Source organism: Streptomyces sp. NP-1717 (assembly GCF_022695985.1).
Taxonomy (GTDB): Bacteria; Actinomycetota; Actinomycetes; order Streptomycetales; family Streptomycetaceae; genus Streptomyces.
Genome location: NZ_JAAPBF010000027.1, coordinates 1 through 56,456 on the forward strand (window position 1 = coordinate 1; position 56,456 = coordinate 56,456).

Below are 56,456 nucleotides of genomic sequence, written 5' to 3' on the forward strand. Positions count from 1 at the left end.
CGTGCCGTCGTTGTTCATGAACCCCTGTCCCCTGACCAGCCAGGTCCGCCCAGTACACGCCTCAATCTAGTGCCCGCGCAGGGGGAGTTCACTGTTCCGGCCGTACGGAGTGTTTCTCGAACGCCCATCGGCGGGCGGAAGCGGTCCACCACCGCCCCGTATGTCCGTGGCGGACAACGACACGCCCCCGATACTCCCGAACGGCGCATGCCCGCCACCCTCCTCCGCCCCTAGCCTGCGAAGTGAAGGCAGATGCGAGAACGCGAGACACGTAGCGTCCGGAACCACCCCCAGGAGCCCCTCATGACCGCAATCCCGCAGGAGCGGCGCGTCGTCACCGCGATCCCCGGTCCCAAGTCGCTGGAGCTGCAGAACCGCCGTTCCGCCACGGTCGCCGCCGGCGTGGGGTCCGTGATGCCCGTGTTCGCCGCCCGCGCGAGTGGCGGCGTCGTCGAGGACGTGGACGGCAACAGCTTCATCGACTTCGGGTCCGGTATCGCCGTGACGTCCGTCGGTTCCTCGGCGGAGGCCGTCGTACGCCGGGCCACGGCCCAGCTCGCCGACTTCACCCACACCTGTTTCATGGTCACGCCGTACGAAGGCTACGTGGAGGTCTGTGAGCAGCTCGCCGAGCTGACGCCGGGCGACCACGCCAAGAAGTCCGCGCTGTTCAACTCGGGCGCCGAGGCCGTCGAGAACGCCGTGAAGATCGCCCGCTCCTACACCAAGCGGCAGGCGGTCGTGGTCTTCGACCACGGCTATCACGGTCGTACGAACCTCACGATGGCGCTGACGTCGAAGAACATGCCGTACAAGAACGGCTTCGGTCCGTTCGCCCCGGAGATCTACCGCGTGCCCGTGGCGTACGGCTACCGCTGGCCGACCGGCCCGGAGAACGCCGGCGCCGAGGCCTCCGCCCAGGCCATCGACGAGATCAGCAAGCAGGTCGGCGCGGGCAACGTCGCGGCGATCGTCATCGAGCCGCTGCTCGGCGAGGGTGGCTTCATCGAGCCGGCGAAGGGCTTCCTGCCCGCGATCGCGAAGTTCGCCAAGGACAACGGCATCGTCTTCGTGGCCGACGAGATCCAGTCCGGTTTCTGCCGGACGGGGCAGTGGTTCGCGTGCGAGGACGAGGGCGTCGTACCGGACCTGATCACCACGGCGAAGGGCATCGCGGGCGGGCTGCCGCTCGCCGCCGTCACGGGCCGCGCGGAGATCATGGACGCCCCGCACTCGGGCGGTCTCGGCGGTACGTACGGCGGAAACCCGGTGGCCTGCGCCGCCGCGCTCGGTGCCATCGAGACGATGCGTGAGCTGGACCTCGTCTCGAAGGCCAGGCGCATCGAGGAGATCATGAAGCCTCGTCTCAAGGAGATGGCCGAGAAGTTCGACGTCATCGGCGACGTACGGGGCCGTGGCGCGATGCTCGCGCTCGAACTGGTCAAGGACCGGGACACCAAGGAACCGAACCCGGAGGCGACGGCCGCTCTGGCCAAGGCGTGCCACATGGAGGGGCTGTTGGTGCTCACCACCGGTACCTACAGCAACGTGCTCCGCTTCCTGCCGCCGCTGGTGATCGGTGAGGACCTCCTTACGGAGGGCCTGGACATTCTGGAGCAGGCGCTCGCCGGACTCTGACCGTCCGTCGGAGCCGCCTCCCTACGGAGGGCTCCACCGCCCCGTACGGTGCGGGTCACGGGGGGGCGCCCTGTGAAGAAGCTGTGCGGGGCCGATGGCGGGTTCACTCACCCGCTGTCGGACCTCACGGCCCTGACGTACGGTTTCGGCAGATGAAAGAAACACCCCGCTCGCAGGAGACTGCGGGCGATCCCACGACGGCGCGTCCCCAGCACCGTCCTGGTCGCGTCTTCGGGCGCACTGGAGCATCCAGCTCCGGAATTCCTCACCGATCGGACGGCCGCCCGCCCCAAACCCCCCGGGGCGCGCGGCGACCCGGTCCCGGCGGCCGTCTCGGAACTACCCCCCCTGTTCCGGGGCGGCCGACATTCCTTTCCGGGCGCCCCGGCTCCGCCGGCCCCCTCGGGTCTTCCTCTCCACTCCGGGCCTTCGCCCTCTGCGCCGCTCTCTTCGCACTCGCCACCTGGCAGGTCGTCGCCGGTGGCCCGCTCCGTGACGCGGACGAGCGCCTGGGCCGCGGGGCGTTCGGGCACGGCCCCACCTGGCTGACGGAGTTCCTGGCCGATCTCGGCGGATTGCCGGTCGCCGTGCCTGTCCTGGCCATTGCGGCCGGGTACGCGGCTTGGCGGGGGCTCCGTGCGCGAGCGGTGGCGGTCGCGCTGGCCATGGTCGCCGTTCCGGTGCTCGTCATGCCGCTGAAGCTGTGGATCGACCGCCCCGGGCCGCTCACGGCGGAGTCCGGCTACTACCCCTCCGGTCACACGGCGACGGCGATGGTCGCCTACTGCGGCGCCGCGCTGCTGCTGAGTCCCCTTACGGGGCGCGGTACGGGGTACCCATGGGCGATGCCCGTCGCCGTGGTGCTCAGTGCGGCGACGGGCATCGGACTGGTGCTACGGGGCTACCACTGGCCGCTGGACGTCCTCGGCAGCGTGCTGCTCTGCGGCATGCTGCTGGCCCTGTTGGTGGCGGCCCTGCGGTGGATCGACAAGCGCGGGGCCGCCGGCAAGGGGGCGGACGCCCCGTAGGGCGGGCGGGCCTGATCGGATCGGCTCAGCCTCCGTAGTAGCTGTCGAAGTTCCGCGAGAACTCCCACTGGTTGAAGCGGTCCCAGTTGATCGACCACGTCATCAGCCCACGCAGCGCGGGCCAGGTGCCGTGTGTCTGGTACGACCCGCAGTTCGTCTTCTTCGTCAGACAGTCCAGGGCCTTGTTCACCTCCGACGGGGTGGTGTGACCGTTTCCCGCCTGCGACGACGCCGGGAGCCCGATCGCCACCTGGCCCGGGTCGAGCGCCGGGAAGACCTTGGTGGTGTCACCGGCCACCGGGAAGCCGGTGAGCAGCATGTCGGTCATCGCGATGTGGAAGTCTGCGCCGCCCATCGAGTGGTACTGGTTGTCGAGCCCCATGATCGGCCCGGAGTTGTAGTCCTGGACGTGCAGCAGGGTGAGATCGTCGCGCAGGGCGTGGATGACGGGGAGGTACGCCCCGGCGCGCGGGTCCTGTCCGCCCCAGGGGCCGGATCCGTAGAACTGGTAGCCGAGCTGCACGAAGAACGTCTCAGGCGCCATCGTGAGGACGAAATCCGCCCCGTACTTGGCCTTGAGGCTCTTCACGGCGGAGATCAGGTTGACGATGACGGGGCTGGTGGGGTTGCGGAAGTCGGTGTCGCCGTTGTTGAGGGAGAGTGAGTGGCCCTCGAAGTCGATGTCGAGACCGTCGAGACCGTACTCGTCGATGATCTTGGATACGGAGCTGACGAAGGCGTCGCGCGCGGCGGTCGAGGCGAGCTGGACCTGACCGTTCTGGCCCCCGATGGAGATCAGGACCTTCTTGCCCGCCGCCTGCTTGGCCTTGATGGCGGCCTTGAACTCGGCGGGGGATTCGACGTTCGGGCATTCGGCGACGGGGCAGAGGCTGAAGCGGATGTCGCCCGAGGTGACCGACGTCGGTTCGCCGAAGGCGAGGTTGATGACGTCCCACGAGGCCGGCACGTCGGACATGCGGGTGTAGCCGGAGCCGTTGGCGAAGCTGGAGTGGAGGTAGCCGACCAGGGCGTGGGCGGGGAGGTCCGCCCCGCTGCCGCCCCCGCCGCCGGTCTGGGTGGTGGCGGTGACGGCCGAGGAGCGCGCGGATCGGCCCGCGGCGTTGGTCGCCGAGACCTGGAACCTGTAGGCGGTCGCCGGGCTGAGTCCGGTGACGGTCGTCGAGGTGCCGGTGACGTTCAGATCCGGGGCCCCATCACGGTGCACCGTGTAGCCGGTCGCGCCCGCGACGGGGGACCAGGCGAGACCGACCGACGAAGCGGTGACCGTGGCGGCTCTGAGCCCCGTGGGGACGGCGGGTGGCTGCCCCGTCTCTCCACCGGGCCCGACGAGGCTGAGGTCGTCGACGTGGTACGCGGGGGTGCCGTACCAGCCGTTCGTGTAGAGGGTCACGGAGTTGGTGGCGGGACCGGTGCGGAACGAGGTGGTCAGTTTCTGCCAACTCGGCGCGGACGGGGTCCACGTCGAGACGTCCGTGGTGCCGGTGCCCGCGGCCCCGAGGTAGACATAGCTCCCCTGGACCCAGGCGCTCAGCGTGTACGCCGAGTCGGGCCGGACAGTGACGGTCTGGGAGCACTTCGCGTTGTCGCTGCCCGCCGGCGTGGCCTTCAGCGCGGAAGTGCCACTGTGAACGGGGGTGCTGACGGTCACGCCGCTGCCGCCCGTACAACTCCAGCCGGTGAGGCCGGATTCGAAGCCGCCGTTGGTGGCGACATCCGCGTCGGCCGCGCGCGCCGTCTCGGCGGACACGACGAGACCGCCCGCGGTGAGTACGGCCGCCGCGAGCGCGGCCACGAATCTGGGGTACCGAGAAGGTCGTCTGTTGCGTGCCACAACTGCCTCCGGGCATGGCGGAATTGAGTGACCGAGCCGGGCACAACATGGTCCAGACCAATCAGCTTGTCAAGACCTCTGGCAGCCACCGTCCGCGCCGTCGCCGCCAGCGTCCCCCGCGATCCCGGCCGCCGCCTCGTGCATCGCCAGCTCCAGCAGCAGCGGATCGGTGAGGGTGCCGGAGCCGTCGGGCGGGACCAGCCAGCGCACACCGCCGCCGGTTCGCCCCGGGTACGGGACGACGATCCAGGTGCCGCCGCCCGCACCCCGTACCCCCGTTCCGATCCAGCGGGCGACGGTGCCAGGCGGCACGAAGAATCCGAGGCGCGCGTCGCCGAAATCGGCCAGGACGGGGCCCGGCCGGTCGACGAGGCGGGTCATCACGTCGAGCGTCGGATATCCCAGCTCACCACGGAGGATCAGGACGTCCCAGCGCTTCCCGGCGGGCAGGAGAGCGACCCCGTGCGGGTTCCGTTCCCACTCCCAGCGGCAGGCGTCGGGATCGGGCGCCACCGCCGCCAGCCACTCCAGCGCGGTCCTCGCCCCCGGGTGGGCCCCCGAGTCGGTCATCATGCGGCCTCCGCTCCACGTCGTCGGACGGTGCGTCCACAGAGGGAGAGGGAGGTCGCGCCGGATCATTACGCGAGTTCGGGCCGACAGGCAGTGGTGATGTGGATCACATGACCACCGAGCCGCGTGACGGAGGGCGCACCGCTTGGCGTCTGCCCTGCGCCGCGCCCTCCTAAGGAGCCGGCCGGGGAAGGTCAGCTGTCGAAGCCCAGCCCCACCCGGTCCATGGCCTTCAGCCACAGATTGCGCCGCCCGCCCCTGATGTCCGATCGGGCGAGCGACCACTTGGTGAGCCCGATACCGGCCCACGCCGCCGGCTCCGGAGGGAACGGCACCGGCTTCTTCCGAACCATCTCCAGCTCCGTGCGCTCCGTCCGCTCCCCCGCGAGCAGATCGAGCATCACATCGGCGCCGAAGCGCGTCGCGCCCACGCCGAGGCCGGTGTACCCGGCGGCGTACGCGACACGCCCCCCGTGCGCCGTACCGAAGAAGGCGGAGAACCGCGAGCAGGTGTCGATGGCCCCGCCCCAGGCGTGACTGAACCGCAGACCCTCCAACTGAGGGAAGCACTCGAAGAAGTGCGAGGCGAGCTTGAGATAGGTCTCGGGCCGGTGGTCGAGGGCGGCGTCGAGCCGCCCTCCGTACGGATAGATCGCGTCGTAGCCGCCCCACAGGATGCGGTTGTCCGCGGTGATCCGGAAGTAGTGGAACTGGTTGGCGCTGTCGCTGAGCCCCTGCCGCTTCTTCCAGCCGAGCGCGCCGAGCTGATCCTCGGTAAGAGGCTCGGTCGTCAGGGCGTAGTCGTAGACGGGCACCGTGTACGGGCGCACGCGCCGCACCAGGGACGGGAAGACGTTCGTGCCGAGCGCGACGTGGCGGGCCATGACGTGCCCGTACGGCGTGCGAACGGCCATGCCGGCGCCGGAGCGGGCCAGTTCGAGACCGGGGGTGTTCTCGTAGATCCGTACGCCGAGGTCGAGACAGGCCCGCTTCAGCCCCCACGCGAGCCTGGCCGGGTTGAGCATGGCGACGCCGCGCCGGTCCCACAGGCCGCCCAGGAACGTCGGCGAGTCGACCTCCGCGCGGACCGCCTCGGCGTCCAGGAGGTCCAGACCGGTGAAGCCGGCCGCGGTCGCCCCGTCGTACAGCTCGCGCAGACCCTCGACCTGGTGCGGCTGGGTGGCGACGGCGATGTCACCCGTGCGCTCGAAGTCGCAGTCGATGGCGTAGCGCTCGACTGCCGACTCGATTCCGTCGAGATTGCCCTCGCCGAGGTCCTCCAGCGCCCGCAGCTCGCCGGGCCAGCGGCTGAGCCCGTTGGCGAGACCGTGGGTGAGGGAGGCGGAGCAGAAGCCCCCGTTACGGCCGGAGGCGGCCCAGCCCACCTCACGGCCCTCGATCAGGACGATGTCGCGGCGCGGGTCGCGCTCCTTGGCGAGGAGCGCGGTCCACAGGCCGCTGTAGCCGCCGCCGACGATCAGCAGGTCGCAGCGGTCGTCGCCCGCGAGCGCGGGTACGGCGCCCGGCTTGCCGGGATCGTCTAGCCAGAACGCGACGGGCTGCGCGTCGGCCAGTGAGGCGGCTGCTGTACGCATGGCTCCAGGGGCCATGTCTTCCATCTCCTTCAGGTACCGCTCAGGGTGTCGCGGCCTTCTTGCGCCGGTTGCTGACCAGCTGGCCGCCGATCACCATCAGTACCGCGACGGCGAACATCGCTGTCCCGATGACGTTGATCTGCACCGGTGTGCCGCGCTGTGCCGATCCCCAGACGAACATGGGGAAGGTGACGGACGAACCGGCGTTGAAGTTGGTGATGATGAAGTCGTCGAACGAGAGGGCGAACGCGAGCAGCGCGCCCGCGGCGATGCCCGGTGCGGCGATCGGCAGGGTGACGCGTACGAAGGTCTGCACCGGCCCCGCGTACAGATCGCGCGCCGCCTCCTCGAGCTTCGGATCCATGGACATGACCCTCGCCTTGACGGCCGTCACCACGAAGCTGAGGCAGAACATGATGTGGGCGATGAGGACGGTCCAGAAGCCCAACTCCGCCCCCATGTTCAGGAACAGGGTCAGCAGCGAGGCGGCCATCACGACCTCGGGCATGGCCATCGGCAGGAAGATCAGCGAGTTGATCGCGCCGCGTGCCCGGAAGCGGTAGCGGACCAGCGCGAAGGCGATCATGGTGCCGAGGACGGTCGCCCCGATCGTCGCCCAGACGGCGATCTGGAACGAGAGCGTCAGCGACCCGCAGAGGTCCGCGACGCCGCACGGGTCCTTCCAGGCGTCCAGCGAGAACGTCTGCCAGGTGTAGTTGAAGCGCCCCTTCGGCTTGTTGAAGGAGAACACCATCACGACGAGGTTCGGCAGGATCATGTACGCGAGTGTGAGCAGGCCCGCGATGACGACCACATTGCGTCGGATCCAGCGCATCAGACCAGGTCCTCCGTCCCTGAACGGCGGATGTAGACGGTGACCACGACCAGCACGACCGCCATGAGGATGAACGAGAGAGCCGCCGCCGTCGGATAGTCGAGCACGCGCAGGAACTGGCTCTGGATCACGCTTCCGACCATCTTGGTGTCGGTGGAGCCGAGCAGCTCCGCGTTGACGTAGTCGCCGCTCGCCGGGATGAAGGTCAGCAGCGTGCCGGAGACGATGCCGGGCATGGACAGCGGGACGGTGACCTTCCGGAAGGTCGTCGCCGGCCTCGCGTAGAGGTCTCCGGCCGCCTCGTGGAGCCGCCCGTCGATGCGCTCCAGCGAGGTGTAGAGCGGCAGGATCATGAACGGCAGGAAGTTGTACGTGAGGCCGCAGACGACGGCCATGGGCGTGGCCAGGACGCGGTCGTCGGCCGTCCAGCCGAGCCAGCTGGTCACGTCCAGCACCCGAAGGGCGTCCAGCGCCCCGACCACGGCGCCGTCGTCCGCCAGGATCGTCTTCCAGGCGAGCGTGCGGATCAGGAAGCTCGTGAAGAACGGGGCGATGACGAGGACCAGCAGGAGGTTGCGCCAGCGGCCTGCCTTGAAGGCGATGAGGTACGCCAGCGGGTAGCCGAGCAGCAGACACAGGACGGTGGCGGTGCCCGCGTACAGCAGGGAGCGCACGAACTGCGGGTAGTACTCCTGGAACGCGTCCCAGTAGGTCTGGAAGTGCCAGGTGACCTCGAAGCCCTTCTCCAGGGAGCCCGTCTGTACGGAGGTCGACGCCTGGTAGACCATCGGGAGCGCGAAGAAGACCAGCAGCCACAGGATGCCGGGCAGCAGCAGCCAGTACGGGACGAGGCGTTTACGGCGCGGGATCTTGCGTACTGCCGCGTCGGTGACCGGTGGGGTGGGTGGCGCCGGTGGCGCTGCCGTGGCGGTCACACCCCCTCCTCGTCCACCGTCTTGACGCCCGCGTCGATGTCCTGGTCCGCGTCGAGCCCGAAGGTGTGCGCGGGGTTCCAGTGCAGGACGACCTCGGCCCCGGGAGCGAGTCGGCCGTCGCGCTCGATGTTCTGCGCGTACACCTCCAACTCCGCGCAGACGGGGCTGTCGATGACGTACTGGGTCGAGACCCCGATGAAGCTGGAGTCCACGATGCGCCCGGTGATCCGGTTGCGGCCGGCGGGGATGGAGCCCGCGTCGTCCGCGTGCGCGAGGGATATCTTCTCGGGGCGCACACCGACGAGCAGCCGGCCGCCGTCCGTCACCCGCGCCGTGCAGCGGTCGGCGGGCAGCCTCAGCTTCACGCCGGCCGACGTCACCACCAGTTCGTCGCCGGTCCTCTCCGCGACGTCGGCCTCGATGAGGTTGGACGTGCCGAGGAAGTTGGCCACGAAGGTGGTCTGCGGGTTCTCGTACAGCTCCGCCGGCGCGCCCAGTTGCTCGACCCGCCCCGCGTTCATCACGGCGACCGTGTCGGCCATCGTCATGGCCTCCTCCTGGTCGTGCGTGACGTGCACGAAGGTGATGCCGACCTCCGTCTGGATGCGCTTGAGCTCCAGCTGCATCTGGCGGCGCAGCTTGAGGTCGAGCGCGCCGAGGGGTTCGTCGAGCAGCAGCACCTTCGGATGGTTGATGAGCGCGCGGGCCACGGCGACGCGCTGCTGCTGGCCGCCGGAGAGCTGGTGCGGCTTGCGCTTCGCGTAGTCACCGAGCTGCACGAGGTCGAGCATGTCGCCGACCTGCTTCTTCACCGACTTGATGCCCCGACGGCGCAGGCCGAAGGCGACGTTCTCGTAGATGTCGAGGTGCGGGAAGAGCGCATAGCTCTGGAAGACGGTGTTGACGGGGCGCTTGTGCGGCGGCAGACCGGTGACGTCACGGTCGCCGAGGAAGACCGATCCGGTGGTGGGGTCCTCCAGGCCGGCGATCATCCGCAGCGTGGTGGTCTTGCCGCAGCCCGAGGCACCGAGGAGGGCGAAGAAGGAGCCTTCGGGGACGGTGAGGTCGAGGGGTTTCACGGCGTGGAAGGAGCCGTACGACTTGCTTATCCCGGTGAGGCGGACGTCGTCGCCGCCCCGGTCGGTGGATGCGGTCTCAGTCATGGGTAACGATCCCGGGGGCTTGGGAGGAGAGGAACGGGGCGGACGGGGCCTCTGGGACCCCTGCGGCCGTACGACCCGGTGGTCCGGTCGGCCGGCCGGCTGCGGCCTAGGCGCCGATGAGCTTGGCGAACTTCTCTTCGTACGCCGTCTCTTCCTCACTGCTCAGTGAGCGGAAGGCGTGGGACTTCGAGGCCATCTCCGCGTCCGGGAGGATCAGCGGATTGGACGCCATCGACTCGTCGATCTTCGCGAGCTCCGGACGGACGCCCTCGACGGGGCAGACGTAGTTGATGTAGGCCGCGAGCTGCGCGGCGACGGGAAGCTCGTAGTAGTGGTCGATGAGCTTCTCGGCGTTGGTCTTGTGCCGTGCTTTCGCCGGTACGAGCAGATTGTCGCTGGAGATCATGTAACCGCTCTCCGGGATGGCGAACTGGACGTCCGGGTTGTCCGCCTGGAGCTGCACGATGTCACCGGCCCAGGCGACGCAGGCCGCGATGTCGCCCTTGCTGAGGTCCGCCGTGTAGTCGTTGCCGGTGAAGCGGCGGATCTGCTTCTTGTCCACGGCCTTCTGAATACGGGCGACGGCACCGTCGAAGTCGTCGTCGGAGAACGACGCCGGGTCCTTGCCCATGTCGAGCAGGGTCAGCCCGACGGAGTCGCGCATCTCGGAGAGGAACGACACCCGCCCCTTGAGGTCCGGGTCGTCGAGCAGTTGCGACACGGACTCGATCTTGCGGCCCCCCGTCGCCTTCGTGTTGTAGGCGATGACGGAGGGGATACCGGTCCACGGATAGGTGTAAGCGCGCCCCGGATCCCAGTCGGGCGAGCGGAACTGCTGGGACAGATTCGCGAACGCGTGGGGCAAGTTGGCGGGATCGAGCTTCTGCGCCCAGCCGAGCCGGATGATGCGGGCGGCGAGCCAGTCGGTGACGCAGATCAGATCGCGCCCCGTGTCCTGGCCGGCCGCGAGCTGCGGCTGGATCTTGCCGAAGAACTCGACGTTGTCGTTGATGTCCGCCGTGTACTTCACCTGGATCCCGGTGCGCTTCGTGAACGCGTCCAGGGTGGGATAGTCCTTCTCGTTCTCGCTGACGTCCATGTACTCGGTCCAGTTGGAGAAGACGACGCGCTTCTCCTTCGCCGAGTGGTCGGTGGACGCCGGGCCGTCGCCCTCCCTCTTCGCGGGCGGGATCCCACAGGCCGCAAGACCTGCCGCGCCGCCGATCGTGAGCGCCCCGGCGCCGGTGGCACGCAGCAGCGAACGGCGGCTGAGCGCGCCTCTGCCGTTGCTGAGGCTACGGCGCGTCGCGGCTATCTGGGCCGCCGAGAGACGGTCGGGCTCGTACTGCTCCATGGGCGGTGCCCTTTCGGGTGAGGAGAGGGAGAGAAGAGTTAGAGACGGTCCCCGAAAATCGTGCGGTGCCAGTCCTTCCTGACGGCCGCGGTGTTGTCGTACATCACATGCTTGACCTGTGTGTACTCCTCGAACGAGTACGCCGACATGTCTTTTCCGTAACCACTCGACTTGTAGCCGCCGTGCGGCATCTCGCTGATGATCGGGATGTGGTCGTTCACCCAGACACAGCCGGCCTTGATCTCGCGGGTGGCGCGCCCCGTGCGGTACACGTCGCGGCTCCATACGGAGGCCGCGAGGCCGTACGGGGTGTCGTTGGCGAGGCGGATGCCCTCGTCGTCGGAGTCGAAGGGCAGGACGACCAGGACGGGGCCGAAGATCTCGGACTGGACGATCTCGCTGTCCTGGGCGGCGTCCACGACGAGCGTGGGGCGGTAGTAAGCACCGTCGGCGAGGCCGGCGCGCACCGTGCCGCCGCTCTGCGGGGCGTGGCCGTCCGGATCGAAGCTGTCGGGCGCACCGCCCCCGGTGACGACCCGGGCGTATCCGCGCGCCCGGTCGACGATCCCGGCGACCCGGTCGCGGTGCGCGTGCGAGATCAGCGGCCCCATGTCCGTCGACGGGGCGAACGGGTCACCGAGGCGCACCGTCTCCATGAGCGCCGCGACGGCGCTCACGAAGGCGTCGTACAGCGGGCGCTGGACGTAGGCGCGGGTGGCGGCCGTACAGTCCTGCCCCGTGTTGATGAGCGAGCCCGCGACGGCGCCCTGGACGGCGGCCTCCAGATCGGCGTCGTCGAAGACGAGGAACGGTGCCTTGCCGCCGAGTTCCAGATGCAGCCGCTTGACGGTCGCGGTGGCGATCTCGGCGACGCGCTTGCCGACGGCGGTGGAGCCGGTGAAGGAGGTCATGACGACGTCGGGGTGGCCGACGAGGCGCTCCCCCGCGTCGGCGCCCGCCCCGTTGACGATGTTGATCACGCCGTCGGGGATGCCCGCCTCCTGTGCCGCCTGGGCGAACATCAGCGAGGTGAAGGGCGTCAACTCGGAGGGCTTGAGCACGATCGTGTTGCCCGCGGCGACCGCCGGAAGGATCTTCCAGGCGGCCATCTGAAGCGGATAGTTCCAGGGGGCGATGGAGCCGACCACGCCGATCGGCTCGCGTCGTACGTAGGAGGTGTGGTCGCCGCTGTACTCCCCTGCGGACGCGCCTTCCAGATGACGGGCCGCGCCCGCGAAGAAGGCGGCGTTGTCGACGGTTCCCGGAACGTCGAACTCCGTGGACAGCTTGATCGGCTTGCCGCACTGGGCCGACTCGGCCTCCGCGAACTCCGTGGCCCGATCGGCGAGTACGGCGGCGAAACGGTGCAGCGCGTCGGAACGCTCCCCCGGGGTTGCGCCGGCCCAGCCCGGATACGCCGCGAGCGCCGCGGCCACGGCCGCGTCGACATCGGCCACGCCCGCCAGTTCGTACGTGAGCAGTTCCTCGCCCGTCGCAGGGTCGATTACGGCGTGCGTACGGCCCGAGGTGCCGGGACGCAGCCGCCCGCCGATGAACTGCGCACCGTCCGCGAAACGGTCCCGTGCGGGGAAGCGGTTGCCCATGGCGCCCTCCGTGTTCCGGCTGTCGCCCAGTCGTTCCGACGCCGTGGCTGTTGTTCTGGCTTGAATTGAGTGCCGATACTGACAGAGCACGGGGCGTCCAACAAGTGATTCCGTTGTTGCCTTTTGGTTACGCGACGGAATCGGTTGACCATGTGTCGCCGCATCGCCCTGATCGGCATACGGACTGTCAGTGGTGGCTGCCAGACTCGCGTGCATGGGGATGATCACGGCTGCCGAGCTGATCGACCGTACGGGTCGCGGCGAGAGGTTCAAATATCTGCACTTCTGGGGTCACGCCCCGCGGCGCGACGGCGTCATCGGCGCGAGCTGTCTCAGCCAGTGGTGGCAGTCGCCGTTCGCGGTCGACGGGGTTGAGTACGCGACGGCGGAGCACTGGATGATGGCGTCCAAGGCCCGGCTCTTCGACGACGCGGAGGCGGAGCGGACGGCTCTGGCCGCCGCCGGTCCGGCGTTGGCGAAGAAGGCGGGGCGGCTGGTGCGGGGGTTCGACGAGGCCGTATGGGAGCGAGAGCGGTCCGGCATCGTCGTGGAAGGAAGCGTTCACAAGTTCCGGCAGGACGAGCGGCTGCGCGAGTACCTCCTGGGCACCGGCGACCGGGTCCTCGTCGAGGCCAGCCCGATGGACCGGATCTGGGGCATCGGGCTGGCCGCGGACGACGAGAGGGCGCAGGATCCGGCGCGCTGGCGTGGGATCAATCTGCTGGGCTTCGCTCTCATGGAGGCGCGTGAACGGCTCCGCGCGGAGGTGGCGGGCACCTGAACGTCGTTCCGGCCGCCTTGTCCCGCGCCGACTGCCTCGCCGACCGTCCCACCGGCCGCCGAACGGGGCGCGGCGCGACACGTACCGGCGTGATCAGCGGGCGGCGTGATCAGTGGCGGTGTCCACGAGAAGCATGGCGGAGTAGCCGTCGGTGCCGCTGTCGTAGTCGTTGTTGTTCTCGTCATTGATCGCGTCGGTGATGCCCCAGACGATCAGACCGATGACGACCGCGCCGATGACGATCCCGATGGTCCCCGTGATGATTCCGGAGAGCGCCTGACCACCGTTGGTGGCCTCACCCCGCTCGGCGCGCTTCCTGCCGACGACGCCGAAGATCACGGCGAGGATGCCCAGAACGATGCCGACGACGCCGTACAGGCAGAAGAGACAGATCGAGAGGATGCCGAGCGTCATCGCGGCGACGCCCATGCCGTTCGCGGGGCCTGGCTGCCAGCCGCCCTGCCCGTACCCGGGATAGCCGGGGTATCCCGGGTACCCGGGATAGGACGCGCCGGGGTACGGGGTGGCCACGGGCGCGCTCGGGTAGCCGTACGGACCGGAAGTCGCCGGGGCCGGCCCCCCGGGGGCTATCGGCGGCGGCGGTACGGCTCGGGGCCCGGCGCCCGGGGCGGCAGCGGCGCTGGGATGCGGCCCCGCGACGGGCATCGACGTGACGGTCGACTGATCGTGAACGGGCGTGACCGGCGGCTGGTCCTGGACGGGGCCCGACGCCTGCGCCGGCTTGTCCAACGGCACCCGGCGCTCCGGCGGCGCCCACGGGTCGCTCGGCTCGTTGGCGCCCGGTGGCTGCGCACTGCTGTCTGACATGGTCCTCCCCCATCGATATTCCGTCATGCTAAGGCCTCTGCCGGACGCGCCGTCCGCCCCGCCTACGATGGCTCCCGACCGGTAAAGCCCTGGGCAGGGGGATGTCCTGCCCGGCGGACGGCGACATCCTTTCCGCCGCCGCTCAGCACGCGGAGGACCCGATGACCGACCTTCATCCCTTCATCGCAGGGCTGCCCAAGGCCGAACTGCATGTCCATCACGTCGGCTCGGCCTCGCCCCGTATCGTGTCCGAACTGGCGGCCAGGCACCCCGGGTCCAAGGTGCCGACCGACCCCGAGGCGCTGGCCGACTACTTCGTCTTCACCGATTTCGCGCACTTCATCGACGTCTACCTCTCCGTCGTGGATCTGCTGCGTACCCCGGAGGACGTCAGGCTGCTGACGTTCGAGATCGCCCGCGACATGGCGCGGCAGAACATCCGCTACGCCGAGCTGACGATCACGCCCTTCAGCTCGACCCGGCGCGGCATCCCCGCCGAGGCCTTCATGGAAGCGATCGAGGACGCCCGCAAGTCGGCCGAGGCCGAGTTCGGAGTCGTACTGCGGTGGTGCTTCGACATCCCCGGCGAGGCCGGTCTGGAGGCCGCGGACGAGACTCTGCGGCTCGCCGTCGACCTCCGCCCGGAGGGGCTGGTGTCCTTCGGTCTCGGCGGGCCGGAAATCGGCGTGCCGCGGCCCCAGTTCAAACCCCACTTCGACCGGGTGATCGCCGAGGGACTGCACTCCGTACCGCACGCCGGCGAGACGACGGGCCCCGGAACGGTGTGGGACGCGCTGAAGGAACTGCGCGCCGAACGGATCGGTCACGGCATCAGCTCCGCCCAGGACACGGAGTTGATGGCGTACCTCGCCGAGAACCGCGTCCCTCTGGAGGTCTGCCCCACCTCCAACATCGCCACGCGGGCTGTCACCGACATCGAACTGCACCCGATAAGGACACTCGTCTCGGCGGGCGTGCTCGTGACGGTCAACAGCGACGACCCGCCCATGTTCGGCACCGACCTCAACAAGGAGTACGCCGTCGCGGCGCGGCTGCTGGAGCTGGACGAGCGAGGGGTGGCGGAGCTCGCGAAGGGCGCGGTCGAGGCGTCGTTCCTCGACCAGGCCGGCAAGAACCGGCTGACCGGCGAGATCGACACGTACACCGCGCAGTGGCTCGCCACGTGACGGCCGCACGGGGCGGCGCCGATGGTGTCGGCGACGCGCTGCTGCGCTCCGTCGTGGCCGTGGGGCACCGGGGAGATCCGTACCGCGTCCGGGAGAACACCCTGCCTTCGGTCCGCTCCGCCCTGGAACGGGGCGCGGACGCCGTGGAGATCGACGTACGGGTCACGCGTGACGGGGTGCCCGTCCTGCTGCACGACTCCTCGCTGAAACGGCTCTGGGGGCATGACCGGGCGGTCGCGGAGGTCACCCACGCCGAGTTGCGCACCCTGACACAGGGCGGCGTGCCGGCGCTCCAAGAGGTGCTGGCGGCGTCGGCGGTGGCGGACGCGCGGCTCATGATCGATCTGCCCAGCGCCACGGCGGCGACGGTGCGCGCGGTGGTCGGGGCGGTGCGCGACTGCGGCGCGGCGGACCGGGTGTACTACTGCGCGGGCGCGGACGCGATGCTCGCGGTGCGTGACGCCGACCCGGACGCCGAGATCGCGATGACGTGGCTGTCGTTGGCCCCACCGCGCCCCGTACTACTCGAAGCGGTACGGCCCCGCTGGCTCAACTACCGCTTCGGTCTGGTGAATCGGGAGCTGACGGAGCGGGTCCACCGCGACGGGATGCTGGTCTCCGCCTGGACGGCGGACACGGTGCGCAGCATGCGACTCCTGGTCGCGGCGGGAGTCGACTCGATCACCACCAATCGCATCGACGCGCTCGCGAAGATGCTGCGCTCCGGTCGACCGGAGCGGCCGGAAGCATAGGTACGGCGGGAAAGTCGGACCCGTGGGACGCGGCCGGTCGGGCCGGGGGCCGGGGGCCGCGCCCCGACCGAGGCCCGGCTTCCCGCCGTCGGCTCGCCCCAACTGCCGAAGACGGCGCGTGAGTTCAACGGGTCCCGACCACCGCGCGCGCGACAGCGTGCGAGATCGCGGTGGCGCCCGCCGCCAAGGCCAGTCCCAACGCGACATCGCGCGTCCGCGCCGACTTCAGTACCCCGGCCCGCCGCAGCCGCCCCCGCGCCCACAGCGTGAACGGCACGACGACCAGCGGGGATGTGACGGAGCCGGGCGTGTACCCCCGTGCGGCGGCAGCTTGGGCGAGATGCACCAGACCGTGCAGTCCGAATCCGTCCAGCGCACCCTGGTAGAAGCCCGACCGGCCCCCCGTACGGTGCCCCGCGACGGCCGCGGAGCCGACGAAGCCCGCCATCACCCCGACGGCCACCGCGAACTCACGGGGCTCCACGGCCTCCATCGCACTCCACACCGGCTCCGGCACGCCGGGGAAGCGCTTCCGCAGCGCGGGCAGGTTCTCGCGGATCCAGCCAGGCCCGGTGGCGAGTTCCTCGGCATCGTGCAGAACCCAGGCCGCCAGCAGCCCCAGCGTGACGGCGGGGCCCACCCGTTCGCCCTGTGCGCGTATGTCGCTCATGTCCGCGACCTTGTCAGACGTGGTCCACGACGGACGGGGCGGGGCACGGAACACCAGCGTGTCCGTACCCCGCCCCGGGGAAAGCAACTCGGGCGACCTGTTCGCGAGTTGAGGCACCGACGCGCCTGTCCCGTCGCGGCGACACCCGTCGATCCGGGCCGTCAGCCCTCGTACCTCACGCGTCGAGCGATGTCATCACGTGCTTGATGCGCGTGTAGTCGTCGAAGCCGTACGCCGACAGGTCCTTGCCGTAGCCCGACTGCTTGAAGCCACCGTGCGGCATCTCCGCGACCAGCATGATGTGCGTGTTGATCCACACGCAGCCGAAGTCCAGGTTCTTGGACATACGCATCGCGCGCGCGTGGTCCTTCGTCCACACCGAGGACGCGAGGGCGAACTCGACCCCGTTCGCGTACTCCAGCGCCTGCGCCTCGTCCGTGAACGACTGGACCGTGATGACCGGCCCGAACACCTCGTTCTGGATGATCTCGTCGTCCTGCTTGAGCCCCGAGACGACGGTCGGCGCGTAGAAGTACCCCTTGTCGCCGACCCGGTGACCGCCCGCCTCGACCTTGGCGTGGGCCGGCAGCCGCTCGATGAAGCCCGAGACGTGCTTGAGCTGGTTGGCGTTGTTCAGCGGCCCGTACAGCGCGTCCTCGTCGTCGGGAGCACCGGTCCTGGTGCCGGCGGCGGCCTTGGCCAGCTCCGCCACGAACTCGTCGTGGATCGACTCGTGCACCAGGACACGGCACGCCGCCGTACAGTCCTGCCCGGCGTTGAAGAAGCCGGCCACCGAGATCTCCTCGACCGCCTTGGCGATCGCCTCACTGTCGAGGTCCTCGAAGACCACGACGGGCGCCTTGCCGCCCAACTCCAGATGCACGCGCTTGAGGTCCCTGGAGGCGGACTCGGCGACCTGCATCCCGGCCCGTACGGAGCCGGTGATCGAGACCATCGCCGGGGTCGCGTGCTCGACCATCGTGCGCCCGCTGTCGCGGTCGCCGCAGATGACGTTGAAGACACCCTTGGGCGCGATGGCGCCGATGATCTCCGCCATCAGCAGTGTGGAGGCGGGGGTGGTGTCCGAGGGCTTCAGTACGACGGTGTTGCCCGCGGCGAGCGCCGGGGCGAACTTCCAGACGGCCATCATCATCGGGTAGTTCCACGGCGCGACCTGCGCGCAGACACCGACCGGCTCACGCCGCACGATGGAGGTGAAACCGTCCATGTACTCGCCGGCCGAGCGGCCTTCGAGCATCCGCGCTGCACCTGCGAAGAAACGAATCTGGTCCACCATCGGCGGGATCTCTTCGGTACGGGTCAGCTCCAGCGGCTTGCCGGTGTTCTCCGACTCGACGGCGATCAGATCCTCGGCGCGCTCCTCGATCGCGTCCGCGATCCGAAGCATCACCTTCTGGCGCTCGGCCGGGGTGGTGTCGCGCCAGGCGGGGAACGCCGCGGCGGCGGCCGCCATGGCGGCGTCGACGTCGGCCTGGCCGGAAAGCGGGGACGTGGCGTAGGCCTCGCCCGTGGACGGGTTGACCACCTCGATGGTCCGTCCGTCGGCCGCGTCCCGGAACTCCCCGTTGATGTAGTTACGCAGACGGCGCAGCTCGGTGGTCACTGCCACCCCTCCTTACAGAAGTCATGCCGGATGTCCGATGGGTGAGACACCCCACCTTAAGCGTTCCGCCGACGCTTTCGACAGGCCCGACCCCTCCCAACTTCGGATTCAGTCATATCTTGACCCCCACACAACGAATTTCATCGATCGAGGGTTGCAAGACAGACGAGTCGCGGTGCACAGTGAGCGCGTGGCCAGTCGTAGCGCAGACCCCAGGAACGGACACGGAAACGGATCGTCGCCGGCGATCGACTCCGTGTCCCTCGCGATCATCGAACAGCTTCAGGAGGACGGACGGCGCCCCTACGCCGCGATCGGCAAGGCCGTCGGCCTCTCCGAGGCGGCCGTACGCCAGCGCGTCCAGAAGCTGCTCGACCAGGGGGTCATGCAGATCGTTGCCGTGACCGACCCACTGACCGTCGGTTTCCTGCGCCAGGCGATGGTCGGCATCAACGTCGAGGGCGACCTCGAACCTGTGGCCGACGCGCTCACGGCGATGGCCGAGTGCGAGTACGTGGTGATGACCGCGGGCTCCTTCGACCTGATGGTGGAGGTCGTCTGCGAGGACGACGACCACCTGCTGAACGTCATCAACAAACGGATCCGCGCGCTCCCCGGCGTGCGCTCCACCGAGAGCTTCGTCTACCTCAAGCTGAAGAAGCAGACCTACATGTGGGGAACCCGATAGCCGTGAGCAAGGACCTCTCCAAAACCGCTTACGACCACCTGTGGATGCATTTCACCCGCATGTCGTCGTACGAGAACGCACCCGTGCCCACCATCGTGCGTGGTGAGGGCACCCACATCTACGACGACAAGGGCAAGCGCTACCTGGACGGCCTCTCCGGCCTGTTCGTGGTCAACGCGGGCCACGGGCGCCACGAGTTGGCCGAGACCGCCTACAAGCAGGCTCAGGAGCTCGCCTTCTTCCCCGTCTGGTCCTACGCCCACCCGAAGGCGGTCGAGCTCGCCGAACGGCTGGCCCACCACGCGCCCGGGGACCTCAACAAGGTCTTCTTCACCACCGGCGGCGGCGAGGCGGTCGAGACCGCCTGGAAGCTCGCCAAGCAGTACTTCAAGCTGACGGGCAAGCCGACCAAGCACAAGGTCATCTCGCGCGCCGTCGCCTACCACGGCACGCCGCAGGGAGCCCTGTCCATCACCGGACTGCCGGCCCTCAAGGCCCCGTTCGAGCCGCTGGTCCCCGGCGCCCACAAGGTGCCGAACACCAACATCTACCGCGCCCCGATCCACGGCGACGACCCTGAGGCCTTCGGCCGCTGGGCCGCCGACCAGATCGAACAGCAGATCCTCTTCGAGGGCGCGGACACAGTCGCCGCCGTCTTCCTGGAGCCGGTGCAGAACGCCGGTGGCTGCTTCCCGCCCCCGCCGGGCTACTTCCAGCGGGTCCGGGAGATCTGCGACCAGTACGACGTGCTGCTCGTCTCGGACGAGGTCATCTGCGCCTTCGGCCGGCTCGGCACGATGTTCGCCTGCGACAAGTTCGGCTACGTCCCGGACATGATCACCTGCGCCAAGGGCATGACGTCGGGCTACTCACCGATCGGCGCCTGCATCATCTCCGACCGTCTCGCCGAGCCCTTCTACGAAGGTGACAACACCTTCCTGCACGGCTACACCTTCGGCGGTCACCCGGTCTCCGCGGCCGTCGGTCTCGCCAACCTCGACATCTTCGAGCGTGAGGGCCTCAACCAGCACGTGCTGGACAACGAGGGCGCCTTCTTCTCGACGCTGCGCAAGCTCCACGACCTGCCGATAGTCGGCGACGTCCGGGGCAACGGCTTCTTCTACGGCATCGAGCTCGTCAAGGACAAGGTCACCAAGGAGTCGTTCACGGACGAGGAGACGGAGCGCGTCCTGTACGGCTTCCTCTCCAAGGCTCTTTACGAGAACGGGCTCTACTGCCGCGCCGACGACCGCGGCGACCCGGTCGTACAGCTGGCGCCGCCGCTGATCTCCGACCAGTCGACGTTCGACGAGATCGAGCAGGTCCTGCGCACGGTGCTGACGGAGGCCTGGACGAAGCTCTGATCCCCGCGGCGTACGGGGCGGCGTACGGCGCCCTGCGGGGCGGCATACAAGCCGCCCCGCAGGGCCGCTCCCGCGCCTGATCCGCATGACGGCCCGGGTGCCCCCGTTCGAGTGCAAAGGGGGCACCCGGGCCGCGTGCTGTCCGCGCACCTCGTTCCCGATCCTTACGGTGCAGTGACCGATCGGCTTCGCCTTCGTTCCCCCGGACGGGGCGCGGTACGTCATCTGAACCGAGCCTGATCCGAACCGAGGTGTACGCCATGGTTGCCCCGCCGGACAACGACGTGCTCTGGGCGCGTTCCCTCCACCACTCGCACAACGGCTCACCCGCCCTCAGCGGTGTCTCGCTCGGCGTGCGCGAGGGAGAGATCCTCGCCGTCAACGGCGCGCGCGGAAGCGGCAAGACCACCCTGCTGCGCTGCCTCTCGGGTCAGCTCGTCCCGGAGGAGGGCGAGGTCTGGTTCAACAGCACCGCCGTCCACACGATGCCCCCGTCCGTGCGTGAACGGCTCCGGCGCGACCGTTTCGGCTGGATCGACTCGGACCCGGTCCTGGTTCCGGAGCTCACGGCGTGGGAGAACGCGGCTCTGCCGCTGCTGCTGCGCGGCTCCTCCCGTCGCGCGGCGAAGGCGGCGGCCGAGGAGTGGCTGGAGCGGCTCGACGTCGGCATGTGCGCCCGCAAGCGTCCGCACGCCCTGCTCCAGTCGCAGCGCCAGCGCGTCGCCGTCGCCCGCGCCCTGGTCGGCACGCCCTCCGTGCTGTTCGCCGACGAGCCCACGGCGCCGCTGTACGCCGCCGAGCGCGCACAGGTCCTGCGCACGCTGACGACGGCGGCGCGCTCGCACCGCATCACCGTCATCCTCGCCACCCTCGACGAGGAGGTCTCGACGCTCGCCGACCGCGTCGTCACCCTGGTCGACGGCCACCGCGTGGGCGCCCTGCGGCCGACCGAGGCGGAAGGCCAGGCAGCGTGCTCGCTCTCCGTCTAGCCCGCGGCAGCCATCCCCTCGTCCTGCTGCGCAGGCTGCTGGTCGCCGCGGCGTCGGCGGGGGTCGGCTTCCTCCTGCTGTGCACCCTGGGCTGGGCCGTGAACCACCCCTCCGGATCCCTGCTGCGCCTGCTGTGGTGCGTGCTCCCGCTCGCCGCGACGCTGCAGTTCGCGGTGGCCGTGGCCCGGACGGACCCGAGCACCCGGCCACGTTCCGGTCTCTCCGCCGTCGGCCTCGGCCCGGCTCAACTCACCGCGCTGGCCACCGCGTCGACCATGCTGTCCTGCACCGTCGGCAGCATGGTGGCGCTGCTGTTCTTCCTCCATCTGCGCGGCGACATCACGGGGCTCCCCTTCGACGGCGCCGCGGCCGATCTGCTCGGCGCGGGACAGCCGCTGCCGCTGGCCGCCGCCCTCACTCTGCTCGCCGTCGTACCCCTCCTCGCCGGCGCGGCCACCGGACTCGCCCTGCGTACGCGTGTGACGAGGCCGGCCGAAGGCACCGGTACCGAGCCGCCCGCGACGCCCAAGCCCGCCCCGTCGGGGCTCCCTTGGGGCGTCGCGCTCACCGCGGCGGGACTCGCGGTCGAGACCTACGCGAGCAGGAGCGGCTCCGGATCGCCCCTGCCGATGCCGGGACGTTTCGAGGGCAGCCCGGCCGGAGTCCTGGCCGGCTGGTCACTGACGGCGCTGGGCCTGGCCCTCGCAGGCCCCGGCATCGCACACCTCTGCGGCCAGCTTCTCCAGATGCTTCGCCCCGGTGCGACCCGACTGCTCGCGGGGCGGATCCTGATGGAGGAGGCGGTGCGGATCGGCCGCCCGCTCGGCGTGGTCTGCGCGGTGATCTCCGGCGGATTCGCCGCCGCGGCGCTGTACGGCCCCAGCGACGAGCGCCCGTTCGGACCGCTCACCGGCCTCGGCGCCACGCTTGTCGTGGGCTGCACCGTCGCGACGCTGCTGATGGCAGTCCTGGAGGCCAGGCACGCCCGCACCGACACGACGGCGGCGCTCGTTCGGGTGGGCGCCGCCACAAGGCTCCTGCGTACCGCGGCGGCGCTGCGGGCGGGCGCGCTGCTCGCCGTCTTCGGACCGCTGACGTGGATCATCGCCGCACTGGCCGCCGTACCACTGACCGGCTGAACCGGACGTCTTTCCGAACCCCGGTCCCCCGTCCGAACGGGGGCTCTATCGTGTGCGCATGGCGTACGGCGCGGGACACGACGGACATGATGCACAAGAGGCAGCGGCACGGAGCCCCCAGGGGCCCTGGGAACACCGGGCGGACGGCCTGGACCGCGAGATCGAATCCCTCGACGAGTTCGACCAGGTGATCCTGAGCGGGACGCTCAGCGGCTTCCGGGTCCAGTCGGTCGACCTGACGGACCGTACGCTCGCACTGCTGTCCACCGACACTTCCGAGACCGTCTTCCTCGGCTGCCCGATGGCACCCGACGCCGCAGCGAAGATACGGGCCGACGGGGCCCTGGTCTTCCCGCCCGTCCCGCATCTCCCGTTCGACCCGTACCGTGGCCTGCTCTACTCGCCCGAGCAGCTCTTCGAGGGACTGGACGAGGGCGGTTACGAGGCGACGCCGGACGCCCTCGCCTACGAGTGGTTCCAGCGCACCAAGGCCGACGGCGACATACTCTCCTCGATGCTGCGGTCCGTCCACGACGACGCGATCTCCGACGCCCTGGACGAACTTCTCGCCGGCACACGGGTCGTCGGTGTGATGGGCGGCCACGCGATGGCGCGGGGCACGGACGCGTACGCGGGAGCGGCCCGCCTCGGCCGTGAGCTGGCCCGTACGGGGCTGACCGTCGCGACCGGCGGCGGTCCCGGCGCCATGGAGGCCGCCAACCTGGGCGCCTACGCCGCCCCGCATCCCGACGAGATGCTGGACGAGGCTCTCGAAATCCTCGCCAAGACACCGTCGTTCAGCCCGTCGATCTCCGACTGGGCGCGCGCCGCCTTCGAGGTACGGGGCCGCTGGCCCGGGGGCGACGGCTCCGTGGGCATCCCCACCTGGTTCTACGGCCACGAACCGCCGAACGCCTTCGCGAGCCACATCGCCAAGTACTTCGCCAACGCGACCCGCGAGGACGGCCTGCTCGCCCGGTGCAACGCCGGCGTCGTCTTTCTGCCCGGCGCCGCCGGCACCGTCCAGGAGATCTTCGACAACGCGACGCCGAACTACTACGAGTCACGTGGCGAACCGACGCCCATGGTCCTCGTCGACCGCGCGCATTGGACGGAGCGGCTGCCGGCCTGGCCGCTGCTCACCTCGCTGGCGCGGGAGCGCTCGATGGAGTCGCGCATCGCGCTCGTCGACTCGGTGGCCGAGGCTCCCGAGGCCCTGGTCCGGCTCTCCCGCTGACCGGCCCGGCGCGGGCCGGGCGAGGTCGAGTCACTCCGCCCCGTTGGCGTCTGCCGGGGCCTTCGCCTCTCCCTTCGCGACGCCGGTCGCGTCCGGCTCCCGCTCGTCCAGGACCACGACGTCCTCGGCGTTGAAGGTGATCCCGACCGTCGCCCCCTCGTCGGGTACATCGCGGAGGCCGCACTCCGCCTCGACCTCGGGCCCGTCCTCGGGGCGCAGCAGGACGGCGACGTGACTGCCGCGGAAGGTGCGCGCCCCGACGGTGCAGCGCAGTCCGTCCCCGGCGGCACCGAGCCGTACCCCGGTGGGACGCACCAAGAGCGCGCGCGAGCCCTGGGGCGAAGCGGTGGGCACCGGAATCCTGCCCCAGGGCGTGTCGGCGACGTCACCGTCCACCGTGGCCGCCACGACGTTGTCGAAGCCCAGGAAGCGTGCCACGAACGCGGACGCCGGCCGTTGCCAGACCTCCACCGGCGTGCCCGTCTGGGCGATGCGTCCGTCGCGCATCACCACGACGCGGTCGGCGAGCGCGAAGGCCTCGCCCTGATCGTGCGTGACGGCGAGCACCGTCGTACCCAACTGCCCGAACACGCCGCGCAGTTCCACGACCAGGCGTTCGCGCAGACTCCGGTCGAGCTGGCCGAGCGGTTCGTCGAGCATGAGCAGCCGGGGCCGTGGGGCGAGTGCCCGTGCCAGTGCCACGCGCTGTTGCTCCCCGCCGGACAGCGCGGCGACGGCGCGGCGCTGGGCGCCCGGCAGGCCGACAAGGTCGAGCAACTCGCCGACACGTCGCCGCTGTTCACCGCGCGACTCGCCTCGCACGCGCAGCCCGAAGGCGACGTTGCCGCCGACATCCCGCTGCGGGAAGAGCTGGTGGTCCTGGAACATCAGTCCCACGCCGCGCCGGTGCACGGGCACCCCCGCCTGATCGGCCCCCTCCAGCAACACCCGTCCAGCGTCCGGCGGCTGAAGCCCGGCGACGACGCGCAACAAGGTCGACTTACCACTGCCGCTCGGTCCCAGCACACAGACGATCTCGTGCGCGGCGATCTCCAGATCCACCGCGTCGAGCGCCGTACGCCGCCCGAATCGCACGGTCACGTCCTCAAGAGTGAGCAGGGCCATCAGAACTCTCCGGAACGGTCGGTACGGATACGTTCGAGCACCAGCAGCGACACGGCGCACACCACCATCAGCACCGTACTCAGCGCCATCGCCTGCCCGTAGTTGAGATCACCGGGCCGTCCCAGCAGCCGGGCGACCGCCACCGGCAGTGTCGGGCGGTCCGGTCGCGCGATGAAGACCGTGGCACCGAACTCCCCGAGCGAGACGGCGAAGGCGAACCCGGCGGCCACCAGCACCGCCCGCCGCACCATCGGCAGATCGACCTCCCGCCACACCCGCCACGGCGATGCCCCGAGTACGGCCGCGGCCTCCCGCAACCGCCCGTCCACGGCGCGCAGTACGGGCAGCATGACCCGCACGACGAAGGGGACCCCCACCAGCGCCTGGGCGAGCGGCACCAGGATCCACGAAGCCCGCAGGTCCAGCGGCGGCTTGTCGAGCGTGATCAGGAACCCGAACCCGACAGTCACGGCGGAGACCCCGAGCGGGAGCATCAGCAGCGCGTCGAAGCCCCGTACGAGGCGCCCCGCCCGGCGGGTGAGTGCGGCAGCCGCCAGCCCGCCCACGACCAGGGCGATGAGCGTGGCCGCCAAGGCGTAGCGCAGTGAGTTCCAGACCGCGTCCACGGGCGGTACGAGGAAGGTGCCTCCGCTCGCCTCCACCGAACGGAGCGCCCGGTAGTAGTCGAGGCCGTACCCGGCGGGACCGTCGAGCGACCGCTCGATCAGCACGCCGAGGGGCAGCAGGATCAACAGGAGGACGGTGCCGAGCACGCCGGCGAGCAGTACCCACTGACCGGTTCCGCGCGGCCTGCGCACCGTCTGCGCGGGATCGACCAGCTTCAGGACGGTCTCCCGCCTGCGCACGGTCCAGGCGTGCAGCGCCAGAATCCCGCCGACGGCCGCGAACTGCGCCATCGTCAGGACCGCGGCCGTGGACAGGTCGAGAAGTTGCGCGGTCTGCCGGTAGATCTCCACCTCCAGGGTGGAGTACGCAGGGCCGCCCAGGATCTGGACGATGCCGAAGGAGGTGAAGGTGAAGAGGAAGACCATCAGCGCCGCGGCGGCGACGGCGGGGCCGAGCGCGGGCAAGGTCACTCGCCACCACGCCGCGAACCGGCCGGCGCCGAGCACCCGCGCGGCCTCCTCCTGACGCGGGTCCAACTGCGCCCAGAGGCCGCCCACGGTGCGGACGACCACCGCGTAGTTGAAGAAGACGTGCGCGAGAAGGATCGCCCACACCGTCGTGTCCGCACGCACGCCCCACAGTTCGTCGAGCAGCCCGCCACGCCCCAGCAGTGCGAGGAACGCCGTGCCGACGACGACGGTCGGCAGGACGAACGGCACCGTCACGACGGCGCGCAGGAGCTGCTTGCCGGGGAACTCGAAGCGTGCGAAGACGTAAGCGCCGGGGAGCGCGATCAGCAGGGTGAGAACGGTGGAGAGCGCGGCCTGCCACGTCGTGAACCAGAGCACCTGGCCGATGTCGGGCCGGCTCAGCACGTCCCCGAACCGGCCCCAGTGCCAGGAGCCGTCCGCCTTCAGCCCGCGGCCGACGATCGCGGCGACGGGGTAGGCGAAGAAGACCGCGAAGAACGCGACGGGCACGGCCATGAGCAGGAGCCGTACGACGTTCCCCCGGCGCCGGGCGGCGCGCATCGCGGGGCCGCCTTCCCCGCCCCGTACGCGCCCCGCCCCGACGCCGGGCGCCCGGGTGACCGGCCCCGCCGCCTCAGGCGTGGTCGTGTCGCCCTCCCGGGCACCCTTCGCGACTACTTGACGACGAGTGAGGACCACGACTGGATCCACTCGTCACGGTTCTCGGCGATCTTCTCCGGGGCCACGGTCTCCGGCTTGTCGATCACGGCGCCGTGGTCGGTGAAGAGCGCGGGCAGCTCCGCACCGTCGACGACCGGATTCACGAACATGTTGAGCGGCATGTCCTCCTGGAAGGTCTTGCTCACCAGAAAGTCCAGCAGAGCCTTGCCGCCCGCCTCGTTCTTCGCGCCCTGGAGCAGGCCGGCGAACTCGATCTGCCGGAAGCAGGTGCCCGTGGCGACACCGGTCGGTGCCTCCTTCGGCTGCGGATCGGCGTACAGGACCTCGACGGGCGGGCTCGACGCGTACGAGACGACGAGCGGGCGCTCCGCCTTGGCCTTCCTGCCGCCCGCCGAGCCGGAGAACTCCTCGTTGTAGGCCTGTTCCCAACTGTCCACCACCTGGACGCCGTTGGCCTTGAGCTGCTTCCAGTAACCCTGCCAGCCGTCCTCCCCGTACGCCGCCACGGTGCCGAGGAGGAAGCCGAGGCCGGGCGAGGACTGCTCGGCGTTCTCGACGACGAGCAGGTCCTTGTAGGCGGGCTTCGTCAGGTCGGCGAAGGAGCGCGGCGGCGCCAGCTTCTTGTCGCTGAAGTACCTCTTGTCGTAGTTGACACAGATGTCGCCGGTGTCGACGGGCGTGACACGGTGCTTGGCGTCGTCGAGCCGTACGTCGGCGCGGACCTGGTCGAGGCCCTTCGCCTCGTACGGCGTGAACAGGCCGTTGTCGAGGGCGCGGGAGAGCAGGGTGTTGTCGACGCCGAAGAAGACGTCGCCCTGCGGCGAACCCTTGGTGAGGATCTCCTTGTTGAGCGCCTCGCCCGCCTCGCCGCTCTTCAGGACCTTGACGGTGTAGCCGGTCCGCTTGGTGAACTCCTTCAGTACGGAGTCCGAGGCTGCGAACGAGTCGTGGGCGACGAGCGTCACGTTCTTGGACTTCGCGCCGTCCGACGACGTGGAGCCGTCGGACTCGCCGCCGCAAGCGGCGAGCACGGAGACCCCAAGTGCGGCGGCGAGGGCGCCGGACGCCATTCTCTTCGTGGTACGCACTGAATTCCTCCTGGGATGTCCAGGAGAAGACGCGGCCCTGCCCCGCGCCGGCGGACCGGAGCAGGGCAGGGCGCAACAGCTTGAGTGATGACCGAACTTCCTACCCAGAATGACCTGGGCAAGGTTCAGAGGGTCTGCGACCGTGAGGCTCGTACAAGCCTCTGCCGCACTCTCAGCGCTGTGGCGCTCCCCTGTCGGAATATGTAATTCGTTCGAACCCAGCGTACATGGGCCCCGTCGGGGCCCTTCGCCGCGCTCAGCGCTCCGTCGCCGCCAGCTGACCGCAGGCCCCGTCGATCTCCTGACCGCGGGTGTCGCGCACCGTCACCGGCACCCCGTGGGACGCGATCGCCTCGACGAACGCCTTCTCGTCCTCCGGGCGGGAAGCCGTCCACTTGGACCCCGGTGTCGGGTTGAGCGGGATCAGATTGACGTGGACCCGCTTGCCCTTGAGTAGCCGGCCCAGCAGATCGCCCCGCCACGCCTGGTCGTTGATGTCGCGGATCATGGCGTACTCGATGGAGATCCGGCGGCCGGACTTCTCCGCGTACTCCCAGGCGGCGTCCAGCACCTCCCGCACCTTCCAGCGGGTGTTGACCGGCACGAGGGTGTCGCGCAGCTCGTCGTCGGGCGCGTGCAGCGAGACGGCGAGGCGGCACTTGAAGCCCTCGTCGGCGAATCGCAGCATCGCGGGCACCAGGCCCACCGTGGAGACGGTGATGCCGCGCTGCGAAAGTCCGATGCCGTCGGGCTCGGGGTCGGTCAGCCGGCGGATCGCCCCGACGACGCGGCGGTAGTTGGCGAGCGGTTCGCCCATGCCCATGAAGACGATGTTGGACAGCCGCGCGGGGCCGCCGGGGACCTCACCGTCGCGCAGCGCGCGCATGCCGTCCACGATCTGGTGCACGATCTCCGCCGTGGACAGGTTGCGGTCGAGACCCGCCTGCCCCGTGGCGCAGAACGGGCAGTTCATCCCGCAGCCGGCCTGAGAGGAGATGCACATGGTGACGCGGTCCGGATAGCGCATCAGGACGGACTCGACGAGCGTGCCGTCGTGCAGCCGCCACAGCGTCTTACGGGTGGTGTCGTCGTCGCAGGAGATGTGGCGCACCACGGACATCAGGTCGGGCAGCAGCTCCGTGGCGAGCTTCTCGCGCGCGGCGGCGGGGATGTCCGTCCACTCGGCGGGGTCGTGCGCGAACCGCGCGAAGTAGTGCTGCGACAGCTGCTTGGCCCGGAACGCCTTCTCGCCGAGCGCCGCCACGGCCTCGCGACGCTCCTCCGGCGTGAGGTCGGCCAGGTGCTTCGGCGGCTTCTTGGCGCCGCGCGGCGCGACGAAGGTGAGTTCTCCGGGGTTGGGCGGTGCCATGAGCTGTTCTCTCCTCGGTACGACGAGGCCGGTGTTCCCCGCCGGCCGCGGGAGGGCACGGCACGCTGCCGGTGCCAGGAGACCTCATGTGACGGGCTCCGCGACCGCGGAGCGCAGTAAGGCCCGCCGTCCAGGACGGCGGGCCTTACCAGGGTAACCGGTACGCAATCGGGTCAGCCCGAGCCGACGAACACCACCAGCAGCAGCCACACCACCGGGGCCGTCGGCAGGAGCGAGTCGAGGCGGTCCATGATGCCGCCGTGACCCGGCAGCAGCGTGCCCATGTCCTTGATCCCGAGGTCCCGCTTGATCATCGACTCGCCCAGGTCACCGAGCGTGGCACTGGCCGCGACGGCGAGACCGAGCAGCAGCCCCTGCCACCAGGTGCCGTCGTCGATGAGGAACTGCATGCACAGGGCTCCCGCCACCATGGCGAACCCCACGGCGCCGAAGAGGCCCTCACGGGTCTTGCCGGGGCTGATGCGCGGTGCCAGCTTGTGGCTGCCGAAGCGCCAGCCGATCGCGTACGCCCCGGTGTCGCTGACGATGGTCAGCACCAGGAAGGTGAGGACGCGCTGCGCGCCGTCGTCCGCCGTGAGCATCATCGCGACGAACGTCGCCAGGAAGGGCACGTAGAACGTCGCGAAGACGCCCGCCGTCACGTCCTTGAGATAGCCCTCGGGCGGCTCGGTCATGCGCCAGGCGAGCACGGCCAGTGCCGTGAGCGCGGTGGCGACCCAGGCGCCTTCCGCGCCCCGTACGTAGCCGGCGACGATCATCGCGGCGCCGCCGACGGCGAGCGGGACGAGGGGCGCCTTGATGCCCTTCTTCTCGTTGAGCCGGGAGGTCAACTCCCACAGGCCGACGACGACGGCGACCACTATGACGCCGATGAACACGGCCTTCACGATGAAGAGAGACGCCACGATCACGGCGCCGAGCCCCACACCGACCCCTATGGCCGCGCGCAGATCGCGGCCCGCCCGCTTCTTCGGAGGAGGTGGCGGAGGGGCGGACATGGGCTCCTGCGGCGTCTCGTCACGGAACAGGGGGCCGCCCGGCCGAGCAGCCCCCCGGTCGTCATCCTGGGCCCCGCCGCTCGCGGGTACGTCGGGCACGATGGGCATGGGCCGAGTCTGCTGTGCGTCAAGCTCATCGTATGCGGGACCCGCCGGGGCAGCCCCCTGGTCAGGCGGTCCCCAGTAGCCGGCGGTCGGCGGGGCCCCCCAGGAAGAGTCGTTCATCAGACCTCGAGCAGCTCGGCTTCCTTGTGCTTGAGCAGCTCGTCGACCTGGGCGACGTACTTCGCCGTGGTGTCGTCGAGCTCTTTCTCGGCGCGGCGTCCTTCGTCCTCGCCGACCTCGCCGTCCTTGATCAGCTTGTCGATCGTCTCCTTGGCCTTGCGGCGCACGGAGCGAATCGAGATCTTCGAGTCCTCCGCCTTGGTCTTGGCGACCTTGATGTACTCCTTGCGGCGGTCCTGCGTGAGCTCGGGGAACACCACCCGGATGATGTTTCCGTCGTTGCTCGGGTTCACGCCGAGGTCGGAGTCGCGGATGGCCTGCTCGATGTTGCGCAGCGCGCTCTTGTCGAACGGGGTCACCACGGCCATGCGCGGCTCGGGCACCGAGAACGAGGCCAGCTGGTTGATCGGGGTCAGCGCACCGTAGTAGTCCGCCACGATCTTGTTGAACATCGCCGGGTGCGCACGACCGGTGCGGATCGCGGCGAAGTCCTCCTTGGCGACCAGGACGGCCTTCTCCATCTTCTCCTCTGCTTCGAGGAGGGTCTCTTCGATCACCACTTGCTCCTGCGTGTCTTGAGTGGGCCCGGTGTGCTTACAGGGCCGGCGGAACCTGCGTCGCGTCTTCTTTCCTGCACGGTGTCCGACCGGCAGGGCTTTGTCCATCCCCGTGCGGGGCAGCCCGAGTTCAGGCCCGGGTGCCCTGGTCGCTCACGAGCGTGCCGATCTTCTCACCCTTGACGGCGCGCGCGATATTGCCCTCCGTGAGGAGCTCGAAGACCAGGATCGGCAGCGCGTTGTCGCGGCAGAGAGTGACGGCCGTGGCGTCGGCGACCTTGAGGTTGCGGGTGATCACCTCGCCGTACTCCAGCGCGTCGAACTTCACCGCGTCGGGGTTGGTCTTGGGATCGGAGTCGTACACCCCGTCCACGCCGTTCTTGCCCATCAGCAGCGCTTCGGCGTCGATCTCCAGGGCGCGCTGGGCGGCGGTGGTGTCGGTGGAGAAGTACGGCATCCCCATGCCCGCGCCGAAGATGACGACGCGTCCCTTCTCCAGATGCCGTACGGCGCGCAGCGGGATGTACGGCTCCGCTACCTGCCCCATCGTGATGGCGGTCTGCACGCGCGAGTCGATGCCTTCCTTCTCCAGGAAGTCCTGGAGGGCGAGGCAGTTCATGACGGTGCCGAGCATGCCCATGTAGTCGGAGCGGGCCCGGTCCATACCGCGCTGCTGAAGTTCGGCGCCGCGGAAGAAGTTGCCTCCGCCGATGACGATGGCGATCTGCGCCCCGTCCCGCACGACGGCGGCGATCTCGCGGGCGATGGCGTGTACGACGTCGGGGTCGACGCCGAGCGCTCCCCCGCCGGCGAACGCCTCACCGGACAGTTTCAGCATGAAGCGCCCGGCCTTCTTGCCGGGGTCGCTGTTGTCGTCGGTGGACTGGGTGGCGTCCGCGCCCTTGTTCATGGGGATCTCCTCGTGCACATACGAAGAAGGCCATTGCCGATGGGTCTGTGTCCCTAGCGGCAATGGCCTCCTCGTCAGATCTGCGGCCGTCCGGCGCGTGTTCGGCCGGCGGCTGCAGTAGACCCTAGCGGGGTCCACCGTCGATCGCGTACGACTGCGCTGTCCCGGGTGCTCCGCCCCGGGACGATGACCGGAACGTCAGGCGCCGACGCGGATGCGCGCGAAGCGCTTCAGCGTGACACCGGCCTCGTCCAGGACCTTCCTGACGGACTTCTTGTTGTCCTTGGCGAACGGCTGGTCGAGGAGGGTGACCTCCTTGAAGAAGCCGTTGACGCGACCCTCGACGATCTTGGGCAGCGCGGCCTCGGGCTTGCCCTCCTCGCGGGAGGTGGCCTCGGCCACGCGGCGCTCGTTCTCGACGACGTCGGTCGGAACGTCCTCACGGGTGAGGTACTTCGGCGCGAACGCGGCGATGTGCTGCGCGACGTCCTTGGCGACGGCGGCGGCCGTCGCGACGTCGGCACTGCCCTTGTCCAACTCGACCAGGACGCCGACCTGCGGCGGGAGATCGGGCATGGTGCGGTGCATGTACGTGCCGACGAAGCTGCCTTCGCCCTGGAACTGGGCGAAGCGGTCCAGGACGATCTTCTCGCCGAGGTTGGCGTTGGCCTCGTCGACGAATGCCTGGACGGTCTTGCCGGGCTCGATCTCGGAGGAGCGCAGCGCCTCGATGTCGGCGGGGCCGGTCGCGGCCACGTGCGCGGCCAGCGCGTTGGCGGCGGCCTGGAACTTGTCACCCTTGGCGACGAAGTCCGTCTCGCACTTCAGCTCCAGCAGGACGCCGGAGGTGTTGTCGTCGGCGACGAGGGAGACGACGGCGCCGTTCTCGGCACTGCGGCTCTCGCGCTTCGCGACGCCCTTCTGGCCCTTGACGCGAAGCACCTCGACGGCCTTGTCGACATCGCCGTCGGCCTCGACCAAGGCCTTCTTGCAGTCCATCATGCCGGCGCCGGTGAGCTCGCGGAGCTTCTTGACGTCAGCGGCGGTGTAGTTCGCCATGTCTGTGAGTCTCTCTCGGAAGTCGAAGATCTACGGGTGGACGGCGGGGGCTGTGGCCCCCGCCGTCAGCAACCGAACCTTTGAGGTCAGGCCTTGTCGGCGTCCGCGGCCGGAGCCTCGGTGACCTCGGCGGCGGGGGCCTCGGCCGGAGCGGCGGCCTCGTCGGCCTGCTCGGCGTCGGCGACCTTCTCCGTCTCGGCGGAGGTCTGGACGTCGGCCGGGGCGGCGGCGTCGGCGGACTTCTCCGCGTCGGCCTTCTTGTCGCCCTCGAGGAGGTCGCGCTCCCACTCGGCGAGGGGCTCGCCGGCGGCCTTCTCGCCCGGCTTGGAGTCACCGGTGGCGGCACCGGAGCGGGCGATGAGGCCCTCGGCGACGGCGTCGGCGATCACGCGGGTGAGCAGGGTGACGGAGCGGATCGCGTCGTCGTTGCCCGGGATCTTGTAGTCGACCTCGTCGGGGTCGCAGTTGGTGTCGAGGATTGCGACGACCGGGATGTGGAGCTTGCGCGCCTCACCGACGGCGATGTGCTCCTTCTTGGTGTCGACGATCCAGACGGCGCTGGGCACCTTCTGCATTTCGCGGATACCACCGAGGGTCTTCTCCAGCTTGGCCTTCTCGCGGGAGAGGACCAGGAGCTCCTTCTTGGTGAGACCCGAGGCGGCGACGTCCTCGAAGTCGATCTGCTCAAGCTCCTTCAGACGCTGAAGGCGCTTGTAGACGGTGGAGAAGTTGGTGAGCATGCCACCCAGCCAGCGCTGGTTGACGTACGGCATGCCGACACGCGTCGCCTGCTCGGCGATGGCCTCCTGGGCCTGCTTCTTCGTACCGACGAACATGATGGAACCGCCGTGCGCGACGGTCTCCTTGACGAACTCGTAGGCGCGGTCGATGTACGACAGCGACTGGAGCAGGTCGATGATGTAGATGCCGTTGCGCTCCGTGAAGATGAAGCGCTTCATCTTCGGGTTCCAACGACGGGTCTGGTGACCGAAGTGGACGCCGCTTTCCAGCAGCTCCCGCATCGTGACGACGGCCATGGCCGTACTCCTTGAGGTACTCGGTTGTCGCGTCCGCCGGACGGCGGTCGCGCCTGACGCCCCGGAGCGCTTTGCCACGAGGGACCGAGAAGCGCGGACACCGGCGAAGAGGCCGGTGGCGGGGCGTGCGAAGTCGATCCGGTGACCCGGATCGCCACAGGAAGTGTACGGGACCCGCACAGCGCCCGGCGACGGAGTGCGAGGGTGACGGAGATATACACAATGGCCGGGTTATCCACAGAATCCGAGCATGATCCACTTGAATCGGCCGGCTGCGGCAGCGTGAACGCATGATCAGTGTCGACGAACTACTCATCCACGCTTCCGCCCGGCCCGGTCGTCGGGGCCGGCGGCGGCTCATCTCTCTCTGTGTCCGCGCAGGCGTCGCGGCGCTGGCGGGGATGGTGGCGGCCGTCCTGTTCGCCCCGTCGTCCGAGGCGTGGGCCGCGGACGACGAGGAGGCGGGCACGGGCGCCGATGCGCGCCCCGAGGCCACCACGGCCGCTCCCGGCACCGTCACCGGTGCCGCCGGCGGCGTCAGCGGCGACCGGGCCTGGCCGGTGGGGCCGCGACCGACCGTCGTACGGGGGTGGGAGCCGCCGGCCTCGCCGTACGGCCCCGGCCACCGGGGTGTGGACCTCGCCGCCGCCGCGGGCACCCCGATCCGCGCCGCCGCTCCGGGACGCGTGTCCTTCACCGGCATGGTGGCTGGACGCGGGGTGCTGTCGATCGCGCTCACCGGCACCGGACAGCCACCTCTGCGCACCACGTACGAACCGGTGACGGCCCTTGTCGCCGAGGGCGACGAGGTAGCGGCGGGCCAGATCGTGGCCGTCCTCGGACCGGGCCCCTTCCACTGCGCGGGCGGTTGTCTGCACTGGGGGCTGCTGCGGGGCGAGACCTATCTCGACCCGTTGTCCCTGCTTCCCGACGATCTGCTCGACGGCGGCCCGCCGCGTCTGTTGCCGGTGTTCGGGGTCCCTGAGCCGGCGCCGACGGCCGCGCCCACAGGACCGCGACCGCCCTCGCTGCCGGACGGTCTCCCGGATGATGCGGCGATCATGGCGGAGGAGACCGCCGCCGCGGCGGGTGACGCTCTGCACGCCGTGGCCCTGCTGACAGCCGCCGCGTGGGTGCGGCAGCGGAGTCGTACGGGCGTCAGGTACCGCGTACGCCCTGGAGCACCATGGACACCGCCGCCTCGGCGATCACCACGGGGTCCTCGGCCGCGCCCAGCTCGATCCGCCGCACGGCGGCGTCCACCACGCCCTGGAGCAGCATCGCGGCCAGCCTCGGCTGCTCGTGGCCCAGTTCCCCGAGGGCTTCGACGATCATCGCGATGAGGCCGCCGTGCGCCGCCCGGATCTTCTCCCGGGCGCCCGCGTCGAGTTCGCTCGCGGAGATGGCGACCACCGCGCGGTGGCGTCGGTCGCCGACGAGGCTCAACTGCGCGCGCACGTACGCCTCGATCTTGCTCTCCGGGGTCGCCGCCTCCGCCATGGCGAATTCGATCTCGGCCGCCCAGACAGGGAAGTCGACGGCACACAGCTCTTCGACGACGGCCGCGCGTGAGCGGAAGTACTCGTAGACCGACGACCTGGCGAGGCCGGTGCGCTCGGCGAGGGCGGGGAAGGTCAGCGCCTCCGTGCCGCCTTCGGACAGGAGGGAGCGTGCGGCGTCAAGCAGGGCGCCGCGCTGCATGGTCCGGTGCTCGGCCACGGAGGCCGCTCGAATCCTGGGCACGGACCCACTCTACGGCGGAGACCGCCCGAGCAGGCGGGGCAGTGACGATTCAGCGTCCCGCGTCGGCGAGTTTGGCGCGGAGCTGGAGCACGGACTTGGTGTGGATCTGGCTGACGCGGCTCTCGGTGACACCGAGGACGTTGCCGATCTCGGCCAGCGTGAGCCCCTCGTAGTAGTAGAGCGTGACCACGGTCTTCTCGCGCTCGGGAAGGGTGTTGATGGCGCGGGCGAGCAGCCGGCGCAGTTCGCGGTCCTCGGCGACCTCGACGGGGTCGTCCGCCGCCGTGTCCTCCAGCGTGTCCATCAGGCTGAGCCGGTCGCCGCCCTCCCCGCCGACGTGCAGCAGCTCCTCCAGCGCCACGACGTTCGCCAGCGACAACTGGCTGAAGACGGCGTGCAGTTCCTCGACGGGGATGCCCATCTCGGCGGCCACCTCGGTCTCCGAGGGGGTACGCCGCAACTGCGCCTCCAGGGTGGCGTAGGCGCGCTCCACCGCCCTGGCCTTCTGGCGTACGGAGCGCGGGATCCAGTCCAGCGCGCGCAGTTCGTCGATCATCGCGCCGCGGATACGGGTGATCGCGTAGGTCTCGAACTTGATCGACCGCTCGATGTCGAACTTCTCGATCGCGTCGATGAGCCCGAACACCCCGGAGGAGACGAAATCCGCCTGCTCGACGTTGGACGGCAGCCCCACACTCACCCGGCCGGCCACGTACTTCACCAGCGGCGAGTAGTGCAGGATCAACTGCTCACGCAGCCGCTCGTTACCCGTGGACTTGTACGACCGCCACAAGGTGTCGAGCGCCGAGGGGGCGGAGGGTCGCACTTCGCCACGGGCCGCGGGGGGCGCCGGGGGTGGCGCCGCCACGCGGTCGGACCCGGAGGTGTGCTGGGGCATGCGTTGCCTTGAGCCGTTCTGCCGTGAAGTGAGGGAGGGTACGTCTGGGCCGGATTCCTTGTGAGCGTAGCGTGACAGCGCGGTCGCGGCGCGCGAGAAGGCGTGGGGAGCGCCTGTCCGGGCAGGCCCGGTCGACCGCCGCCGCGAGGTCGCGGACCGGCGCCGACACCGCGCGTATCGGCCGCTGTCGCGCCGTCGGGTGAGCTGCGATGGTCATCTGCCTCACCTTTTCACCCGAATGCCCCTGGTCAAGTACCGGCTCGCCGCGCACCGTCGCCGCTTGTGGTCCGTGGCGTCAACTGCCAGCCGTCACCCTGCCGTTGTACGAACCCGAGGGAGTGAAGCTCGTACAGCTTGCCGAGGGCCTCGTCGGCCGTCGTCGCGGTCTCCCGTGCGATGTCCCGCACACCGAGTGCGCCGCGACCGGGGAACGCGTCGAGGATTCGTCCGCCGAGGGGATCGAGCAGGTCTCTGGCCAGGACGGGCCCGCGCCGGGCGGGTGCGAGGTCACCCATGTCCCCCACCAATTCGGCCACTTCGGCGGCGTCCGTGACCAGCACGCCTTCGCCGCGCAGCAGTTCGTGGACCCCAGCCGAGAGCCCGCTCGTCGCCGGGCCCGGCACTCCCATGGTGAACCGCCCGAGCCGCTGCGCGCTGCGCGCGGTGACCAGCGAGCCGCTGCGGTACTCGGCCTCCACCACGACCGTCCCCCGGGTGAGCGCGGCGATCACCCGGTTACGGAGGACGAACCTGCTGCGGGTCGGGTGATCACCGGGCGCCAGCTCCCCCACGACCAGTCCCTGTTCGGCGATGCGGCGCACCAGTTCCGCGTGGCCGGGCGGATAGACCACGTCGACTCCGCACGCCAGGACGGCGACGGTCGCGCCGTCGGAGGCGAGTGCGCCCCGGTGCGCGGCTCCGTCGACGCCGTACGCCGCACCCGACGTCACCACCCAGCCCCGTTCGGCCAGGCCCGACGAGATGCTCGCCGCCATGTGCGCCCCGTACGGTGTGCAGGCTCTGGCTCCCACGATCGCGACGGAGCGCAGGGACCAGAGCCTCAGGTCGGGCCTGCCACGCACCCACAGTCCGATGGGGCGTGCCGTGCCCAGGTCGTCGAGCTGCGTCGGCCACTCCCGGTCCCCGGGGCAGACGAACCGGCCGCCGATCCCCGCGATGACCGACAGGTCCCGCTCCGGGGCCGCTGTCTTCGCCCGTGCCCGGAGGCCGCTGATACGGCGTGGACCGGCCTCCCTCAGGACATCGCCGTCGCTCCTGTCGGGGGAGGTGAGCCGGTCCATCAGCCCTCGCGCACCGTACTCACACAGCCACCGCCCGGCGTTCTCGTCGCCGGGCTCGATCACTCGCGTTAGGGCGGCCCGGGCGAGCCGCTCGTCGGCGGTGACTCCCGCCGTCATGACACCTCTCCGAGCGTGGCCACGACACCGCGGGCGATGCCCGTGCGCAGTTCCAGCGCCAGACCCACGTCCCGGGCGTCCGGGCGGTCGCGTCCGGCGAGGTCGGCGACCGTCCAGGCCACTCGCAGGACCCGGTCGAGGCCGCGGGCCGTGAGCAGTCCCCGTTCGAGGTCCCGCTCGGCGGCGTCAAGCGCACCGGGCGCGGTGAGCCACCGGGTACGCAGTTCGTGCCCGGGCACTTCGCTGTTGACCGTCCAGGGCGTCCCCGCCAGCCGCTGGGCCGACCGCAGCCGGGCCCGCGCGACCCGCTCGGCGACGACGGCTGTCGTCTCGCCCCTGCCTCCCTGGCCCATGAGATCGGCGCGGTGCACCGGCTGGACCTCCACCCGGAGATCGACCCGGTCGAGCAGGGGGCCGGACAGACGCGACTGGTAGCGGCGGATCGCCGAGGGCGGGCATTCGCACCCGGCGCCGTGCAGGGTGTGCCGTCCGCAGGGGCACGGGTTGGCGGCGAGGACCATCAGGAAACGTGCGGGCAGTCGTACGACTCCGGCGCTGCGCGCGATGACCACCTGCCCCGATTCGAGGGGCTGGCGAAGCGCGTCGAGCGCCTTGCCGGAGAACTCCGGCGCCTCGTCCAGAAAGAGCACCCCCTTGTGTGCCAGCGAGACCGCTCCCGGTCTCGCCAGCCCGTTGCCGCCCCCGACGAGGGACTGCATGGTCGCCGAGTGATGCGGGGCGCAGTAGGGCGCCGTACGTACGAGCGGCTCGCCGGGCGGCAGGATCCCGGCGACCGAGTGGACCGCCGTGACCTCGACGGACTCCTGTCGGGTCAGCGCCGGCAACAGTGCGGGCAGCCGCTCGGCCAGCATCGTCTTGCCCGCGCCGGGCGGGCCTTGAAGGAGAAGGTGGTGCCCGCCCGCCGCGGCGACCTCCAGGGCCGTACGGGCTCCCCGCTGTCCCGCCACATCGGCGAGGTCCGGTCGGTGCGTGCCCTGCTGCCCGGAACGGGCGGCCAGCCCCGTCCCCACCCCCGCGCCGGGCACCATCAAGCCCGCGAGCATGGGATCGGGACGCCCCTCCTCGGTGCCCGTGGGCTCCTCCGGCACCGCTTCGCCGGTCAGTACGGCGATGAGCTGGCGCAGGCTCCGTACGCCGAGCACGGACACCCCCGGCACCAGGGACGCCTCGCCCGCAGTCTGCTCCGGCACGACCACCTGTTGGTAGCCCGCCTCGGCGGCGGCGAGAACGGCCGGGAGGATGCCTCGTACCGGACGCACCCTGCCGTCGAGCCCCAGCTCACCGATCAGCACCAGGTCGGCGATGGCCCGCGGTTCGATGCGCTCGGCCGCTCCGAGCACGGCGACGGCCACAGCGAGATCAAATCCGGATCCGGACTTGGGTACGGAGGCGGGGCTGAGGCCCACCGTGAGCTTCTTCTGCGGCCACTCCGCGCCGGAGTTCACCACCGCAGCCCTGACTCTGTCCCTGCTCTCCACCAGGCTCTTGTCGGGCAGCCCCACCAGAGTAAAGGCCGCCACGCCCGGTTCGAGATCCGCCTGGACCTCCACCACCACGCCCTCGACGCCCACCAGCGCCACGGAGCACGCACGCGCGAATCCCATCAGGCCACCCCTCGGGCGTGCTCGACGACGGGAGCGCCGCGTCTGGGCAGCACCACCCCGACCAGGTCGATACGCACGCCGCCCGGAGGCGGTCCGCCGCTCTTCTCCAGCCAGCACGCCGCGAGGCGCCTGAGCCGGTCCGCCTTCACCGGCGTCACCGCCGCCATCGGATGCTGGAAGGAGCCTTCCCGGCGGGTCTTCACCTCACAGACGACCAGTACGTCGCCGTCGCGGGCGACGATGTCGATCTCGCCCGTCCTGCCGCACCGCCAGTTGCGGTGCAGCACGGTCATTCCCGCCGCCGCCAGCCGCCGTGCGGCCAGCCCTTCGCCGTACCGCCCGAGTGCCCCCGTCGCGTTCATCTCGGCACCACCTCCGGCACCGACTCTGAGGCGCGAGGCCGCGGGCGTGCGGATCCCGGTGGACAACTCACCGGTTGTGGATAACTCCGTCACCCACCAGTGCACCAGGAGTCACACAGGCCGCAGCCGTCACGAAAACCCCGACCGACCCCAGCCACCACACCGCTCGTCCGTCGCCCGGTCCGGATCAGTGGAATCGGCCGGGCAGCCGCGTCAGCCGCGTCAGCCGCCCGGCAGCTCCAGGTCGCTCTTGTTCAGCTCCTCAATGTTCACGTCCTTGAACGTGAGTACCCGCACCTGCTTGACGAATCTGGCCGGCCGGTACATGTCCCAGACCCACGCGTCCGCCATCGAGACCTCGAAGAAGACCTCACCCTGCACCGAGTGCACCTGCATCTCGTAGTCATTGGTGAGATAGAAACGTCGTTCCGTCTCGATCACGTACTTGAAAAGACCGACGACATCGCGGTACTCCCGGTAGAGCTTCAGCTCCATCTCGGTCTCGTACTTCTCGAGGTCCTCGGCACTCATGGCATGTTCCCCTTCAGCCGTACGTCCCCCTATTGTGCTCCGGCCACGTACGCCCCTAGGCGATTTCAGAGGCGAGAAGCACCGGCGCATCCGGAGGACCCTCGTCGAGCAGCGTGCGCAGCAGCCCGGCGAGCCTGGTCGGGTACACCGTCTCACGCGCCGTCGACAGTTCGGCGGAGGTCCACCACCTCAGCTCCGCGACACTGCGCCGCTCCAGCTCCGTCAGCCCCTCGACGGTGGTCTCGGTCTGCGCCGTACGTGCCAGGAAGTACCACTCGTCCTGGTCCCAGCGCCGCCCGTCGAACGGGAAGGAGCAGGTACGCCGCCAGAGGACCGGCCCGAGCTCGACCTCCGTGATGCCCGTCTCCTCGGCCAGCTCGCGCAGCGCGGCCTCCTGCCGCGTCTCGTCGCCCTCCAGACCGCCTCCTGGCGTGAACCACCAGTCCTTCGAGGGGTCGTCGGGCTCGTAGCCGTGCATCAGGAGGATGCGGTCGTCCGGGTCGAGAAGGACGACCCGTGAGACCTTCCTCAGCACCTCACCGGACAACGGTCGGCACCTCCCCGTCGGTCCGCCCCGTCGGCCCCGTACGCCGCCGGCTCAGCCGCTGTGCGACCGGCCCGTAGGCCGCGCCGCCCAGGATCAGCAACGCGCCGAGGACCACGGAGCCCAGCACCAGCGTCACGGGCCCCGGCTCCGACACCCCGCCGGGCAGTGCCGCGAACGCGTCCGGACGTTCGATCAGGCCGCCCGGCGGCCACGCCACGGCGTCGATCCGCGCCGTCACCGTCGAGCGCGGCACCGATCCCTGCCCCTGGTCCTGGAGGTGGACGCGCGAGTCCAGCGACCCGCTGCGCTCGTCACCGAGCAGGAACAGCTGTCCCTTCGGGACCGTCGCCCCGAAACCGGTGGTCGACGCGAGCCCGCCCGGCATCCGCCCCACATACGGTTCCTCGATCGACTTCCCGTTGACGCTCAGGCGCCCCTTGTCGTCGCAGCAGGCGACCTTGTCGCCCCCGACACCGACGACCCGCTTCACCATCGGCATGTCGCCCCACTGGGCGTCCTTGAAGACCACGACATCGCCGCGCCGGACCTCGTCGCCGGATATCCGCTGCGCCAGGACCCGGTCGCCGGCCTTCACCGTCGGGTCCATCGAGTCCGTCGGCACGGTGTAGGGCTGGTACTCCACCGCTCCCCAGACGAAACCGCCGAGGAAGAGCACACAGCCGACGGCCACGGCCAGCCCCGACAGCACACTGCCGAGGCGGCCGTGGCCGCTGTTCGTACGTCCTGTCCCGCTCATCCCAGCCGTCCCCCGTCCCGGAGAATGATCATCGCCGGATCGACGATCTGGGACGGCACCCTACCCGGCGGTACGGCCGCCGGTCAGCCTCCGCCTGCGCCAGAACACCAGCGGCAGGGCGCCGGCGAGGCCGAGCACGGGCGGCGCCGCCGCCGTCGCGACGGCCGCCGCGTTGAGCCCCTGCTGGTCGAACGTGTCCGGCACCGGAAGCGTCGCCAGCCGGTCGAGGGGCCAGGCGATGACGATCGCGCGGCCGACGACTTCGTCGGTGGAGACGGTGCCGTGACCGGGCAGCTCCTGGTGGTAACGGGAGTCGAGCGAATTCTGCCGGTGGTCGCCCATCACCCAGATCCGGCCGTCGGGCACCTTGATCGGTCCGAACGGCTCGTCGTCGCAGGCGGTGTTTCCGGGGAAGATGTACGACTTCTCGTCCAGCGCCTTCCCGTTCACCTGGACGCTGCTGCCCTTCTTGCACTCCACCGTGTCGCCACCGACCGCGATGACCCTCTTGATGAGGTCCTTCTCCTCGGACGACGGCATGAGGCCGATGAAGCTGAGGAACTTCTGCGCCACGTTGGGCTCGGGCGCCTCCGTGCTGTCGAGCCAGCCGCCCGGGTCGTGGAAGACCACGACCTCGCCGCGCTCGGGCTCCGCGCCGAACCACGGGGTGAGCTTGTCCACGAGCACCCGGTCGCCGCGCTGCAGGGTGTCCTGCATCGAGTCCGAGGGGATCGAGAACGCCTGCACCAGAAAGGTCTTGATCAGCAGCGCGAGCAGCAGCGCGATGCCGATCAGCAGGGGCAGCTCTTTCCAGAAGGAGCGCTGCTTCGGCACGTTCGAAGCCCCGTCGTCGTCCGGCTCGCTGTCCGGCCGCTCCGCCGTGTGGTCCTTCGTCTCTGCGTGCGCCCCTGCGGATGGGGTCTCCGCGGCGGAACCGGCAGAACCGACGGAAGGCTCGGCAAGCTGCTCGGGCCTGTCCTCGGGCTCACCGTGTCCGGATCGTGCGCCGACGGCCAAATCCCCCACATCCACTCCTCACTCCGTGCAACTGCCCGCTCCGGAGACGGAGCAGGCCCACTACTCCCATAACGAGCGGGAGTTCCGCAGGGGTCGGGAGCAGGATTATTCCGTTCGGATCCTGAGAGGACACACTATTCGACGGGCCGAGCGCCGTGGTCGGTGCGGCGCGCGCGTCCGGTACGGAGGCGTACGTCGCCCGCTCCTCCAGGCGCCGCCAGTGGCCCAGCGGCCAGGCGATGACCACGGCCCGTCCGACGACCTCGTCCTCCGAGACGGTGCCGCGGAACTCCTCGTCGAGATGGAAGCGCGAATCGGCCGAGTTCGACCGGTGGTCGCCCATCACGAAGATCCGCCCCGTCGGCACCTTCACCTCGAAGTCGAGCTTCGACGGCGGGTTGCCGGGATTCAGATACGGCTCCGTCAGCGGTACCCCGTTGACGACGATGCGCCCGTCCTTGTCGCAGCACTTCACGGTGTCGCCGCCCACGGCGACGACGCGCTTGATCAGGTCCTGCTCGTCGGCGGACGGCAGCAGTCCGATGAAGGTGAGGGCCTGCTTCACCTGCTTGACAACGACCGGGTCGTCCGGGGGTACCTCTGTCTCCTCCTGCAGCCAGCCGCCGGGGTCCTTGAACACCACGACGTCGCCGCGCTCGGCGCGGGAGCCGAACCAGGGCGTCAGCTTGTCGACGAGCACCCGGTCGTCGATCCGGATCGTCTGCTCCATGGATCCGGAGGGGATCACGAAGGCCTGGACGAGGAACGTCTTCAGTACGAGGGCGATCAGGAGCGCCACACCGATCAGGAGCGGGATCTCCGTCATCGCGGAACGGCGGCGGCGCCGCTTCACCTTGCGGGCGAGTCTGCGCCGTTCCGCGCGCCCGGGCAGGGCGCGTCCTGTCGTGGGTCTGGTGCCTGTCGGCAGCCGGGTGTCGGCCCGGTGGCCCCCGGGCCGTCCTCGGTTACCCATGGGCGCCGTCCGGGTCCCGTACGCCGCTGAAGGCGTCGGTGGGCTCCAGCGAGGTCCAGCGGCCGAGCGGCCACCCGATCCAGTCCACCCGCCCGATGACCTTGTCCACGGGCACCGTGCCGCCGCCGGGCTCGCCCAAGTGGTCACGTGAGTCGCGGGAGTTGCTGCGGTGGTCGCCCATCACCCAGAGGGTCCCGGAGGGCACGACGATGTCGAAGGGCGCGCTGGACGGCGCGTCGCCGAAGTACACGTACCGCTCTTCGATCGCCCGGCCGTTCACCTCGACCTTGCCCCCCTCGTCGCAGCAGACCACCCGGTCGCCTCCCACGCCCACCACGCGCTTCACGAAATCGGTCTCGGCGGGCTCGGCGAGACCGAGGGCCGCGGCCGCCCCGTGTGCGAGCCCGGTGAGGGGGTTCTCCCCCGCCGGTTCCTGGACGAAGGAGCCGGTGCCGTCGAAGACGACCACATCGCCGCGCCGCGGTTCGGTACCGAAACGGTACGCCAACTTGTTGACCAGCACGCGGTCCCCGACCTGGAGACCCGGCTCCATGGAGCCGCTGGGGATCAGGAAGGGCTGTACGACGAAGGCACTGAACAGCAGGAGAGAGGCCGTGCCGAGCACGCCCAGCACCGCGGCCCGGCGCCAGGGCATGGCCTTCAGGAATTCCCGGGGGCCTGGCATACGCACGGAGCGCGACCCCTCTTCCTTCCCTGTGGCGGGTGTGGAAGAAGGGTCGCGCTCCGAGTGCTGTGGTCCGGTGTCCATCGGGCTCAGAGCTTATCCGGCCGTCCGGTGGAACCATGCGCGAGATTCGAGCCGGGGCTCAGTTGTCGCGCTTCTCCTTGATCTTCGCGGCCTTGCCGCGCAGCTCACGGAGGTAGTAGAGCTTGGCGCGACGTACGTCACCACGGCTGACGAGCTCGATCTTCTCGAAGATCGGGCTGTGCACCGGGAAGGTGCGCTCGACGCCGACGGAGAAGGAGACCTTGCGGACCGTGAAGGTCTCGCGGACGCCCGAGCCCTGGCGGCGGATGACAACACCCTTGAACTGCTGGATACGGGAGCGGTTGCCCTCGATGACACGTACGTGGACGTTCACGGTGTCGCCGGGACGGAACGCGGGGAGGTCGCTGCGCAGCGACGCCGCGTCGACGGTGTCGAGCAGGTGAGCCATGATGGTCTGCTTCCTCGCTGATGCCACAGGTCATCAACGGAATGTCGATAAGGAAAGTTCGGAGCGCCGTTCTCGTCGGGTGGGCGTCGTTCCCCCTGTGGCAGGGGCGCGCACCGGACGTACGGCAGCGGCTCATTCTTCCACGGCCCCCGGCCTGCGCCAAAATCGGCCACCGGGCTCCGGGGCCCAGCCCATGATGGAGAGCGTCTCGCGGTCCTTCTTGTCGAAGGCCGCCGCGTCGCAACGCTCGATCATGTCGGGCCTGTTGAGCGCCGTACGACGGAAAGCCTCGTCCCGACGCCACCGCGCGATCTTGCTGTGATGACCGCTGAGCAGAATGTCCGGGATGGCGCGGCCTCGCCATTCCGGGGGCTTCGTGTAGACGGGACCCTCGAGCAGATCGGCCATCGCTCCGGGGGCGAACGAGTCGTCACGGTGGGACTCAGCGTTGCCCAGGACGCCCGGGAGAAGCCGTGCGACGGCCTCCGTGATGACCAGCACGGCCGCCTCGCCGCCGGCGAGGACGTAGTCGCCGATGGACACCTCGTACACCGGCATCCGGGTCGCGTACTCGTCGACGACGCGGCGGTCGATGCCCTCGTACCGGGCCGGCGCGAAGAGCAGCCAGGGCCGCTCGGAGAGCTCGACGGCGAGCTCCTGGGTGAACGGGCGGCCGCTGGGGGTGGGAACGACCAGGACGGGGCCGTGGGCGCCCGCCTCGTAGCCGTCAGCGATCGCCTCGTCGAGGGCGTCACCCCAGGGGCCGGTCTTCATGACCATGCCCGGGCCGCCGCCGTACGGGGTGTCGTCGACCGTGTTGTGCCGGTCGTACGTCCACTCCCGGAGGTCGTGGACCTGGACGTCGAGGCGGCCACGCGCGCGTGCCTTGCCGACGAGGGACACGTTCAGCGGTTCGAGGTACTCCGGGAAGATCGTGATCACGTCGGCCCGCAGCGTGTCGGCGCAGGTCATGTCGACCCGCCCCTGGCCGCGCCGTCGGGGCCGTCGCCGGCGGTGTCGTCGCCACCGGGGCTGTCGTCCTCGGAGCTGTCGGCGCTGTCGGTGGGGGCGGCGACCACCGCGTTGTCGTCGATGAGGCCGGGCGGCGGGTCGATCACGGCCCGCTGTTCCACCAGATCGATCTCGGTCACGATCTCCTCCACGAAGGGGATCATGACCTCGCTGCCGTCGGGGCGCTCCACGATGAACAGATCCTGCGACGGGAGGTGGGTGATCTCGGTGATCCGGCCGACCTCCGTGCCATCCGCCAGGACGACGTCCAGGTCCATGAGCTGGTGGTCGTAGTACTCGTCAGGGTCCTCCGGCATGTCCTCCGGGTCCACCTCGGCGATGAGCAGGGTATTGCGCAGGGCCTCGGCGGCCGTACGGTCGCTCACCCCGGCGAAGCGCAGCAGGAGCCTGCCGCTGTGCACCCGGCCCGTCTCGATCGTCAGGGGTCCCGTGGAGGCCGGTTCGGTGGCCAGTACGGCTCCGGGGCCGAGCCGCAGCTCCGGCTCGTCCGTACGCACCTCGACGGTGACCTCGCCCTTGATGCCGTGGGCACGGCCGATCCGCGCGACTACCAACTGCACTTGCACACGTCCCTGTTCTCCAACTTCTGCGGCTTCTGTGGCTACTTCGGCGTCGGCGCGGCGGCGGAGGGACGCGGCGGCGTGCCTCTCCCGCGCCGCCGCGAAGACGACAAAGACCGGGGAGGGCGGTGGCCCTCCCCGGCCGGTGCCGGTTCACAACTGTGTCAGCGGACCTGATCCACGTCGACGAGGTCGACACGGATGCCACGGCCGCCGATCGCGCCCACGACGGTGCGCAGGGCGCGTGCGGTGCGGCCGTTGCGGCCGATCACCTTGCCGAGGTCGTCGGGATGCACCCGTACCTCGAGCACACGGCCACGGCGCAGGGTGCGCGAGGCGACCTGCACATCGTCCGGGTTGTCGACGATGCCCTTCACGAGGTGCTCGAGAGCCTCCTCGAGCATGCTCAGGCCTCGGTCGGCTCAGCGGCGGACGCCGAAGCAGCGGCGTCGGCGTCGTCCGCCTTCTTGTCCGCCTTCTTCGCCTTGGGGGTGATGGCATCACCCTTGGGCTCTTCGCCGTCCTTGGCGAGAGACTCGAAGAGGGCGCGCTTGTCGGCCTTCGGCTCCGGCTGGAGCAGCGGCGCCGGGGCGGGCAGGCCCTTGTGCGCCTGCCAGTCGCCCGTGAGCTTGAGGATCGCGAGAACCGGCTCGGTCGGCTGGGCGCCGACGGACAGCCAGTAACGCGCGCGGTCCGAGTCGACCTCGATACGCGACGGGTTCTGCACCGGGTGGTACAGGCCGATCTCCTCGATCGCCCGGCCGTCACGGCGGGTGCGGGAGTCGGCGACGATGATGCGGTAGTGAGGCGAACGGATCTTGCCCAGACGCTTCAGCTTGATCTTGACTGCCACGGAAGTGGTCTCTCCTGGATCTTGACGTGGTTGGGCACATCGACATGCCGCGTGGGGTTGCGGTACTCGTGTGCCCGATGGACGCGTCAGCCGGAGGAGAGAGGGGTCCTGTGCGACTGTCGAGTACAGCTGGTCATTGTGCCACACGCCCGAGGCGCGCCGCGCCCCGCCCGACCGCGGTGACTCCGGGGCGGGACGGGGCGCCGGTGGTGCTCAGCTCGCAGCGGCGACCACTTCCGGAATGCGGAACGGCTTGCCACAGCCGCCGCAGACGATAGGGGCCTGTGCGAGGACCGACGGAACGACGCGTACGTTGCGGCCGCAGTCGCAGACCGCCTTCACGCGTACACCCCCGCCGGACGAGCCGTGCCGCGCGGCGGGGCCGCGGAAACTGCGCTCGGTGTCGGACGTCGTCGCGACCGTGTGCGCCGCGAGGGCACGCTGGAGCCGCTCGATGGTGGGGCGATAGCGCCGTCTCGCCTCCGGGTTGAGTGAGACCAGGGAGAAACCGCTGCTGGGATGCGGCTCCTCGGAATGGTCCAGGCCCAACTCCTCGGCGATCGCGAGGAATCGGCGGTTGTGGTAGCGGCCTGCCCGGGAGGTGTCTCGGACACCCCGGGCAGCGGCGATGCCGTGGACTGCCTCGTGAAGCAGTCGCTCGAAGGAGAGCTCGGCGCCGCAGGCGGACGACGATTCTCCGATCAGGGACTCGGGCGCGGCAAGATCGGGCAGCTCGGTGTGGTACCGCTGAATCTCGGCCCACGCCTGCGCCAGCTCTGCGGCGAGAACAGGTGGTGTCGTGCTCACGTCGTGAACAACGAGCCTGAAGGCTCCCGGGTTCCATTCCGGGGCATCCCAAATATTTTGCACGTACCCGTCAGTTGCCGTTGATGCGTCCTGACGAGGGCGGGTGCGTAGATCTGCGGAGAAGCCTCGCTTCTCGTCACAAGCCGGTACGTAGCGTCGACTACGCCTGGACGCGTAGGAGAAATACGTACACCAGATCGAGGCCATGTGTGCCGACGACCGTTTGGACGACCGCGCCAGTGGCGTCGCCGCTCCGACCTCTTCAGGAGGGCGGGACCACAACAACGACATTATCGGGCGCGCCGCCGATCCCCGGCATCGGCCCCGGTCGGGGCGGGCAGCGCGCAATCATCCGATACCGACGCGGGCCTCCGGAGAGCGAGAGAGCCCGTCGCGCCGGCCTCACCCTTACGGCCCAACTCCCACCGAGGCGTACCCAGACCCCGCGTGCGCGGCTGCGCCTTGCCCGTGCGGACTCCACGAAAGTCCGGAGCGGCGACGCTCGGGGCGCGGCCAGGGCCGATCCGGCGGAGGCTCGCAGCGTAGGAGCACAGAGGTCCGGTGAGAGCGATTTTTCGTGCGCCGGGGCGCACGACCGGAGCGCGGAAGGATTGCCCGCGAAGCACTGGACGCGGGCACGGATGCGGAGTTCCCTGGCATACGGGGGACGAAGACGCGCATGTACACGGGGGCTGTCAATCGGGGCACAAGGACTCTCGGCCGGATTGGGGCGCTATCAATGACTCGTACGCTCGTCCAGCACCACCAGCAGCAGGTGAAGGCGGCCACGGCAGATCCTTCTACGGAGGCGGGCGAGCGTGCCCGCGACTGGGCCGAGATCCAGGAACGGATGCTGGTGCCGCTCTACGAGGCGGTGTACGAGCGCCTGGAGGTGGGCCCCGGCACGCGGTTGCTCGGCCTCGGCTGTGGCTCGGGGCTCGCGCTGCTGATCGCGACCGCCAGGGGCGCCCAGGTGACCGGGGTGGACGCCGACCAGGAACGTGTCGCGCTGGCACGCGAGCGGCTCGTCCATGACTCGCACCCGATGCAGCACGCGGCGCCCTCCACGGCGCCCGTGAGGGCCGGGAGCGGCGCGTCCGGGCCATTCGGCGGCCGGGCGGGGGCGCGCGTACTCACGGGCGGCGCCACGGCCGTCATGGAAGCAGAGCGGCCCTCGTACGACGTGATCACGGCGTTCCAGCCCATCGGTGTCGCCGCCGGCGATTCGGACGGGCTCGGACCCGCGCTGGCGGAGGCGGTGCCGATGGCGGACCGCGGCACTCCCGTGGTCCTGGCCGGCTGGGGACCGCAGGAGCGCTGCGCGACGTCCGCCGTCCTGCGGGTCGCGGGGCGGCTCACCGAACGGCTGCGGAAGGGCGGCGGCTACCGCCCGCCGCGCAGGGACGATCTGGAGGACGTGGCGGCGCGGGCCGGACTGAAGCCCGACGGCTCGGGCCGTGTGTCCTGCCCGTTCGGTTACGCGGGGATGGAGAGCGCGCTGCGCGGCCTGATGTCGACGGGGGTGTTCGACGCGGCGGTGCGGGCGACGGACCAGTCCCAGGTGGAGAAGGAGATAGCGGAGGCACTGCACCCGCACGTCCGGCGCGACGGCACCGTCTGGATGCCCAACGTCTTCCGCTATCTCATCGCACGTACACCCTGACCACGGCGGGTGCGGGCGGTCCCTGCGGCGCGCCGCGGACCGCCCTTTCGTTACCGAGGACATCGAGGTCGGCCGAGAGCTGACCGCAGGAGCATTGACCCGACGGAAAAGTCTCCTTCAAGACAGTCTTGTCAGTATCCAGAATCCTGGTTACTGTCCCTTCTGTGACCGGCTTCGACGAACGCTTCCTGACCCGCAACGGCCTCACCGCCCAGCAGCTCGCCGTCCTGCTGCTCGACCACGAGCCGGACACCCGCCTGCCCCGCGTGCGTGACTTCGCCGAAGAACTGGGCGTCGGCAACGGCACGGTGCAGGCGGCTCTCCAGCTCCTGGAGAGCGCGGGGGCGATCCGGACAACCGCGCGCGGGCACCTCGGCACGTTCCTCGTCCACTCCGACCGGTCGGTCCTCTGGCGGCTCTCCGGACTCGGCACACTGCTGGCGGCGATGCCGCTGCCGTACTCGCACCGGTACGAGGGCCTGGCGACCGGGCTGCGCGCCGCGTTCGAAGAAGCCGGGGCACCGTTCGCGATCACGTTCATGCGCGGCGCCGGGGCCCGCACCACCGCCCTGATCGAGGGCAAGGTCGACCTCGTCGTCCTCTCCCGCTTCGCCGCCGACCGGCTGATCGAGGAGCGCCCCGTGGAACTCGTCGCGGACCTCGGGCCCGCGACGTACGTGGGGGCGCACGGACTGCTGCTGCGGCACGGCGCCGCCCTGGAGACGAAGGGGCTGCGCGTGGCCGTCGACCACGCCTCCGAGGACCAGCGCATACTCGCGGAGCGGGTCTTCGCCGGACGCTCGGACATCGAGTGGGTCGAGGCGTCGTACATGCAGCTGCGTGATCTGTTCGCGCACGACCGTGTCGACGCGACCCTGTGGAATCTCGACGAGGTGCAGGACCGGCTCGGGGCCGGCGTGGACGTACTGCCGCTGGGCGACGAGGTCACCCGGGACCTGTCCCTGCGCAACTCGAGCGCCGCGATCATCGGAAGGACCGAGGGGGCGAAGGCGCTCGGCGCCGTACGCGACTCCCTCGACCTGTCGGTAATCACCACCTGCCAGGCCGAGGTGTTGCGGGGTGAGCGCGCCCCGTCCTACTGACCACTTTCGCCCGCCCCGTCGGGGCGGGCCCGGCCCGCCCTCCTGCCGAGAAAAAGGGGAAGCCGAGCCTCTGCTCAAAATCCAAAATCCTGGTTACTGTCGTATTCGAGGGTGAAGGGAACACCATGGACGACCAGCTCGCCCTGCGCATCAAACTGTTCCGCGAGAGCGGTCAGGTCCGGCCCGAGATCGCCGCGTTCGTGACCGCCGAGCTGGACGCCCTGGACGCCGAGGGCCGCACCGTCACCGAGGAGACGGCGGGCACACTCACCAGTCATCTCATGATGGCCCTCACCAGGTTGCTCAACGGCGAGCCGATCGCGGAATTCCCCACGGACTCCGAGATCACCGCCGAACTCGCCGGACACCCGGACGCGGTGGCACGGGCCCGCGCCGTCTCCGTACGCGCGGCCTCGGAACTCGGCGCGCCCCTCCCCGACTCCGAGATCAACTTCCTCGGACTGCACCTCGCCCTGCTCGACCAGAACTCGCCCCCACGGCACGAGACATGAGAAGGAACCAGCCATGACGAAGATCCTCACCGGTGGCGTCGGCAAGGCCGAGGTCACGGAGACCGTCAAGAAGCTCGGTCTCGACGGAATCGAGATCACTGTCTCCAACGACATGGACGCCGCGATGAAGCTGCGCGGCGGCCAGGCCGACTACTTCCTCGGCACCTGCCACACCGGCGCCGGCGCCTCCCTCGGCGTCCTCGTCGGACTGCTCGGCAAGCCCGCCTGCCACACCTTCGGCCGCTCCGTCCCCACGGAGGTCGAGGTGAACGCCCTCCTTACGGAAGGCAAGAAGGTCTTCGGCTTCGCCGTCGACCAGATCGACGTGATCGCCCCGCTCATGGCCCGCGCCATCGCCGCGCGCGGCTGACGGCCCCGTACGAGCCGGAAGGGCTCGACAGACCTCGTAAGACCCCGCGCCGGGCCAGGCCCCCGCCGGGCACTGAGGAGTGAATCCCGTGAACAGCGTCCTCGCAGCGAGTTCGACCGACCTCGAACTCTCGCTGGCACAGCAACTGACCGTGATAGCGCTGTGTGCGCTGACCGCGTTCATCTCTCATATGGCACTGGCCGTCTTCAACGACGGTGTGCGCCCCTTCATGCTGGACTTCATCCAGGGGCGGTCCACGCGCAGCGCCACCACCGCAGTGTCCTTCGGTCTCTCGGCCGGCTTCATCTTCGGCCTGGGCGCGCCCATGGCGCTGTCCACCGGCGTGCTCAACCCGTGGCTCGTCTTCCTGCCCACCGACATCCTCGGCATCCTGTCGCCGAAGAAGTGGATCGCGCCGCTGCTCGGCGGCGCGTGGGGCGCCGTGGTCGTGTTCGGCCTGAACGGGGCCAACAGCGTCGCGCACGACCTGCCCGTCGACTTCCTGACCGCGCTCCAGCAGATGTCGACGCCGATCCTGTTCCTGTTCACGCTCTTCCCGGTGCTGGCCATCACCAAGCAGTTCGGGCGGCTACGGGGCGGCATCGCCGCGGTCGTCGAGCTGGCGCTCGTCGTGATGACGATGAAGATCTGGCCCGACATCTTCCCCGGCTCCATCGCCATGGCCGTCGGAGTTCTGACGCTCATCGGCTTCGCCGTCAACAAGGACCTGGCGCAGCGGAAGTCGGACCGGGCCGAGGCCGCGAAGACGGCGGCAGCGGGCGGCGTGACCCCGGAGTTGAAGAACGGGGCGGCGGACGACGCGGAGGATCCGATGGCCTCGCTGTTCAGCGCGAGCGCGCTGCGGCTGCGCCGTCACCTGCCGCTCTTCATGCTGCTCGGCGCGGGTGTCTGCGTGCTGGCCCAGTCGCACGTTTTCGGCGGCGGCGAGGCGACGAGCTTCCTGATCGCCAAGGGCGACTACGCGGAGGCCGCCCAGGTGGACTTCTACCGGGCGTTCGGCTTCGTGCCGCTGATCGCGACGACGGCGCTCGCCTCCGGCGCGTACGGCATCGCCGGCTTCACTTTCGTCTACCCCATCGGCTACCTCATGCCGAACCCGTTCATCGCCGTCGTCGTCGGCGCGGCGGTCTTCGCGCTGGAGGTGCTGGCGCTCTCCGCGATCGGCAGGGTCCTCGGGAAGCTGCCGAGCGTGCGTGACTCCTCCGAGCATCTGCGGAGCGCGATCGGTGACGCGTTGGGTCTCGCGATCCTCTTCGGTTCGCTGATGGCCGCCAACGTCATGGGAGGGGGCCTGGGCATCCTCATAGTCGGCGGGCTCTATCTGCTCAACGAGTCGATGGGCCGCCCGGTGGTGCGGATGGCGGCCGCACCCGCTGCGGTGATCGTCGGCGGCGTACTGCTGAACATCCTCTACTGGCTGGACCTGTTCACGCCGATCAAGGGATAGGCGGCGGCGCCCAAGGACCACCGCGGCGAACACGCACGACACAGGAAGGCCCCGCGCCATGCAGCAGCACCCCGGCGATGCACACCATCCACGCCATCTGCGCACCGTCACCGGCACGTTGCCCGTCTCCGCCGTACGCGGCCCGGCGCTCGCCCATGAGCACCTGGTCCTCGACCTCGACCGCACCGGGGACGGCGCGGCGGTTCTCCACGCGGACCGGCACGGGCCCGCCGTCACCACGGAACTGGCGCACCTGCGCGAGGAGTACGGCCTCGGCCTGGTCGTCGAGCTGACCTGTCGCGGCATGGGCCGCCGGCCGCAGGCCCTGGCCCGGATCTCCGAGGAGTCCGGGGTGCCGGTGGTGGCCGCCACGGGCTGGTACTACGAGCCGTTCCACCCGGCGGAGGCGGACGGGGCCGACGTCGGGGAGCTGACGGCGATTCTCGTACGGGAGATCCGTGACGGCTTCGGCGACACCGGGATCCGGCCCGGCGTACTCGGCGAGATCGGCAGCCACGGTGAGGTGCCGAGCGAGCCCGAGACACGCGTGCTGCTGGCCTCGGCGCACGCCGCCGTCGCCACCGGCCTCTCGGTCGCCACCCACGCCCAGCTCGGTCACGGCGGCCGCGCCCAGCTTGAACTGCTCACCGGCGCCGGACTGCCGCCGCACCGGATCTCGGTGGGGCACCAGGATCTTCTCGACGCTCCGGCGGTGCACCGTGAGCTGGCGGCGAGCGGCGCGTACGTCGCGTTCGACACCGTCGGCAAGGAGAGCTACCAGAGCGACACCACGCGGCTGCGTCTCCTGCTCGCGCTGGTGGAGGCCGGCCACGCGGACCGCGTCCTGCTCAGCTGCGACATCTCCCGGCACGCCTATCTGCGGTCGGAGGGGGGCGAGGGGTACGGGCATCTCTTCCGGTCCTTCCTGCCCCGGGTGCGCGCGGCGGGCGTGGACGAGGACCTGATCGATCTGATGACACGGCGCAATCCGCTCCGGTTCCTGACCGGCGCGGACACGAAGGAGAACTGAGATGTCCGTCCCACTGCCGCGGACCTACCCGCTGGCGACGATCCCGCTGGACGCCGCGGTGCGGATGCAGTTCAGGCTGCTGGAGTGCACCGCCGCGCGTTTCGAGGGTCAGCAACTGTTCGAGGCGGACGCGGGTGTGGTGCCGGACCTCGGCCGGCCCCGTACCACCGCGCGGGTGGAGTCGGTGCTGGCCGACTTCTTCGGCGCCGAGGACGCCGCGCTCGTGCAGGGCGCGGGCACGGGCGCCATCCGGGCGGCGCTCCAGGCCGCCGCCGGGCGCGGTGACCCGCTGCTGATTCACCGGGCTCCGGTCTACCGCACGACCGCTGTGACGCTGCGCGGTCTCGGAGTCCGCACCGTCGAGGCCGACTTCAACGACGACGCCGCGCTGCGCGGGGCCCTGGACTCGGGTGAGTTCGGGTGGGCGTACGTCCAGCACAGCAGGCAGCGGCTCGCCGACTCGTACGACGCCGGAGGCGTTCTCGCCGCCTGCCGCGCCGCAGGGGTGCGCACGATCGTGGATGACAATTACGCGGTAATGCGCGCACCGTTGTCGGGAGTTGAGCTCGGCGCCGACGCCTCGTGCTTCTCACTGTTCAAGCTGCACGGGCCCGAGGGGGTCGGCGCCGTCGTCGGGGCGGCTGACGTCGTGGAGCGCGTACGCGCCGACAACTACTCGGGCGGCGGGCAGGTGCAGGGCCACCAGGCGCTCGACGCGCTGCGCGCCCTCACCCACGTCCCCGTGATGTGGGCCGTCCAGTCCCAGGTCGGCTCGGAGATCGCCGACCGGCTCACCGCCGGCGAGGTACCGGGCGTTGCGGAGGTGCGGATCGCCAACGCTCAGGACCGCTGTCTGCTCGTGCGCCTGAACCGCCCCGTAGCACGTGAACTGCCCGCCGTGGCGGCGCGGTATGGCGCCGCGCCGTACCCCGTAGGCTCCAACTCCCGCTACGAGATCGCCCCGCTCTTCTACCGGATGTCCAGCTCGTCCCTCGACGACGCTCCGGAACTCGCCGACCGGACGGTGCGGATCAACCCCATGCGGGCCGGCGCCGATCTGGTGATCGAGATCCTCCGCCGTTCGCTGCACGACCTGAAGGACTGACCGTGTTCCTGGACGCCGTCCTGACCCGCAACCCCGCACTCGTCGACGTGGCGGCCTCGCTGCACCGTTCCGGCGCCGTCCCGCCCGACACGTACGTGGTCGACGCCGACACCGTGGAGGCCAATGCCGCGCTGCTGGCCGGTGAGGCCGAGCGGCTCGGTCTCTCGCTCTGGTTCGTGGTCAAGCAGATCGGCCGCAATCCGGCGCTGATCCGGGCGATCGCCCGGCACATCCCCCGGTTCGCCGCGATCGACCCGTACGAGGCGCGGGTGCTGCACGACGCGGGGGCACGGGCCGGCAACCTCGGCCACCTCGTACAGATCCCGCCGCGTCAGCTGCCCGAGATGCTGGGGTGGCGGCCTGAGACGGTGACCGTCTTCGACCTTGCCAACGCCCGCGCCGTGTCGGACGCCGCCCGGCGACTCGGCCTCGTCCAGGACGTACTCGTCCGTCTCGAGGGCACCGACAAGGTGTATCCGGGGCAGGAAGGCGGTGTGCCGTTCGCCGGCCTGGACGACTTCGCGGCGGCGGCGGAGACGTTGCCGGGCATCAGGATCGCGGGCGTCACCGCGTTCCCCTGTGTTCTGTGCGATCCGTCGACGGGTGCACTGGCCCCGACTCAGAACTTTCAACTCGCGATCAAGGCACGTGAGTTGCTGGCGGCGCGTGGGCATGAAGCGCTGAAGCTCAGCGCGCCCAGTGCCACCTCCATGGCGTCTCTTCCGCTCCTCGCCGAGCTGGGCGCCACGCACGGCGAGCCGGGCCACGCCCTCACCGGGACGACCCCGCTGCACGCGGTCGACCACCAGCAGCCCGAACGCCCCGCCTACGTGTACGTCAGCGAGGTCGCCCACACCCTCGCCGACGGACGGCCCGCGATCCACGGCGGCGGCTTCTATCCGCG

At 70.1% G+C, this 56,456-nt stretch carries 55 protein-coding genes, 1 pseudogene and 1 riboswitch (1 of these 57 running past the window's edge); of the genes and pseudogenes, 19 read left to right on the forward strand and 37 right to left on the reverse strand.

Going from position 1 to position 56,456, the window contains the following annotated elements; genetic code table 11:
• Window positions 1-303 precede the first annotated feature (303 nt).
• Together gabT and GXP76_RS35825 are read left to right on the forward strand one after the other, a co-directional pair.
• Complete coding sequence (gene gabT, locus GXP76_RS08660) at window positions 304-1,638, forward strand: 4-aminobutyrate--2-oxoglutarate transaminase (protein WP_242570850.1); 1,335 nt, start codon at window positions 304-306, stop codon at window positions 1,636-1,638.
• A 587-nt stretch (window positions 1,639-2,225) separates the two neighbouring features.
• Window positions 2,226-2,666 (forward strand): phosphatase PAP2 family protein, encoded by a 441-nt coding sequence (locus tag GXP76_RS35825; RefSeq protein WP_308354121.1) that lies wholly within the window; start codon window positions 2,226-2,228, stop codon window positions 2,664-2,666.
• Window positions 2,667-2,691: 25 nt separating this feature from the next.
• Here the strand turns inward: GXP76_RS35825 and GXP76_RS08670 are convergent, their stop codons facing one another.
• The 8 genes from GXP76_RS08670 to GXP76_RS08705 all read right to left on the reverse strand — a co-directional run bounded on the left by GXP76_RS08670 (window position 2,692) and on the right by GXP76_RS08705 (window position 12,574).
• Window positions 2,692-4,479, reverse strand: coding sequence for a chitinase (locus tag GXP76_RS08670; protein ID WP_242570852.1), 1,788 nt, complete (start codon window positions 4,477-4,479; stop codon window positions 2,692-2,694).
• Window positions 4,480-4,587: 108 nt separating this feature from the next.
• Entirely contained in the window at window positions 4,588-5,088 is a 501-nt protein-coding gene (locus tag GXP76_RS08675) for a hypothetical protein (RefSeq protein ID WP_242570891.1), read from the reverse strand.
• Between the two features lie 194 nt (window positions 5,089-5,282).
• Window positions 5,283-6,698, reverse strand: coding sequence for an FAD-binding oxidoreductase (locus tag GXP76_RS08680; RefSeq protein WP_242570853.1), 1,416 nt, complete (start codon window positions 6,696-6,698; stop codon window positions 5,283-5,285).
• A gap of 25 nt (window positions 6,699-6,723) precedes the next feature.
• Window positions 6,724-7,518, reverse strand: a complete 795-nt coding sequence (locus tag GXP76_RS08685; RefSeq protein ID WP_242570854.1) for an ABC transporter permease — start codon at window positions 7,516-7,518, stop codon at window positions 6,724-6,726.
• Window positions 7,518-8,453, reverse strand: a complete 936-nt coding sequence (locus tag GXP76_RS08690; protein WP_242570855.1) for an ABC transporter permease — start codon at window positions 8,451-8,453, stop codon at window positions 7,518-7,520. Before GXP76_RS08690 ends, GXP76_RS08685 begins: the two co-directional genes overlap by 1 nt.
• Entirely contained in the window at window positions 8,450-9,616 is a 1,167-nt protein-coding gene (locus tag GXP76_RS08695; protein WP_242570856.1) for an ABC transporter ATP-binding protein, read from the reverse strand. The genes GXP76_RS08690 and GXP76_RS08695 overlap by 4 nt, the downstream gene beginning before the upstream one ends.
• Before the next feature lie 106 nt (window positions 9,617-9,722).
• Window positions 9,723-10,970, reverse strand: coding sequence for a PotD/PotF family extracellular solute-binding protein (locus tag GXP76_RS08700; RefSeq protein WP_242570857.1), 1,248 nt, complete (start codon window positions 10,968-10,970; stop codon window positions 9,723-9,725).
• A gap of 38 nt (window positions 10,971-11,008) precedes the next feature.
• Window positions 11,009-12,574: a gamma-aminobutyraldehyde dehydrogenase gene (locus tag GXP76_RS08705; protein ID WP_242570858.1), complete on the reverse strand. Its 1,566-nt coding sequence runs from the start codon at window positions 12,572-12,574 to the stop codon at window positions 11,009-11,011.
• A 220-nt stretch (window positions 12,575-12,794) separates the two neighbouring features.
• Here GXP76_RS08705 and GXP76_RS08710 point away from each other — a divergent pair, with 220 nt between their 5' ends.
• The gene (locus tag GXP76_RS08710) at window positions 12,795-13,355 is read left to right on the forward strand and encodes an NADAR family protein (protein ID WP_242570892.1); all 561 of its coding nucleotides are present in this window, start codon (window positions 12,795-12,797) and stop codon (window positions 13,353-13,355) included.
• Window positions 13,356-13,448: 93 nt separating this feature from the next.
• Here the strand turns inward: GXP76_RS08710 and GXP76_RS08715 are convergent, their stop codons facing one another.
• Window positions 13,449-14,183 (reverse strand): DUF4190 domain-containing protein, encoded by a 735-nt coding sequence (locus GXP76_RS08715; RefSeq protein ID WP_242570859.1) that lies wholly within the window; start codon window positions 14,181-14,183, stop codon window positions 13,449-13,451.
• A gap of 161 nt (window positions 14,184-14,344) precedes the next feature.
• On the opposite strand from GXP76_RS08715, the gene GXP76_RS08720 reads away from it, so the two are divergent.
• Together GXP76_RS08720 and GXP76_RS08725 are read left to right on the forward strand one after the other, a co-directional pair.
• Window positions 14,345-15,370, forward strand: a complete 1,026-nt coding sequence (locus GXP76_RS08720) for an adenosine deaminase (protein ID WP_242570860.1) — start codon at window positions 14,345-14,347, stop codon at window positions 15,368-15,370.
• Window positions 15,367-16,122: a glycerophosphodiester phosphodiesterase gene (locus GXP76_RS08725; protein ID WP_374360256.1), complete on the forward strand. Its 756-nt coding sequence runs from the start codon at window positions 15,367-15,369 to the stop codon at window positions 16,120-16,122. The genes GXP76_RS08720 and GXP76_RS08725 overlap by 4 nt, the downstream gene beginning before the upstream one ends.
• Before the next feature lie 124 nt (window positions 16,123-16,246).
• On the opposite strand, the gene GXP76_RS08730 is transcribed toward GXP76_RS08725, so the two are convergent.
• Window positions 16,247-16,792, reverse strand: a complete 546-nt coding sequence (locus GXP76_RS08730) for an HXXEE domain-containing protein (RefSeq protein ID WP_242570861.1) — start codon at window positions 16,790-16,792, stop codon at window positions 16,247-16,249.
• 175 nt (window positions 16,793-16,967) lie between these two features.
• Window positions 16,968-18,416, reverse strand: coding sequence for a gamma-aminobutyraldehyde dehydrogenase (locus GXP76_RS08735; RefSeq protein WP_242570862.1), 1,449 nt, complete (start codon window positions 18,414-18,416; stop codon window positions 16,968-16,970).
• Between the two features lie 175 nt (window positions 18,417-18,591).
• Between GXP76_RS08735 and GXP76_RS08740 the strand changes: the two genes are divergently transcribed.
• The 5 genes from GXP76_RS08740 (at window position 18,592) to GXP76_RS08760 (ending at window position 23,833) form a co-directional block, all read left to right on the forward strand.
• Window positions 18,592-19,104, forward strand: coding sequence for an Lrp/AsnC family transcriptional regulator (locus tag GXP76_RS08740; RefSeq protein WP_242570863.1), 513 nt, complete (start codon window positions 18,592-18,594; stop codon window positions 19,102-19,104).
• On the forward strand, window positions 19,089-20,468 hold the full coding sequence (locus GXP76_RS08745; RefSeq protein WP_242570864.1) for an aspartate aminotransferase family protein: 1,380 nt from the start codon (window positions 19,089-19,091) through the stop codon (window positions 20,466-20,468). The genes GXP76_RS08740 and GXP76_RS08745 overlap by 16 nt, the downstream gene beginning before the upstream one ends.
• Window positions 20,469-20,728: 260 nt before the next feature.
• The gene (locus tag GXP76_RS08750) at window positions 20,729-21,457 is read left to right on the forward strand and encodes an ABC transporter ATP-binding protein (protein WP_242570865.1); all 729 of its coding nucleotides are present in this window, start codon (window positions 20,729-20,731) and stop codon (window positions 21,455-21,457) included.
• Window positions 21,439-22,596, forward strand: a complete 1,158-nt coding sequence (locus tag GXP76_RS08755; RefSeq protein ID WP_242570866.1) for a hypothetical protein — start codon at window positions 21,439-21,441, stop codon at window positions 22,594-22,596. The genes GXP76_RS08750 and GXP76_RS08755 overlap by 19 nt, the downstream gene beginning before the upstream one ends.
• A 58-nt stretch (window positions 22,597-22,654) precedes the next feature.
• Window positions 22,655-23,833 carry an LOG family protein gene (locus tag GXP76_RS08760; RefSeq protein WP_242570867.1) on the forward strand — a complete coding sequence of 393 codons (1,179 nt, stop codon included), beginning with the start codon at window positions 22,655-22,657 and terminating at the stop codon, window positions 23,831-23,833.
• Between the two features lie 30 nt (window positions 23,834-23,863).
• On the opposite strand, the gene GXP76_RS08765 is transcribed toward GXP76_RS08760, so the two are convergent.
• The 9 genes from GXP76_RS08765 to rpsB form a co-directional block, all read right to left on the reverse strand.
• Window positions 23,864-24,952 (reverse strand): ABC transporter ATP-binding protein, encoded by a 1,089-nt coding sequence (locus GXP76_RS08765; protein ID WP_242570894.1) that lies wholly within the window; start codon window positions 24,950-24,952, stop codon window positions 23,864-23,866.
• A 5-nt stretch (window positions 24,953-24,957) separates the two neighbouring features.
• Window positions 24,958-26,571: an iron ABC transporter permease gene (locus tag GXP76_RS08770; RefSeq protein WP_242570895.1), complete on the reverse strand. Its 1,614-nt coding sequence runs from the start codon at window positions 26,569-26,571 to the stop codon at window positions 24,958-24,960.
• 158 nt (window positions 26,572-26,729) lie between these two features.
• The gene (locus GXP76_RS08775; RefSeq protein ID WP_242570868.1) at window positions 26,730-27,824 is read right to left on the reverse strand and encodes a thiamine ABC transporter substrate binding subunit; all 1,095 of its coding nucleotides are present in this window, start codon (window positions 27,822-27,824) and stop codon (window positions 26,730-26,732) included.
• A 79-nt stretch (window positions 27,825-27,903) separates the two neighbouring features.
• Window positions 27,904-28,027, reverse strand: a riboswitch (TPP riboswitch).
• 53 nt (window positions 28,028-28,080) lie between these two features.
• Window positions 28,081-29,193, reverse strand: coding sequence for a 23S rRNA (adenine(2503)-C(2))-methyltransferase RlmN (rlmN, locus tag GXP76_RS08780; protein WP_242570869.1), 1,113 nt, complete (start codon window positions 29,191-29,193; stop codon window positions 28,081-28,083).
• A gap of 173 nt (window positions 29,194-29,366) precedes the next feature.
• Complete coding sequence (locus GXP76_RS08785) at window positions 29,367-30,437, reverse strand: phosphatidate cytidylyltransferase (RefSeq protein ID WP_242570870.1); 1,071 nt, start codon at window positions 30,435-30,437, stop codon at window positions 29,367-29,369.
• Window positions 30,437-30,994 carry a ribosome recycling factor gene (gene frr / locus GXP76_RS08790; protein ID WP_078074826.1) on the reverse strand — a complete coding sequence of 186 codons (558 nt, stop codon included), beginning with the start codon at window positions 30,992-30,994 and terminating at the stop codon, window positions 30,437-30,439. The genes GXP76_RS08785 and frr overlap by 1 nt, the downstream gene beginning before the upstream one ends.
• A 130-nt stretch (window positions 30,995-31,124) precedes the next feature.
• The gene (gene pyrH, locus GXP76_RS08795; protein WP_078074827.1) at window positions 31,125-31,904 is read right to left on the reverse strand and encodes a UMP kinase; all 780 of its coding nucleotides are present in this window, start codon (window positions 31,902-31,904) and stop codon (window positions 31,125-31,127) included.
• Window positions 31,905-32,102: 198 nt separating this feature from the next.
• The gene (gene tsf, locus GXP76_RS08800; RefSeq protein ID WP_242570871.1) at window positions 32,103-32,963 is read right to left on the reverse strand and encodes a translation elongation factor Ts; all 861 of its coding nucleotides are present in this window, start codon (window positions 32,961-32,963) and stop codon (window positions 32,103-32,105) included.
• 86 nt (window positions 32,964-33,049) lie between these two features.
• The gene (gene rpsB / locus GXP76_RS08805) at window positions 33,050-34,000 is read right to left on the reverse strand and encodes a 30S ribosomal protein S2 (RefSeq protein WP_242570872.1); all 951 of its coding nucleotides are present in this window, start codon (window positions 33,998-34,000) and stop codon (window positions 33,050-33,052) included.
• Window positions 34,001-34,401: 401 nt separating this feature from the next.
• Between rpsB and GXP76_RS08810 the strand changes: the two are divergent.
• Window positions 34,402-34,854 (forward strand): annotated as a pseudogene (locus tag GXP76_RS08810) (peptidoglycan DD-metalloendopeptidase family protein); the annotation flags it as partial.
• A gap of 304 nt (window positions 34,855-35,158) precedes the next feature.
• Here the strand turns inward: GXP76_RS08810 and GXP76_RS08815 are convergent.
• The 17 genes from GXP76_RS08815 to GXP76_RS08895 all read right to left on the reverse strand — a co-directional run bounded on the left by GXP76_RS08815 (window position 35,159) and on the right by GXP76_RS08895 (window position 48,301).
• Window positions 35,159-35,719, reverse strand: coding sequence for a TetR/AcrR family transcriptional regulator (locus GXP76_RS08815; protein ID WP_242570896.1), 561 nt, complete (start codon window positions 35,717-35,719; stop codon window positions 35,159-35,161).
• 73 nt (window positions 35,720-35,792) lie between these two features.
• The gene (gene whiG, locus GXP76_RS08820) at window positions 35,793-36,641 is read right to left on the reverse strand and encodes an RNA polymerase sigma factor WhiG (protein WP_242570873.1); all 849 of its coding nucleotides are present in this window, start codon (window positions 36,639-36,641) and stop codon (window positions 35,793-35,795) included.
• A 248-nt stretch (window positions 36,642-36,889) separates the two neighbouring features.
• Window positions 36,890-38,059, reverse strand: coding sequence for a DNA-processing protein DprA (gene dprA, locus GXP76_RS08825; RefSeq protein ID WP_242570874.1), 1,170 nt, complete (start codon window positions 38,057-38,059; stop codon window positions 36,890-36,892).
• The gene (locus GXP76_RS08830; RefSeq protein WP_242570875.1) at window positions 38,056-39,684 is read right to left on the reverse strand and encodes a YifB family Mg chelatase-like AAA ATPase; all 1,629 of its coding nucleotides are present in this window, start codon (window positions 39,682-39,684) and stop codon (window positions 38,056-38,058) included. The genes dprA and GXP76_RS08830 overlap by 4 nt, the downstream gene beginning before the upstream one ends.
• Complete coding sequence (locus tag GXP76_RS08835; RefSeq protein WP_242570876.1) at window positions 39,684-40,046, reverse strand: YraN family protein; 363 nt, start codon at window positions 40,044-40,046, stop codon at window positions 39,684-39,686. Before GXP76_RS08835 ends, GXP76_RS08830 begins: the two co-directional genes overlap by 1 nt.
• 222 nt (window positions 40,047-40,268) lie before the next feature.
• Window positions 40,269-40,577, reverse strand: a complete 309-nt coding sequence (locus tag GXP76_RS08840) for a DUF2469 domain-containing protein (protein ID WP_003965949.1) — start codon at window positions 40,575-40,577, stop codon at window positions 40,269-40,271.
• A 55-nt stretch (window positions 40,578-40,632) separates the two neighbouring features.
• A complete protein-coding gene (locus tag GXP76_RS08845) occupies window positions 40,633-41,124 on the reverse strand; it encodes an NUDIX hydrolase (RefSeq protein ID WP_277993148.1) in 492 nt (163 codons plus the stop codon).
• Window positions 41,114-41,881 (reverse strand): signal peptidase I, encoded by a 768-nt coding sequence (gene lepB / locus GXP76_RS08850; protein ID WP_242570877.1) that lies wholly within the window; start codon window positions 41,879-41,881, stop codon window positions 41,114-41,116. The genes GXP76_RS08845 and lepB (GXP76_RS08850) overlap by 11 nt, the downstream gene beginning before the upstream one ends.
• Window positions 41,882-41,941: 60 nt before the next feature.
• Complete coding sequence (gene lepB / locus GXP76_RS08855) at window positions 41,942-42,898, reverse strand: signal peptidase I (RefSeq protein WP_242570898.1); 957 nt, start codon at window positions 42,896-42,898, stop codon at window positions 41,942-41,944.
• Window positions 42,867-43,871: a signal peptidase I gene (gene lepB / locus GXP76_RS08860; RefSeq protein ID WP_242570878.1), complete on the reverse strand. Its 1,005-nt coding sequence runs from the start codon at window positions 43,869-43,871 to the stop codon at window positions 42,867-42,869. The genes lepB (GXP76_RS08855) and lepB (GXP76_RS08860) overlap by 32 nt, the downstream gene beginning before the upstream one ends.
• Window positions 43,864-44,640 (reverse strand): signal peptidase I, encoded by a 777-nt coding sequence (gene lepB, locus GXP76_RS08865; protein WP_242570879.1) that lies wholly within the window; start codon window positions 44,638-44,640, stop codon window positions 43,864-43,866. Before lepB (GXP76_RS08865) ends, lepB (GXP76_RS08860) begins: the two co-directional genes overlap by 8 nt.
• Before the next feature lie 58 nt (window positions 44,641-44,698).
• Complete coding sequence (gene rplS, locus GXP76_RS08870) at window positions 44,699-45,049, reverse strand: 50S ribosomal protein L19 (RefSeq protein ID WP_023538359.1); 351 nt, start codon at window positions 45,047-45,049, stop codon at window positions 44,699-44,701.
• Window positions 45,050-45,181: 132 nt separating this feature from the next.
• Entirely contained in the window at window positions 45,182-46,003 is an 822-nt protein-coding gene (gene trmD / locus GXP76_RS08875; protein ID WP_242570899.1) for a tRNA (guanosine(37)-N1)-methyltransferase TrmD, read from the reverse strand.
• A 14-nt stretch (window positions 46,004-46,017) separates the two neighbouring features.
• Window positions 46,018-46,641, reverse strand: a complete 624-nt coding sequence (rimM, locus tag GXP76_RS08880; RefSeq protein ID WP_242570880.1) for a ribosome maturation factor RimM — start codon at window positions 46,639-46,641, stop codon at window positions 46,018-46,020.
• Between the two features lie 164 nt (window positions 46,642-46,805).
• Complete coding sequence (locus GXP76_RS08885) at window positions 46,806-47,045, reverse strand: RNA-binding protein (RefSeq protein WP_003980229.1); 240 nt, start codon at window positions 47,043-47,045, stop codon at window positions 46,806-46,808.
• A gap of 2 nt (window positions 47,046-47,047) precedes the next feature.
• The gene (gene rpsP / locus GXP76_RS08890; protein WP_242570881.1) at window positions 47,048-47,494 is read right to left on the reverse strand and encodes a 30S ribosomal protein S16; all 447 of its coding nucleotides are present in this window, start codon (window positions 47,492-47,494) and stop codon (window positions 47,048-47,050) included.
• Window positions 47,495-47,707: 213 nt separating this feature from the next.
• Window positions 47,708-48,301, reverse strand: coding sequence for a hypothetical protein (locus GXP76_RS08895; protein ID WP_078074845.1), 594 nt, complete (start codon window positions 48,299-48,301; stop codon window positions 47,708-47,710).
• A gap of 739 nt (window positions 48,302-49,040) precedes the next feature.
• Between GXP76_RS08895 and GXP76_RS08900 the strand changes: the two genes are divergently transcribed.
• From GXP76_RS08900 to GXP76_RS08935, 8 genes are all read left to right on the forward strand, one after another.
• Complete coding sequence (locus GXP76_RS08900; protein ID WP_242570882.1) at window positions 49,041-49,964, forward strand: methyltransferase domain-containing protein; 924 nt, start codon at window positions 49,041-49,043, stop codon at window positions 49,962-49,964.
• Between the two features lie 164 nt (window positions 49,965-50,128).
• A complete protein-coding gene (yhfZ, locus tag GXP76_RS08905; RefSeq protein WP_242570883.1) occupies window positions 50,129-51,067 on the forward strand; it encodes a GntR family transcriptional regulator YhfZ in 939 nt (312 codons plus the stop codon).
• Window positions 51,068-51,192: 125 nt separating this feature from the next.
• On the forward strand, window positions 51,193-51,579 hold the full coding sequence (locus GXP76_RS08910; RefSeq protein WP_242570884.1) for a PRD domain-containing protein: 387 nt from the start codon (window positions 51,193-51,195) through the stop codon (window positions 51,577-51,579).
• A 13-nt stretch (window positions 51,580-51,592) separates the two neighbouring features.
• Entirely contained in the window at window positions 51,593-51,949 is a 357-nt protein-coding gene (locus GXP76_RS08915; RefSeq protein ID WP_242570885.1) for a DUF2620 domain-containing protein, read from the forward strand.
• Between the two features lie 190 nt (window positions 51,950-52,139).
• Window positions 52,140-53,417, forward strand: coding sequence for a YhfT family protein (locus GXP76_RS08920; RefSeq protein ID WP_374360286.1), 1,278 nt, complete (start codon window positions 52,140-52,142; stop codon window positions 53,415-53,417).
• Between the two features lie 58 nt (window positions 53,418-53,475).
• A complete protein-coding gene (locus GXP76_RS08925; protein WP_242570887.1) occupies window positions 53,476-54,447 on the forward strand; it encodes a phosphotriesterase in 972 nt (323 codons plus the stop codon).
• A 1-nt stretch (window position 54,448) separates the two neighbouring features.
• Window positions 54,449-55,552, forward strand: a complete 1,104-nt coding sequence (locus GXP76_RS08930; RefSeq protein WP_242570888.1) for an aminotransferase class V-fold PLP-dependent enzyme — start codon at window positions 54,449-54,451, stop codon at window positions 55,550-55,552.
• Window positions 55,553-55,554: 2 nt separating this feature from the next.
• Window positions 55,555-56,456: the 5' portion of an alanine racemase gene (locus GXP76_RS08935; RefSeq protein WP_242570889.1), read on the forward strand. It continues 259 nt past the right edge of the window; 902 of the gene's 1,161 nt are visible here — the first part of the coding sequence; it begins with the start codon at window positions 55,555-55,557; its stop codon lies beyond the right edge, outside the window.

Coding starts and splice junctions, on each gene's coding strand:
- GXP76_RS08700 (WP_242570857.1), bottom strand. CDS start 10,970: ATGGAGCAGTACGAGCCCGACCGTCTCTCGGCGGCCCAGATAGCCGCG.
- GXP76_RS08760 (WP_242570867.1), top strand. CDS start 22,655: ATGGCGTACGGCGCGGGACACGACGGACATGATGCACAAGAGGCAGCG.
- rplS (WP_023538359.1), bottom strand. CDS start 45,049: ATGGCTCACCTGCTCGACACCGTCGACGCGGCGTCGCTGCGCAGCGAC.
- dprA (WP_242570874.1), bottom strand. CDS start 38,059: ATGACGGCGGGAGTCACCGCCGACGAGCGGCTCGCCCGGGCCGCCCTA.
- GXP76_RS08750 (WP_242570865.1), top strand. CDS start 20,729: ATGGTTGCCCCGCCGGACAACGACGTGCTCTGGGCGCGTTCCCTCCAC.
- gabT (WP_242570850.1), top strand. CDS start 304: ATGACCGCAATCCCGCAGGAGCGGCGCGTCGTCACCGCGATCCCCGGT.
- GXP76_RS08685 (WP_242570854.1), bottom strand. CDS start 7,518: ATGCGCTGGATCCGACGCAATGTGGTCGTCATCGCGGGCCTGCTCACA.
- GXP76_RS08910 (WP_242570884.1), top strand. CDS start 51,193: ATGGACGACCAGCTCGCCCTGCGCATCAAACTGTTCCGCGAGAGCGGT.
- rlmN (WP_242570869.1), bottom strand. CDS start 29,193: ATGGCACCGCCCAACCCCGGAGAACTCACCTTCGTCGCGCCGCGCGGC.
- whiG (WP_242570873.1), bottom strand. CDS start 36,641: ATGCCCCAGCACACCTCCGGGTCCGACCGCGTGGCGGCGCCACCCCCG.
- GXP76_RS08830 (WP_242570875.1), bottom strand. CDS start 39,684: ATGGGATTCGCGCGTGCGTGCTCCGTGGCGCTGGTGGGCGTCGAGGGC.
- GXP76_RS08920 (WP_374360286.1), top strand. CDS start 52,140: ATGGCACTGGCCGTCTTCAACGACGGTGTGCGCCCCTTCATGCTGGAC.
- GXP76_RS08885 (WP_003980229.1), bottom strand. CDS start 47,045: ATGCTCGAGGAGGCTCTCGAGCACCTCGTGAAGGGCATCGTCGACAAC.
- lepB (WP_242570878.1), bottom strand. CDS start 43,871: ATGGGTAACCGAGGACGGCCCGGGGGCCACCGGGCCGACACCCGGCTG.
- GXP76_RS08915 (WP_242570885.1), top strand. CDS start 51,593: ATGACGAAGATCCTCACCGGTGGCGTCGGCAAGGCCGAGGTCACGGAG.
- GXP76_RS08695 (WP_242570856.1), bottom strand. CDS start 9,616: ATGACTGAGACCGCATCCACCGACCGGGGCGGCGACGACGTCCGCCTC.
- tsf (WP_242570871.1), bottom strand. CDS start 32,963: ATGGCGAACTACACCGCCGCTGACGTCAAGAAGCTCCGCGAGCTCACC.
- GXP76_RS08930 (WP_242570888.1), top strand. CDS start 54,449: ATGTCCGTCCCACTGCCGCGGACCTACCCGCTGGCGACGATCCCGCTG.
- GXP76_RS08900 (WP_242570882.1), top strand. CDS start 49,041: ATGACTCGTACGCTCGTCCAGCACCACCAGCAGCAGGTGAAGGCGGCC.
- pyrH (WP_078074827.1), bottom strand. CDS start 31,904: ATGAACAAGGGCGCGGACGCCACCCAGTCCACCGACGACAACAGCGAC.
- GXP76_RS08705 (WP_242570858.1), bottom strand. CDS start 12,574: ATGGGCAACCGCTTCCCCGCACGGGACCGTTTCGCGGACGGTGCGCAG.
- GXP76_RS08680 (WP_242570853.1), bottom strand. CDS start 6,698: ATGGCCCCTGGAGCCATGCGTACAGCAGCCGCCTCACTGGCCGACGCG.
- GXP76_RS08715 (WP_242570859.1), bottom strand. CDS start 14,183: ATGTCAGACAGCAGTGCGCAGCCACCGGGCGCCAACGAGCCGAGCGAC.
- lepB (WP_242570879.1), bottom strand. CDS start 44,640: ATGGACACCGGACCACAGCACTCGGAGCGCGACCCTTCTTCCACACCC.
- GXP76_RS08785 (WP_242570870.1), bottom strand. CDS start 30,437: ATGAACGACTCTTCCTGGGGGGCCCCGCCGACCGCCGGCTACTGGGGA.
- GXP76_RS08720 (WP_242570860.1), top strand. CDS start 14,345: ATGACCGACCTTCATCCCTTCATCGCAGGGCTGCCCAAGGCCGAACTG.
- rpsB (WP_242570872.1), bottom strand. CDS start 34,000: ATGGCCGTCGTCACGATGCGGGAGCTGCTGGAAAGCGGCGTCCACTTC.
- lepB (WP_242570877.1), bottom strand. CDS start 41,881: ATGAGCGGGACAGGACGTACGAACAGCGGCCACGGCCGCCTCGGCAGT.
- GXP76_RS08770 (WP_242570895.1), bottom strand. CDS start 26,571: ATGGCCGTGCCCGTCGCGTTCTTCGCGGTCTTCTTCGCCTACCCCGTC.
- GXP76_RS08840 (WP_003965949.1), bottom strand. CDS start 40,577: ATGAGTGCCGAGGACCTCGAGAAGTACGAGACCGAGATGGAGCTGAAG.
- GXP76_RS08710 (WP_242570892.1), top strand. CDS start 12,795: ATGATCACGGCTGCCGAGCTGATCGACCGTACGGGTCGCGGCGAGAGG.
- GXP76_RS08730 (WP_242570861.1), bottom strand. CDS start 16,792: ATGAGCGACATACGCGCACAGGGCGAACGGGTGGGCCCCGCCGTCACG.
- GXP76_RS08925 (WP_242570887.1), top strand. CDS start 53,476: ATGCAGCAGCACCCCGGCGATGCACACCATCCACGCCATCTGCGCACC.
- GXP76_RS08835 (WP_242570876.1), bottom strand. CDS start 40,046: ATGAACGCGACGGGGGCACTCGGGCGGTACGGCGAAGGGCTGGCCGCA.
- GXP76_RS08675 (WP_242570891.1), bottom strand. CDS start 5,088: ATGACCGACTCGGGGGCCCACCCGGGGGCGAGGACCGCGCTGGAGTGG.